52 protein-coding genes and 1 pseudogene are annotated in these 57,081 nt (G+C 63.4%); 23 read left to right on the top strand and 30 right to left on the bottom strand.

Annotated elements, in window-relative coordinates; all coding sequences use genetic code 11:
- Positions 1 to 245, top strand: a 245-nt coding sequence (locus EVC45_RS30240; protein ID WP_248295318.1) for a LysR substrate-binding domain-containing protein, incomplete at its 5' end; no start/stop codon positions are given.
- A gap of 362 nt (positions 246 to 607) precedes the next feature.
- Positions 608 to 835, top strand: a complete 228-nt coding sequence (locus tag EVC45_RS30245; RefSeq protein ID WP_013092475.1) for a hypothetical protein — start codon at positions 608 to 610, stop codon at positions 833 to 835.
- 188 nt (positions 836 to 1,023) lie between these two features.
- Here the strand turns inward: EVC45_RS30245 and EVC45_RS30250 are convergent, their stop codons facing one another.
- The 3 genes from EVC45_RS30250 to EVC45_RS30260 form a co-directional block, all read right to left on the bottom strand.
- Positions 1,024 to 3,252: an NADP-dependent isocitrate dehydrogenase gene (locus EVC45_RS30250; protein ID WP_129961848.1), complete on the bottom strand. Its 2,229-nt coding sequence runs from the start codon at positions 3,250 to 3,252 to the stop codon at positions 1,024 to 1,026.
- Between the two features lie 377 nt (positions 3,253 to 3,629).
- On the bottom strand, positions 3,630 to 4,925 hold the full coding sequence (locus EVC45_RS30255; protein WP_168991560.1) for an MFS transporter: 1,296 nt from the start codon (positions 4,923 to 4,925) through the stop codon (positions 3,630 to 3,632).
- Positions 4,926 to 5,101: 176 nt separating this feature from the next.
- On the bottom strand, positions 5,102 to 5,854 hold the full coding sequence (locus EVC45_RS30260; protein ID WP_129961849.1) for an SDR family NAD(P)-dependent oxidoreductase: 753 nt from the start codon (positions 5,852 to 5,854) through the stop codon (positions 5,102 to 5,104).
- A gap of 308 nt (positions 5,855 to 6,162) precedes the next feature.
- Between EVC45_RS30260 and EVC45_RS30265 the strand changes: the two genes are divergently transcribed.
- From EVC45_RS30265 to EVC45_RS30275, 3 genes are read left to right on the top strand one after another with little or no spacing between them, the layout of a single operon-like run.
- Positions 6,163 to 7,434 carry a glucarate dehydratase family protein gene (locus tag EVC45_RS30265; protein WP_129961850.1) on the top strand — a complete coding sequence of 424 codons (1,272 nt, stop codon included), beginning with the start codon at positions 6,163 to 6,165 and terminating at the stop codon, positions 7,432 to 7,434.
- Positions 7,407 to 7,598 carry a hypothetical protein gene (locus EVC45_RS30270; protein ID WP_129961851.1) on the top strand — a complete coding sequence of 64 codons (192 nt, stop codon included), beginning with the start codon at positions 7,407 to 7,409 and terminating at the stop codon, positions 7,596 to 7,598. The genes EVC45_RS30265 and EVC45_RS30270 overlap by 28 nt, the downstream gene beginning before the upstream one ends.
- Entirely contained in the window at positions 7,595 to 8,668 is a 1,074-nt protein-coding gene (locus tag EVC45_RS30275) for a LacI family DNA-binding transcriptional regulator (protein WP_129961852.1), read from the top strand. The genes EVC45_RS30270 and EVC45_RS30275 overlap by 4 nt, the downstream gene beginning before the upstream one ends.
- A 67-nt stretch (positions 8,669 to 8,735) precedes the next feature.
- On the opposite strand, the gene EVC45_RS30280 is transcribed toward EVC45_RS30275, so the two are convergent.
- From EVC45_RS30280 to EVC45_RS30310, 7 genes are all read right to left on the bottom strand, one after another.
- Positions 8,736 to 9,620: an alpha/beta fold hydrolase gene (locus tag EVC45_RS30280; RefSeq protein ID WP_129961853.1), complete on the bottom strand. Its 885-nt coding sequence runs from the start codon at positions 9,618 to 9,620 to the stop codon at positions 8,736 to 8,738.
- 81 nt (positions 9,621 to 9,701) lie between these two features.
- A complete protein-coding gene (gene mhpT, locus EVC45_RS30285) occupies positions 9,702 to 10,964 on the bottom strand; it encodes a 3-(3-hydroxy-phenyl)propionate transporter MhpT (protein WP_129961854.1) in 1,263 nt (420 codons plus the stop codon).
- 101 nt (positions 10,965 to 11,065) lie between these two features.
- Positions 11,066 to 12,097 carry a 4-hydroxy-2-oxovalerate aldolase gene (gene dmpG / locus EVC45_RS30290; protein WP_129961855.1) on the bottom strand — a complete coding sequence of 344 codons (1,032 nt, stop codon included), beginning with the start codon at positions 12,095 to 12,097 and terminating at the stop codon, positions 11,066 to 11,068.
- 13 nt (positions 12,098 to 12,110) lie between these two features.
- Positions 12,111 to 13,061, bottom strand: a complete 951-nt coding sequence (locus EVC45_RS30295; RefSeq protein WP_129961856.1) for an acetaldehyde dehydrogenase (acetylating) — start codon at positions 13,059 to 13,061, stop codon at positions 12,111 to 12,113.
- Between the two features lie 35 nt (positions 13,062 to 13,096).
- Positions 13,097 to 13,906 carry a 2-keto-4-pentenoate hydratase gene (locus tag EVC45_RS30300; RefSeq protein WP_129961857.1) on the bottom strand — a complete coding sequence of 270 codons (810 nt, stop codon included), beginning with the start codon at positions 13,904 to 13,906 and terminating at the stop codon, positions 13,097 to 13,099.
- 18 nt (positions 13,907 to 13,924) lie between these two features.
- A complete protein-coding gene (locus EVC45_RS30305) occupies positions 13,925 to 14,875 on the bottom strand; it encodes a 3-carboxyethylcatechol 2,3-dioxygenase (protein WP_129961858.1) in 951 nt (316 codons plus the stop codon).
- Position 14,876: 1 nt separating this feature from the next.
- The gene (locus EVC45_RS30310; RefSeq protein ID WP_129961859.1) at positions 14,877 to 16,739 is read right to left on the bottom strand and encodes a bifunctional 3-(3-hydroxy-phenyl)propionate/3-hydroxycinnamic acid hydroxylase; all 1,863 of its coding nucleotides are present in this window, start codon (positions 16,737 to 16,739) and stop codon (positions 14,877 to 14,879) included.
- 221 nt (positions 16,740 to 16,960) lie between these two features.
- Here EVC45_RS30310 and EVC45_RS30315 point away from each other — a divergent pair, with 221 nt between their 5' ends.
- Both EVC45_RS30315 and EVC45_RS30320 read left to right on the top strand, forming a co-directional pair.
- Positions 16,961 to 17,770, top strand: coding sequence for a DNA-binding transcriptional regulator (locus tag EVC45_RS30315; protein WP_129961860.1), 810 nt, complete (start codon positions 16,961 to 16,963; stop codon positions 17,768 to 17,770).
- Positions 17,771 to 17,946: 176 nt separating this feature from the next.
- Entirely contained in the window at positions 17,947 to 18,249 is a 303-nt protein-coding gene (locus EVC45_RS30320; RefSeq protein WP_129961861.1) for a hypothetical protein, read from the top strand.
- Positions 18,250 to 18,343: 94 nt separating this feature from the next.
- On the opposite strand, the gene EVC45_RS30325 is transcribed toward EVC45_RS30320, so the two are convergent.
- The 6 genes from EVC45_RS30325 to EVC45_RS30350 form a co-directional block, all read right to left on the bottom strand.
- Positions 18,344 to 19,471: a porin gene (locus tag EVC45_RS30325; protein ID WP_248295319.1), complete on the bottom strand. Its 1,128-nt coding sequence runs from the start codon at positions 19,469 to 19,471 to the stop codon at positions 18,344 to 18,346.
- Positions 19,472 to 19,660: 189 nt separating this feature from the next.
- A complete protein-coding gene (locus EVC45_RS30330) occupies positions 19,661 to 20,356 on the bottom strand; it encodes a response regulator transcription factor (RefSeq protein WP_129961862.1) in 696 nt (231 codons plus the stop codon).
- A 31-nt stretch (positions 20,357 to 20,387) separates the two neighbouring features.
- Positions 20,388 to 21,770: a sensor histidine kinase gene (locus tag EVC45_RS30335; RefSeq protein WP_129961863.1), complete on the bottom strand. Its 1,383-nt coding sequence runs from the start codon at positions 21,768 to 21,770 to the stop codon at positions 20,388 to 20,390.
- 50 nt (positions 21,771 to 21,820) lie between these two features.
- Positions 21,821 to 22,861, bottom strand: coding sequence for an ABC transporter substrate-binding protein (locus EVC45_RS30340; protein WP_129961864.1), 1,041 nt, complete (start codon positions 22,859 to 22,861; stop codon positions 21,821 to 21,823).
- Positions 22,862 to 22,987: 126 nt separating this feature from the next.
- Positions 22,988 to 24,373: a sensor histidine kinase gene (locus EVC45_RS30345; protein ID WP_129961865.1), complete on the bottom strand. Its 1,386-nt coding sequence runs from the start codon at positions 24,371 to 24,373 to the stop codon at positions 22,988 to 22,990.
- A 2-nt stretch (positions 24,374 to 24,375) separates the two neighbouring features.
- On the bottom strand, positions 24,376 to 25,053 hold the full coding sequence (locus tag EVC45_RS30350; protein WP_018423692.1) for a response regulator: 678 nt from the start codon (positions 25,051 to 25,053) through the stop codon (positions 24,376 to 24,378).
- Between the two features lie 268 nt (positions 25,054 to 25,321).
- Here EVC45_RS30350 and EVC45_RS30355 point away from each other — a divergent pair, with 268 nt between their 5' ends.
- From EVC45_RS30355 to EVC45_RS30390, 8 genes are all read left to right on the top strand, one after another.
- Positions 25,322 to 26,341 carry an ABC transporter substrate-binding protein gene (locus tag EVC45_RS30355; protein ID WP_129961866.1) on the top strand — a complete coding sequence of 340 codons (1,020 nt, stop codon included), beginning with the start codon at positions 25,322 to 25,324 and terminating at the stop codon, positions 26,339 to 26,341.
- Positions 26,342 to 26,380: 39 nt separating this feature from the next.
- Positions 26,381 to 27,175, top strand: coding sequence for an ABC transporter ATP-binding protein (locus EVC45_RS30360; protein ID WP_129961867.1), 795 nt, complete (start codon positions 26,381 to 26,383; stop codon positions 27,173 to 27,175).
- A 16-nt stretch (positions 27,176 to 27,191) separates the two neighbouring features.
- On the top strand, positions 27,192 to 28,055 hold the full coding sequence (locus tag EVC45_RS30365; RefSeq protein WP_129961868.1) for an ABC transporter permease: 864 nt from the start codon (positions 27,192 to 27,194) through the stop codon (positions 28,053 to 28,055).
- 286 nt (positions 28,056 to 28,341) lie between these two features.
- Positions 28,342 to 29,814 carry a tetratricopeptide repeat protein gene (locus EVC45_RS30370; protein WP_129961869.1) on the top strand — a complete coding sequence of 491 codons (1,473 nt, stop codon included), beginning with the start codon at positions 28,342 to 28,344 and terminating at the stop codon, positions 29,812 to 29,814.
- Positions 29,815 to 29,868: 54 nt separating this feature from the next.
- Positions 29,869 to 30,351 (top strand): glycoside hydrolase family 108 protein, encoded by a 483-nt coding sequence (locus EVC45_RS30375; protein ID WP_129961870.1) that lies wholly within the window; start codon positions 29,869 to 29,871, stop codon positions 30,349 to 30,351.
- Positions 30,351 to 31,043 (top strand): hypothetical protein, encoded by a 693-nt coding sequence (locus tag EVC45_RS30380; protein ID WP_129961913.1) that lies wholly within the window; start codon positions 30,351 to 30,353, stop codon positions 31,041 to 31,043. The genes EVC45_RS30375 and EVC45_RS30380 overlap by 1 nt, the downstream gene beginning before the upstream one ends.
- A 150-nt stretch (positions 31,044 to 31,193) precedes the next feature.
- Positions 31,194 to 32,738 carry an alkaline phosphatase family protein gene (locus EVC45_RS30385; RefSeq protein WP_129961871.1) on the top strand — a complete coding sequence of 515 codons (1,545 nt, stop codon included), beginning with the start codon at positions 31,194 to 31,196 and terminating at the stop codon, positions 32,736 to 32,738.
- A gap of 197 nt (positions 32,739 to 32,935) precedes the next feature.
- Entirely contained in the window at positions 32,936 to 33,250 is a 315-nt protein-coding gene (locus EVC45_RS30390) for a DUF4148 domain-containing protein (protein ID WP_129961872.1), read from the top strand.
- 277 nt (positions 33,251 to 33,527) lie between these two features.
- Here EVC45_RS30390 and EVC45_RS30395 read toward each other — a convergent pair whose 3' ends face one another.
- Together EVC45_RS30395 and EVC45_RS30400 are read right to left on the bottom strand one after the other, a co-directional pair.
- Positions 33,528 to 33,776, bottom strand: a complete 249-nt coding sequence (locus EVC45_RS30395; protein ID WP_129961873.1) for a hypothetical protein — start codon at positions 33,774 to 33,776, stop codon at positions 33,528 to 33,530.
- Between the two features lie 184 nt (positions 33,777 to 33,960).
- Entirely contained in the window at positions 33,961 to 35,007 is a 1,047-nt protein-coding gene (locus EVC45_RS30400; protein WP_129961874.1) for a phytoene/squalene synthase family protein, read from the bottom strand.
- A 133-nt stretch (positions 35,008 to 35,140) separates the two neighbouring features.
- On the opposite strand from EVC45_RS30400, the gene EVC45_RS30405 reads away from it, so the two are divergent.
- The 5 genes and pseudogenes from EVC45_RS30405 to tehA all read left to right on the top strand — a co-directional run bounded on the left by EVC45_RS30405 (position 35,141) and on the right by tehA (position 39,890).
- A complete protein-coding gene (locus EVC45_RS30405) occupies positions 35,141 to 35,641 on the top strand; it encodes a MarR family winged helix-turn-helix transcriptional regulator (RefSeq protein WP_129961875.1) in 501 nt (166 codons plus the stop codon).
- Positions 35,642 to 35,687: 46 nt separating this feature from the next.
- A pseudogene (locus tag EVC45_RS30410) lies at positions 35,688 to 36,455 on the top strand (tannase/feruloyl esterase family alpha/beta hydrolase); the annotation flags it as partial.
- 412 nt (positions 36,456 to 36,867) lie between these two features.
- Positions 36,868 to 38,343 carry an ATPase domain-containing protein gene (locus tag EVC45_RS30415; RefSeq protein ID WP_129961914.1) on the top strand — a complete coding sequence of 492 codons (1,476 nt, stop codon included), beginning with the start codon at positions 36,868 to 36,870 and terminating at the stop codon, positions 38,341 to 38,343.
- Positions 38,344 to 38,349: 6 nt separating this feature from the next.
- A complete protein-coding gene (locus EVC45_RS30420; protein WP_129961876.1) occupies positions 38,350 to 38,700 on the top strand; it encodes a response regulator in 351 nt (116 codons plus the stop codon).
- 164 nt (positions 38,701 to 38,864) lie between these two features.
- Positions 38,865 to 39,890, top strand: coding sequence for a dicarboxylate transporter/tellurite-resistance protein TehA (gene tehA / locus EVC45_RS30425; protein ID WP_129961877.1), 1,026 nt, complete (start codon positions 38,865 to 38,867; stop codon positions 39,888 to 39,890).
- A 115-nt stretch (positions 39,891 to 40,005) separates the two neighbouring features.
- Here the strand turns inward: tehA and EVC45_RS30430 are convergent, their stop codons facing one another.
- Positions 40,006 to 40,497 (bottom strand): DUF4126 family protein, encoded by a 492-nt coding sequence (locus EVC45_RS30430; RefSeq protein WP_129961878.1) that lies wholly within the window; start codon positions 40,495 to 40,497, stop codon positions 40,006 to 40,008.
- Positions 40,498 to 40,836: 339 nt separating this feature from the next.
- Between EVC45_RS30430 and EVC45_RS30435 the strand changes: the two genes are divergently transcribed.
- Positions 40,837 to 41,715, top strand: coding sequence for a LysR family transcriptional regulator (locus EVC45_RS30435; RefSeq protein ID WP_129961879.1), 879 nt, complete (start codon positions 40,837 to 40,839; stop codon positions 41,713 to 41,715).
- Between the two features lie 4 nt (positions 41,716 to 41,719).
- On the opposite strand, the gene EVC45_RS30440 is transcribed toward EVC45_RS30435, so the two are convergent.
- Positions 41,720 to 41,971: a hypothetical protein gene (locus EVC45_RS30440; protein ID WP_129961880.1), complete on the bottom strand. Its 252-nt coding sequence runs from the start codon at positions 41,969 to 41,971 to the stop codon at positions 41,720 to 41,722.
- 40 nt (positions 41,972 to 42,011) lie between these two features.
- Entirely contained in the window at positions 42,012 to 42,542 is a 531-nt protein-coding gene (locus EVC45_RS30445; RefSeq protein WP_129961881.1) for a lecithin retinol acyltransferase family protein, read from the bottom strand.
- Positions 42,543 to 42,993: 451 nt separating this feature from the next.
- On the opposite strand from EVC45_RS30445, the gene EVC45_RS30450 reads away from it, so the two are divergent.
- On the top strand, positions 42,994 to 43,281 hold the full coding sequence (locus tag EVC45_RS30450) for a hypothetical protein (protein ID WP_129961882.1): 288 nt from the start codon (positions 42,994 to 42,996) through the stop codon (positions 43,279 to 43,281).
- A 5-nt stretch (positions 43,282 to 43,286) separates the two neighbouring features.
- On the top strand, positions 43,287 to 44,057 hold the full coding sequence (locus EVC45_RS30455; RefSeq protein WP_129961883.1) for a PP2C family serine/threonine-protein phosphatase: 771 nt from the start codon (positions 43,287 to 43,289) through the stop codon (positions 44,055 to 44,057).
- Positions 44,058 to 44,102: 45 nt separating this feature from the next.
- Here the strand turns inward: EVC45_RS30455 and EVC45_RS30460 are convergent, their stop codons facing one another.
- The 9 genes from EVC45_RS30460 to EVC45_RS30500 all read right to left on the bottom strand — a co-directional run bounded on the left by EVC45_RS30460 (position 44,103) and on the right by EVC45_RS30500 (position 56,801).
- Complete coding sequence (locus EVC45_RS30460; RefSeq protein ID WP_129961884.1) at positions 44,103 to 45,458, bottom strand: sigma-54-dependent Fis family transcriptional regulator; 1,356 nt, start codon at positions 45,456 to 45,458, stop codon at positions 44,103 to 44,105.
- Positions 45,455 to 48,523 (bottom strand): peptidase domain-containing ABC transporter, encoded by a 3,069-nt coding sequence (locus EVC45_RS30465; protein ID WP_129961885.1) that lies wholly within the window; start codon positions 48,521 to 48,523, stop codon positions 45,455 to 45,457. The genes EVC45_RS30460 and EVC45_RS30465 overlap by 4 nt, the downstream gene beginning before the upstream one ends.
- Positions 48,524 to 48,562: 39 nt before the next feature.
- A complete protein-coding gene (locus EVC45_RS30470) occupies positions 48,563 to 49,315 on the bottom strand; it encodes a peptidylprolyl isomerase (RefSeq protein WP_129961886.1) in 753 nt (250 codons plus the stop codon).
- A gap of 37 nt (positions 49,316 to 49,352) precedes the next feature.
- Entirely contained in the window at positions 49,353 to 50,726 is a 1,374-nt protein-coding gene (locus EVC45_RS30475) for an HlyD family efflux transporter periplasmic adaptor subunit (RefSeq protein WP_129961887.1), read from the bottom strand.
- Positions 50,704 to 53,316, bottom strand: a complete 2,613-nt coding sequence (locus EVC45_RS30480; protein WP_129961888.1) for an FHA domain-containing protein — start codon at positions 53,314 to 53,316, stop codon at positions 50,704 to 50,706. The genes EVC45_RS30475 and EVC45_RS30480 overlap by 23 nt, the downstream gene beginning before the upstream one ends.
- 239 nt (positions 53,317 to 53,555) lie before the next feature.
- Positions 53,556 to 54,932 (bottom strand): efflux transporter outer membrane subunit, encoded by a 1,377-nt coding sequence (locus EVC45_RS30485; protein WP_248295323.1) that lies wholly within the window; start codon positions 54,930 to 54,932, stop codon positions 53,556 to 53,558.
- Positions 54,933 to 55,279: 347 nt separating this feature from the next.
- Positions 55,280 to 55,561, bottom strand: a complete 282-nt coding sequence (locus tag EVC45_RS30490) for a hypothetical protein (protein WP_129961889.1) — start codon at positions 55,559 to 55,561, stop codon at positions 55,280 to 55,282.
- Positions 55,562 to 55,813: 252 nt separating this feature from the next.
- On the bottom strand, positions 55,814 to 56,251 hold the full coding sequence (locus EVC45_RS30495) for a DUF4399 domain-containing protein (RefSeq protein WP_129961890.1): 438 nt from the start codon (positions 56,249 to 56,251) through the stop codon (positions 55,814 to 55,816).
- Positions 56,252 to 56,297: 46 nt separating this feature from the next.
- Complete coding sequence (locus EVC45_RS30500) at positions 56,298 to 56,801, bottom strand: DUF4399 domain-containing protein (protein ID WP_129961891.1); 504 nt, start codon at positions 56,799 to 56,801, stop codon at positions 56,298 to 56,300.
- Positions 56,802 to 57,081 lie beyond the last annotated feature (280 nt).

Raw genomic sequence — 57,081 nt, forward strand, 5'->3', positions numbered from 1 at the left:
TCTTCAACATCAACTACTCCAGTTTGGATCACACGTTTTACCCCAACTCTGTGTCCAGAAAAACCGGAGCCGCCGCACCCGCATCGGCGCGCGAGGTGCGCGCGGAGCCCGAACTGGTCGCGCGACCGATCGACGAAGCCGCGTTCACGCGGCGCATCGCGCTGATCAGAAAGCGCGGCAGGACCTTGCCGCCCGTCACCGAGAGCTTCGTCGCGATGCTGATCGAACGACTCGGCGCGTCATAGGGCCGCACAGCGTCGTTTCACGCGTCGTGCGCAGCCCCTAATTTTCACGATACGGAACGATTCCGCGCGTCGTAAAAAATCATGGTGCGTGGCACAAACCGGCCATTTCACGATGTCCGGCGCCGTTGCACATCGCAAAATGAAACGCGCAACCCATTGTTTTTACGAAAATATTTTTTACGAAAAGAACAGTTTGACGCCCGCTTGCCCGCCGACCCGCTGACGTAGACTCTTTCACAAGAGCACGCGCTTCACGCAGTCGGATTCGAGGGGCCTCACGACACGGGCCACCCAAATCCCACAGATTGCGAAGAAGCCGTCGCGAATCGCGGCTTTTTTTATTGGCAACTGGGAGACTAAAAATGAAAGGCTTTCGCTTTGGTTCGACGCAAGGTGCGTTCTACATCCTGCCCGGTCAGGACGGCTGGGAAGCCACCTACGGCAACGAAACACTCGGGGAATTCTCGAGCCCGCAACAGGCCGCCGACGACCTCGCGCGCGGCCTGAGCTGCGAGCATCTGTCCGAGCTCGACACGTCGACGCTCGAAATTCCGGAGAAGCTCGCCGATTGGGAAATCGTTCACGTGTAAGGACGGGTATGACCGACGGCGACGTAGCAGTGAAAGCAGAAACGACAATGGCGCCCGAAGGCGCCATTGTCGTATTTGCAGTCCTGCTTGCGGCCTGGTCCGCGATTGCGCTGCGTGCTTACCGCGTGGCTTTCGGGGCCATCGCAGTCGCGGCCGCGACGCTTACAGCATCAGTTGCCCCCGCGGCTTCACGCTACCGAATCGACGATCGCGTTCAGCGTCGCGCTCGGGCGCATTGCCTTGCTGGTCAGCTCGACGTTCGGACGGTAGTAGCCGCCGATCTCCACCGGCTTGCCCTGCGCCGCGCCGAGTTCCGCGACGATCTTCGCCTCGTTGTCGGCCATCGCCTTCGCGACGCCCGCGAACTGCGCCTGCAGCGCCGCGTCTTCGGTTTGCGCGGCCAGTGCTTCGGCCCAGTACATCGCGAGGTAGAAGTGGCTGCCGCGGTTGTCGATGCCGCCGACCTTGCGCGCCGGCGACTTGTCGTTGTCGAGGAACTTGCCGGTCGCCTGATCGAGCGTCTTCGCGAGAATCTGCGCCTTCGGGTTGTGATACGCGGTGCTCAGATGTTCGAGCGACGCCGCCAGCGCGAGGAATTCACCGAGCGAATCCCAGCGCAGGAAGCCTTCCTCGACCAGCTGCTGCACGTGCTTCGGCGCCGAACCGCCCGCGCCGGTTTCGAACATGCCGCCACCGGCCATCAGCGGAACGATCGACAGCATCTTCGCGCTGGTGCCCAGCTCCATGATCGGGAACAGGTCGGTCAGGTAGTCGCGCAGCACGTTGCCGGTGACCGAAATCGTGTCCTTGCCGGCGCGGATGCGCTCGACCGAGAACTTCGCCGCTTCGACCGGCGTCATCACGCGGATGTCGAGACCGCTGGTGTCGTGATCCTTCAGGTACTGCTCGACCTTCTTGATGATCTGCGCATCGTGCGCGCGCGCCGCGTCGAGCCAGAACACGGCCGGCGTGTCGGTAGCGCGGGCGCGGTTCACCGCGAGCTTGACCCAGTCGCGGATCGGCGCGTCCTTGGTCTGGCACATACGGAAGATGTCGCCCTCTTCAACCGCTTGCTCCAGCAGCACCGCGCCGGCTTCGTCGGTCACGCGGACCACGCCGTTCGACGCGATCTGGAACGTCTTGTCGTGTGAACCGTATTCTTCGGCGGCTTGCGCCATCAAGCCGACGTTCGGCACCGTGCCCATCGTGACCGGATCGAACGCGCCGTGCTTCTTGCAGTCCTCGATCACCGCCTGATACACACCGGCGTAGCAACGGTCCGGAATCACCGCCTTCGCATCGTGCAGCGCGCCGTCGGCGCCCCACATCTTGCCCGACTCGCGGATCATCGCCGGCATCGATGCATCGACGATCACGTCGCTCGGCACGTGCAGGCTCGTGATGCCCTTGTCCGAGTTGACCATCGCGAGCGGCGGACGCTGTTCGTACTGAGCCTTGATGTCGGCTTCGATCGCCGCGGCCGTTTCGGCCGGCAGATCCTTCAGACGCGCGTACAGATCGCCGATACCGTTGTTCGGGTTGAAGCCGACCTTGGCCAGCGCGTCCGCGTGCTTCGCCAGCACGTCCTTGTAGAACACCGACACCACATGACCGAAGATGATCGGGTCCGAGACCTTCATCATCGTGGCCTTCAGGTGCACCGAGAACAGCACGCCGTTCGCCTTCGCTTCGGCGATCTGCGCTTCGATGAAGCTGCGCAGCGCGTTCTTGCTCAGCACCGACGCGTCGATGATTTCGCCCGCCTGCACCGGCGTCTTCGCCTTCAGGACCGTGGTCGTGCCATCCGCCGCCGCCAGTTCGATCTTCACGCTACCGGCTTGCGCGACCAGCGCCGACTTCTCGCTGCCATAGAAATCGCCGCCGCTCATGTGCGAGACGTGCGACTTCGAGTCCGCGCTCCATGCGCCCATCTTGTGCGGATGCTTGCGCGCGTAGTTCTTCACCGACAGCGGCGCGCGGCGGTCCGAGTTGCCTTCGCGCAGCACCGGGTTCACCGCGCTGCCCTTGATCTTGTCGTAGCGGGCCTTGACGTCCTTCTCGGCGTCGGTCGTCGCGACGTCCGGATACGACGGCAGCTTGTAGCCCTGGTCGCGCAATTCGGTGATCGCGGCCTTCAGCTGCGGCACCGACGCGCTGATGTTCGGCAGCTTGATGATGTTCGCTTCCGGGCGCGTGGTGAGTCCGCCGAGCTCCGCCAGATCGTCGGAACCCTTCTGATCCGCGCTCAGGTAGTCGGGAAATGCGGCAATGATCCGGCCGGCGAGCGAGATGTCACGCGTTTCGACGAGCACGTCGGACGAGCGCGTGAACGCCTTGACGATCGGCAGCAGCGAGTACGTCGCCAGTGCGGGCGCTTCGTCGGTCAGGGTGTAGATGATCTTCGGCGGTGTGGACATGATTGATGCTTTGCTAGGAAGTGATAGACAGAGCGTTGGCAGTCGAAGCCAGCGCAAATCGTGGCGCGACGGCGACGGCGTCAGTCCGGCACGACGCAACCCCGCGACCTTCGTTTTGCGATACGACCGAGAGTATATGCGCGTTTTCCACTAAATGTGACGAAACAAACAGGTCCCGAGACTTTGCTCAAAGGTATCGATCCCCGTGCGACAAGGCTTTGCGGCCGATTATCAAGGTCTTAAGACAGATATCTTATAGATGACTTGCGGCATATTATTTTTGGATAAATGCGAATTGATCGCATTGACGATGCCGCAAAGCGCCGTGCCGGCGTCGTGCCTGCGCGTTGCCTGATGCCTCACTTCACCACGGCTCCTCACGCTCGCGCTTCGCGCGCCACGCCGTCCTGCGCCGGTGTCGTCGAAGGACGGGGCACGAGCGTCCACAGCAGCGTCGCGCCGATCAGATCGCCAAAACCGAGCGCGACGAAAAACGGCGTATAGCCGACGCGGCTGACGAACCAGCCCATCGTCATCGTGAACGCGAAGTTGCCGAGGCCCGCGACCAGCGCGGCAAGTCCGGTCACCGTGCCGACTTCGCGGCGCGGAAACAGATCGGCCGACATCGAGATCACGGTGATCGACAGCGTCTGATGCGCGAAGCCGCCGAGGCACAGCAGGAACACCGCCATCGCCGGATTCTGGACGAAGCCGACGCCGGCCATGCCGATCATCAGGAACGCGGCCATCGTGAACGCGATGCGCTTGCCGTTGACGATCGGCACGTCGAAGCGGCGCTTCAACCACGCCGACAGCGGACCGCCGACCATGCAGCCGAGGTCGGCCGCGACGAACGGCAGCCATGCGGTCAGCGCGATCGCCTTCAGATCGAAACCGCGCGCCTGGTACAGGTAGAGCGGCATCCAGTAGACCAGCGTGCCCCACACCGGATCGGCGCAGAAACGCGGCAGCGCGATGCCCCAGAAATTGCGCTGCTTCAGGATCTCGAACAGCTTCGGGCCCGAGCCCTTCGCCGCGCGCAAACTGGCTTCCTGGGTCGCGCCGATATAGTCCGCCTCCTCGTGCGACAACGCCGGATGGCGGTCCGGATGCCGATAAAGCAGCAGCCACAGCACGGCCCACACGAGCCCCAGCGCGCCGACGATCGTGAAAGCGACGTTCCAGCTGTAGTGCAGGATCGACCATGCGATCAGCGGCGGCGCCAGAATCGCGCCGGTCGACGTGCCGAGATTGAACACGCCGGCGGCCGTGCCGCGCTCGTGCGACGGAAACCAGTACGCGGCCGCGCGCATGCCGCCCGGAATGAACGAAGCTTCCACCAGCCCGAGCATGCCGCGCAGCACGAATAGCCCGACCCAGCCCGAGGCGAAACCATGCGCCATGCAGATCAGCGACCACGCGACGCCGCACAGCAGAAAGCCCATGCGCAAGCCGACGCGATCCATCAGATAGCCGGTCAGCGGCGCGCCGATCGGATACATGACGAGAAACGCGCCGGTGATCCAGCCGTATTCGTGCGTCGAAATGTGCAGATGCTGCAGCACCGTCGGCGCCGCGACGCTCAGCGAACTGCGCGCGAGATAGTTGGTGATCGTGCCGAGCGTGAGCAGTCCGATCATCCACCAGCGCAGGCCTTTTACCTTGATTGTCATGCGTTCCCTCGTGTCTCCGTTCGCTTCGTGCGCGAGTTTGCCAGCCGCGTTCGGTTCCCTCCAGTGCAACGCGACGGCGAGCCCTGCTCGCGCTCGCGGCGCGCCGGACACGCTGGCGATGCAAGAGCGGCGCAATCGGCCCGAGACATCCTCTTCATTTAGATCTCCGGAATATCTCAGGCTACCGTGCGCAGTTGCGCGAGCAGGCCACCGTCGACGGGCAGCACGTGGCCCGTGATGAACGACGCCGCGTCCGATGCGAGGAACAGCACCGGACCCGCCGCTTCATCGGGGTCCGCGTGGCGCGGCAGCGGCAAGCCGCGCGCAGCCGCGGGATCGACCTCGCGCACGTGCGAATGCGGAATCTGCGCGGGCGCGATCGCGTTCACGCGAATGCCGTGGTGGCCGAAATCGGTTGCGAGGCAGCGCGTGAGCGCGTCGATGCCGCCCTTGGTCATGTCATAGATCGCGTTGTTACGATGCGCGCGCTGCGCACCCGGCGACGACACGTTGACGATCACGCCTCGATGCTCGCGCGCAATCCAGTCGCGAATCGCGTCGAGGCTCAGCGCCCAGGTCGCGCGCAGATTGACGTTGAAGATACGGTCGAAGTCATCGAGGTTCGTGTCGAGCGACGGCACCTTGGTCTGCGTCATGCCCGCGTTGTTGATCAGGATGTCGATGCCGCCGCGCCGCCGCGCGCGCTCGGCGATGTCCTGCCGATGCTCCGCGAGCGCGAGGTCACCGATCGCGACCTCGCAGCGCTCGCCGAGCTGCGTCGCGAGCGAATCGAGCGCGTCGGCGCGCCGGCCGGCCGCGAGCACATGTGCGCCGGCGCGGTGAAAGCGCTTCGCGATCGCCATCCCGATGGCCCCGCTCGCCCCCGTCACCACCACGACCTTGCCGCTGAAATCGAATTGAACCTGCATCGTTGCTGTCCGTTGAGTTGCCGCGAAGGGAACAGCGACAAAAGGAAATCGTTTTCTTCAACTTTAAGGACAACAGCACCTCAAGTCAAACCCTCCCATGATCGAGCGACCTGGATAAACACGGAGGGGTCAGCCAAAAAAGGTGAAGCGTGGTTCTGCCCCGCTTGAACGCACACCCGCGCCACGTCCCATCCGATGTGTGCCGATCCGCATTTACCGGCCGCGTGCCGTTCGCTGAAATAGGAAATCGTTATCCTTGCACCAGCCGACTGCGCCCGTACCGTTCATCGATGAAGGACCCCGCCCCCATGAAGATCGTTTCCGTCCGCGTCACGCCCATCGCCATCAGCGACCCGCCGCTTCTGAACGCGAGCGGCGTACACGAACCCTTCGCGCTGCGCTCGATCATCGAAATCGAAGCCGACAATGGCCTGACCGGTCTCGGCGAAACCTATGGCGACAAGCCGGTGCTCGACGCGCTGCTGCGCGTGAAAGACCGCCTCGTCGGACTCAGCCCGTTCGATCTGAACGGCGCGGCGCGCGCGGTACGCACGACGCAGTCGACGGGCACCGCGCACGTCAACGCGGTGGAAATCGATCTCGCGCCGGGCTCGCAACTCGACAAGGCCGAGCAGAAGGTATTCGGCGCGTTCGAAGTCGCGCTGCTCGATCTGCAGGCGCGCTCGCTCGGCATACCGCTGCATGAACTGCTCGGCGGCGCGGTGCGTCGCCGGGTGCCGTTTTCGGCATACCTGTTCTTCAAGTTCGCGAGCGACGTCGATCCTTCGTATCGTCCCGACAACTGGGGCGAGGCGCTGACCCCCGAGCAGATCGTCGGGCAGGCCCGCACGATGATCGATCGTTACGGCTTCGGCAGCATCAAGCTGAAGGCGGGAGCACTCGAACCGGATGTCGAGGTTGCGAGCCTGAAGGCGCTCAAGCGCGCCTTTCCGAATCACCCTTTGCGAATCGATCCAAACGCAAACTGGTCGCTCGAAACCGCCATCAGGGTGGCGAGGGAGCTCGAAGGCGATCTCGAGTACTACGAGGACCCGACGCCGGGCCTCGACGGCATGGCGCAGTTGCATCGCGCGACGGGCCTGCCGCTCGCGACCAACATGGTCGTCACCGGCATGGACGAATTCCGTCGTAACGTCGCGCTGAATGGCGTGCAGATCGTGCTGTCGGACCATCACTACTGGGGCGGTTTGCGCGCAACGCAAACGCTCGCAACGATGTGCGATACGTTCGGTCTCGGTCTGTCGATGCATTCGAATTCGCACCTGGGCATCAGTCTGATGGCGATGTCGCATCTGGCGGCGGCGGTGCCGAACCTCACGTATGCGTGTGACACGCACTACCCGTGGCAGGACGACGAGGTGCTCGAAGGCGGCAAGATCAACATCGAAGGCGGCTGCGTGACGCTCACCGATGCGCCGGGGCTCGGCGTCGAACTCGACCACAACGCGCTGCGAGCGCTGCACGAGCGCTATCTGGAATGCGGCATTACGCAGCGCAACGACGCGGCGCAAATGCGCAAGCTGCGTCCGGCGTGGACGGCGAAGAAGCCGCGCTATTGATGCCGCGCTACAGCGCCGACGCCACGGTTGTGGCGTTGCGTTGCGGTTCGAACGCATGCATGAATGAAGGCGAGCAAGCCGGCGAGGTGGCGCTCGCCTTTACGCTTGATGGGATACCCGATATTATTAAAAGATCACTGGAAAACGTTATCCTCTACCGATGAAGAAGGGTGCCACCATTCGCGACGTCGCGGCCGCCGCAGGCGTGTCGGTCGCGACCGTATCGAAGTACATGAATGGGACCCAGCGCTTCACCCCCGCCGTCGAGGCGCGTCTGAAGGAGACGATCGCGCAGCTCGGCTACCGTTCGAATCCGCTCGCGCGTTCGATGATCACCGGGCGCACGCGCACGATCGGTCTCGCGATTCTCGACATCCGCAATCCGCATTTCACCAACATTGTGAAAGGCGCCAATCGCGTCGCGCTTCAGCACGACTACACGCTGCTGCTCGTCGATACCGAAGAGAGCCAGGAACGCGAGAAGACGCTGATCGAATCGCTCGCGCAACGCGTCGACGGCATGATCGTGAGTTCGCGCATGCCCGACGATTCGGTGCAATGGCTGCTCGATCTCAGCAAGCCGGTCGTGCTGTTTGGGCGCAGCTCGCGCTTTCAGATTTCGAGCGTCGGCACCGACAGCAATCTCGCCGGCTATATGCTCGCGAACCATCTGATCAAGCTCGGTCACAAGCGCATCGCGTATCTCGGCTTCGGGCGCTCACGCTGGAATGACGAGCGGATTCGCGGCATTCGCAACTGCCTCGACGAATACGGGCTGCCGCTCGACATTCACGACGCACAAAGCCCGTCGGCGGCGGCCGGCGAGCGCGCCTGCTCGGGCCTGATGCTCGGCCCGAAACGACCGGACGCGGTGATCTGCTACAACGATCTGATCGCGCTCGGCTTCATCAAGGAAGCGCGCGAGCTGGGCTTCTCGTTGCCGCGCGATGTGTCGATCGCTGGATTCGATAACGTGCCGTATGGCGAGTACGCGTCGCCGGCGCTCACGTCGGTGGACTTTCAGAGCGAGAAGATGGGCGAGCTCGCGATGACGAAGCTGATCGACGAACTGCATGGCAAGGGCGAAGCAAGCGCGAGTTATTCGATGCTTGATCCGCATCTGGTGGTGCGCGAGTCGACGGTTAGGCGGGAGACGGGGGAGGCGGCGGACGATGCCGCGGGTGGTGATGATCGAATGCCCAGGCGTGTGAGCCGGATGCCGGCGGCGGAGTGATCGGGTCACTCGCCGCCGGCGGGTATCGAAAACCACCAACCGCCCGCAACAACAACGGCTACCCGCCTTACCCCTCGCGCCCCAGAAACTCCACCACCATCCGGTTGAACTTATCCGCATGCTCCCACTGCGCCCAATGCCCGCAGCGGCCGAACACATGCAGATCCGCATTCGGCATCCCGGCAACGAGCCGCAGGCCGATGTCCATCGGCACGAAACGATCGTCGCGGCCCCAGATCAAGAGCGTCGGCGCGGTGACTTCGCCAAGGCGCGGCCCATAGTCGTTGAACTGCTTCGGATTCGCGGCGAGGCTCGCGACGAAGTTTTCGAGGTGATCGCGGCGTGCCAGCATGTTCGCAAGACGCGCCTGCATCAGGTCTTCGGTCAACGCCTTCGTGTCGAACACGAAGACGCTCATCATGCGCTGCAGGTTCTCGATGGTCGGGTTGCGGTACAGCCCCTGCAGCAGCTTGATGCCTTCGGTCGGCATCGGCACGAACTGACTCGGGCCGCCGGTGCCGCCGCCCATCAGCACGAGCTTGCCGACGCGCTGCGGCTCGGCGAGCGCGAATGCGACCGCGCTATGCCCGCCCATCGAGTTGCCGATGATATGCACGCGTTCGATATCGAGCGCATCGAGCAGCGCCTTCAGGCTGCGTCCGTTGAGTTCCGAGCGCGAGCCCTTGCAGACGATCGGGTCGCTCTTGCCCCACCCGAAGCAGTCCATCAGGATCACGCGATACCCAGCCGCGACGAGCGGCTCGACGTTGCGATTGAAGTTGGCCCAGCCGGTCGCACCCGGTCCCGAGCCGTGCAGCATCACGACCGTTTCTTCGCCCTGCCCCACGTCGTTGTAGTGAAGCTGCATTTCGCGGCCATCTTCGATGATGCGCACGAACCGGCTGGTCGCTTCTTCGGTAATCGCCGCTGCCTGCGTGTTGGTGTTGTTCATGTCGAATTCCTTTGTTTCACGGGTTAAGTGGCCGCGGGCCGCCGTCGACGACACACCCGCTCAGTATTTCGGGCTGCGAGACTATTGCGTGGCCGTCGCGGTATAACGAAGCGTCGAGCGGTGCACGACGAGCCATGCGCCAATCGCGGCCACCGCGATCAGCGGAATGCTCGCGCCGAGCAGCACGCTTGCGCCCTGACCGATCGCGAGCAGTTGCCCCGCGATCAACGGTCCGAGGATCGAGCCGAGACGGCCCACCGCCACGGCCGCGCCGACGCCGGTGCCACGCACCTCGGTCGGGTACAGGCTGCTGGCCAGCGCGTACAGCACCGACTGGCCGCCGACCAGGAACAGCCCGGCGAGCAGACCGCCCCACGCCATCGAGGTGCCGCCGTTCGCGCTCAGCAATGCGCCGAGCGCAACGACGATGCCGACATACATGCCCGCCACCGTGCGGCGCCGGCCCATCCGGTCCATCATGCCGGCGATCACGATCGCGCCGATGCCGCCGCCGATGTTGAACATCATCTGCACGACACCCGACTGCACGCGCGTCAGACCGCGCGTCAACACGAGCGACGGCAGCCAGTTGATCAGGAAATACAGCACGATCAGCGTGCCGAGATAGCTGATCCACAACGCGATCGTCGTGCCCGCGCGTCCCTCCTGCCAAAGCGCGCGCGTCACGCTTGCCGACGCATCGCGCTGCGCGCCTCGGGTTGCACGCGCCGCGACGAACTGCGCCGACTCGCGCAGGAACAGCGCAAGCAGCGGCAGCACCAGCAACGGCCCGAACCCGCCGACGTAGAAGATATGCCGCCAGCCCGCATCGCCAGGGCTGATGATGCCGACCACCGCCGCGAGCGCCGCGCCGAACGGCATGCCGCAATACATCGCGCCGACCGCGGTGTTGCGCTGATGCGGCGGCGCCGCTTCCGAGCACAGCGCGATCAGATTCGGCATCGCCGCGCCCAGACCGAGGCCGGTCAGAAAGCGCGCGGCGAGCAGGCTGTTCAGATCCCACACCTGCGCGGTCGCGAGCGAGAAGATGCCGAACAGCGCGACCGACCACATCAGCACGCGCTTGCGCCCGAGCCGGTCGGCGAGACGTCCGCCGATCGCGGCGCCCGGCAGCAGCCCGAATGCGCCGATGCTGAACGCCCAGCCCATCTGCGCGACCGCGAGATGAAATTCGCGCGCCATGCGCGGTGCCGCGAGGCCGGTCGATTGCAGGTCCACGCCTTCGAGCAGCGCGACGATCAGGCAGAGCCCGATCGTCAGCGCGCCGCTAGCGAGAGGTTTGGTCGACTGCGTTGTTTGCGTTGCTTGCGTTGACTGCCGCATAAATGTCTCCAAGATTGAATCAGCGTCGCTCTTGCGGCGACCTTGCCGGATGAAATGAACGTCGCGCGCGCGGCATGCGGTGCCGTCGCGCAGCGTCCGGGTCATGACACCGCTGCGTCGGTTGCACGCGCGCGCTTCAGATCGAGCGCGACGTCGACGATCATGTCTTCCTGGCCGCCGACCATGCGGCGCTTGCCCAGTTCGACGAGAATGTCGACGGTCTTCAGGCCGTATTTCTTCGCGGCCACTTCCGAATGACGCAGGAAGCTCGAATACACACCGGCATAACCGAGCGCGAGCGTTTCGCGGTCCACACGAACCGGCCGGTCCTGCAACGGACGCACGATGTCGTCGGCGGCGTCCATCAGCGTGTACAGATCGGTGCCGTGATTCCAGCCCATGCGCTCGGCCGCCGCGATGAACACTTCCAGCGGCGCATTGCCGGCACCCGCACCCATGCCCGCGAGCGATGCATCGATGCGGTCACAGCCCTCTTCCACCGCGACCATCGAATTCGCCACGCCGAGCGACAGGTTGTGATGCGCGTGCATGCCCGTCTGCGTTTCGGGTTTCAGCACGGCCTTCACCGCGCGGAAGCGGTCGCGCACGTCGTTCATCGTCAGCGCGCCGCCCGAGTCGACCACGTAGATGCAGGTCGCGCCGTAGCTCTCCATCTTCTTCGCTTCGACGCCGAGGTTCTCCGGCGTGGTCATGTGGCTCATCATCAGGAAGCCGACGGTGTCCATGCCGAGTTCGCGCGCGTATTCGATGTGCTGCTTCGAGATGTCCGCTTCGGTGCAATGCGTGGCGACGCGCACGATGCGCGCGCCCGCCTGGTACGCGGCCTTCAGGTCGTGGATCGTGCCGATGCCGGGCAACAGCAGCGTCGCGATCTGCGCGTGCTCGACGACGTCAGCCACCGCTTCGATCCATTCGAGGTCGCTATGCGCGCCGAAGCCGTAGTTGAAGCTCGACCCTTGCAGACCATCGCCGTGCGCGACCTCGATGCTGTCCACCTTCGCGCGGTCCAACGCGCGCGCGATGTCCTGCACGTTCCGGATCGAGTACTGGTGACGAATGGCGTGGCTGCCGTCGCGCAGCGTCACATCGGAGATATACAGTTTCTTGTCCATGCGAAAAGTCTCCTTAAGCCTCTGATGCCTGCACGAGCGCCTGCGCCATGCGCTCGGCGGTCGCGAGCGCGGCCGAAGTCATGATGTCGAGATTGCCTGCGTAGGCAGGCAGATAGTGCGCAGCGCCTTCGACCTCGATAAAGATCGACGTCTTCAGACCACTGAACTTCCCGAGACCGGGAATGTTCAGCGGTGCGCTCGCGGGGATTTCGTCGAACTGCACCTTCTGCTTCAGGCGATAGCCCGGCACGTACGACTGCACTGCGGCGGCCATCTGCTCGATCGACGCTTCGATCTTCGCGCGATCCGCAAGATCGGACAGCGTATAAACGGTGTCGCGCATCATCACCGGCGGCTCGGCCGGGTTGAGCACGATGATCGCCTTGCCCTTCGCGGCACCGCCCGCCACTTCGATCGCTTTCGAAGTCGTCTCGGTGAATTCGTCGATGTTCGCGCGCGTGCCCGGACCCGCCGACTTGCTGCTGATCGATGCAACGATCTCCGCGTAATGCACCTTCGCGACGCGTGACACGGCCGCGACCATCGGGATCGTCGCCTGTCCGCCGCACGTGACCATGTTCACGTTGAGCGCATCGAGATGCGTGTCGAGGTTGACGACCGGCACGCAGTACGGACCGATCGCCGCCGGTGTCAGATCGATCATGCGAATCGAAGGCTTCAGCTTGCGCAACAGCGCATCGTTCTTCACGTGTGCGCCGGCCGAGGTCGCATCGAATACGAAGTCGATGTCATCGAACTCGGGCAGACGCGTAAGACCTTCCACGCCTTCATGCGTGGTCGCGACGCCGAGCCGCGCGGCGCGCGCGAGGCCGTCGGAGTTTGGATCGATGCCGACCATCGCCGCGACTTCGAGATGCTTGCCGTGACGCAGGATCTTGATCATCAGATCGGTGCCGATATTGCCCGAGCCGATGATCGCGGCCTTGAGTTTTTCGCTTGCCATATGTGTCTCCAATCGAGTGCTTGCGAGTGCTTGCTTTATGCGGAGAAGGTCGCGCGGACGCTGCCGAGACCGTCGATCTGCGCGCTGAAGGTGCCCGGCTGCGTGACCGCGACCATCGGGCCCAACGCGCCCGTCATCAGCACGTCGCCGGCACGCAGCGGCGTGCCGAGCCGGACCATGCGATCCGCGAGCCACGCGGCGGCATTCAGCGGATCGCCGAGACACGCGGCGCCGCTGCCGCGCGACAACACTTCGTTATCCTTCGATAGCGTCATCACGCTGTCCGCGAGATCGATATCGCGCAGCAGGACCGGGCGGCTGCCGAGCACGAAGCGCGCGCTCGACGCGTTGTCCGCGACCGTATCGACGAAGCGGATGTTCCAGCCTTCGATGCGGCTGTCCACCACCTCGATCGCCGCGACCGCGTAGGCGGTTGCGCGGATCAGATCGGCGTACGTGTGGCGCTCGTGCAGCAGATCGTGTTCGAGCACGAGCGCGATCTCCGCTTCGACCTTCGGCTGGATCAGTTCGCCCAGCCGAATCGGCTGGCTGTCGCCATACGCCATCGACGCGAACAGCGCGCCGAAGTCGGGCTGGTCGACACCGAGTTGACGCTGCACAGCCGGCGACGTGAGTCCGATCTTGCGGCCGACGATGCGCTCGCCCGCCGCGACGCGCGCGGCCACGTTGGCCTGCTGCACCGCGTACGCGAGTTGCTCGGCGTCGGCCGGGTTCGATAGTTCGGCGAAGCGCGCGTCGTCGCGCAACGGCGCGACGGTGACGCGCGTACGTTCCGATTCGCGCAGCCGCAGGGCCAGCGCGTCGACATTGCTTTGAGTGTTCATAGCGGGTTCCTGATTCGGTTAGACGGGGGCCGTCACGGCTCGCGCGTGCATCGCGCCGAAGCCCGCGATCCATTCGGGGATCGGACGGTAGTAATCGAGCGACGCGCGATACGGGCCGCTCGCGTTCAGTGCGCCGAACGCGGCGATCCAGGTGCGGATTTCGTGCGCGGACTTGCCGGCCTCGCGCGTGATTGCGTTGTTGGTCAGACCGTCGAGCGCGGTGAGCTCGCCGTCTTCGAGCAGCTTCAGGAACGCGCGATCCCATTCGGGATTGAGCGGATGCAGACGGCTGTCGCCGGTGGTGAACGCGCGCGCTGCCGCAATCGTGCGTGCTTCGCGCGCCGCGCGTGATTCGGCCGACGGATTGCGGCCCGCGATCAGTCGTTCGGCGACTTCCTCGCTCGCGCCCGCGAGTTCCGGCACCGGGGGCTCGTGCGAGATGCCGCCCGAGCCGATCACGAGCACGCGGCGATTCGAGCGTGCCAGCGCCCGCCCCAGCGCATCGCCGAGCAGACGCGCACGGCGGCATGAAGCCATCGGCGTGGCCACCGAATTGATGAACACCGGCACGACCGGATATCGATCGAGTGCGCCGGTCAGAATCTCCAGTGCTTGCGCGCAGCCGTGATCGACCTGCATGCGGTACGAGACCGCGACGTCGACGTCGCTCGCGAGCGCGGCTTCGGCAAGTTCGAGCGCGGTGTCGGCGGGTACGTCCAGCGGGCCGGCGAGACTCTTGAAGTCGCCGATCGCGCTCGCCGATGCGCCGATGCAAAACGGCGGCATCACGTCATAGAAGAAACCGTTGTAATGATCGGGCGCGAACACGACGACCAGTTCGGGATCGAACTCGACGACGCGCGCACGCGCCGCCGCATGCACACGCTCCACTTCCGCGACGACTTCGGGCGCGGGATCGTAATAGCCGTGCAACGGCGTGTGCGATAGGCATTCGAGCAGCATCGGCATATCAGGCTCCGGCGGTTGCGGCGGTTGCGCACGCGGCGACGGCATCGCGCGCGAACGCTGCTTCGTTGCCGGAATCCGCCACCTCGGCAAGCGCCGCCGCATCGAGATCCAGCTTCTGCGCGAGTTCGACGACGAGTTGCGACACCTGCTGCGGCGAGCCCATGCCCGCGACGAAGCGATCGGGACGCAACAACACGACCGATTCCGGCACTCGCGCAAACCAGTCCTTCAGTCGCGTGTTCACATCGCCGATCGCGATGACGTCTTCCGGCACGTCGTCATGGAAGAACAATTGCGTGTCCGGCTTCGCGACCACGAAGCAGCCGCCGAGCCGCTGCCAGATCGCGCGCGCCTGCTCCGACAAACCGAAGGTCGGTTCGGCTCCCCAGCCGACGATCGCGAAGCGGTTGCCGAGCACATCGTCGAGTCGCACGACCTCGCCGCTCACCGTGCGCACGCGCGGCTGAATGAACATGCGGCCCACCGGCGAATGACAATGCGGGTCGCGTCCGTACACCAGACGGCCGAGCCGCGACTCGCGCTTCTCGCTCATCAGACCGAGCAGTCTCCCGGGCGCCGAATGGCCCGAGCGGTCGAGCACGCGGGCGAGCCAGCCATGCTTGCGCGGCGTGCGCGCAAGCAATACGACGCCGCTTTCATAGCGCGGCATCGGCTTGAAGCGCATTTCGACGAAGTAGCGCTTGACCGCCGGGAACCAGTTGAACGTCCGCACGAACGCATCGCGAAACTTGATGCCGAGGCGGCTCGTCGGCGCGAAGATGTCGCCCGCCACTTCGGACAGGTGAATCATCGAGCGTGCATGCGAACGGCGCTCGGCGGTGTAGGTGTCGAGCAGTGCATCGCCGGCGACGCCTTTGACCACCATCGCGAGTTTCCAGCTGAGGTTGCTCGCGTCGCGAATCCCGCTGTTGTAGCCCTGGCCCTGCCACACCGGCATGATGTGCGCGGCGTCGCCGGCGAGCAGCACGCGGTTCACGCGGAAGCTGCTCGCGAGCCGCGCGTTGTGCGTATAGACGCGCTTGCGGATGTAATCGACTTTCTCCGGCTCGGCCACGACCTTGCGGATCAGCGCGGCCATGTTCTCCGGCTTCGACAGTTCTTCCTCGGTCTCGCCGGGCATCACCATGAATTCGAAGCGGCGAATCCCGTGCGGCAACGCGGCCGACACATACGGGCGCCGCGGATCGCAATGCATGTACACGTGCGGCGAGCCGATCGGGTCATTGCGTACGTCGACGACGATCCACTGATTCGGCTTCGTGCGGCCCTCGAACGGCACGTCGAGCGCACGGCGCACGAAGCTGTTGCCGCCGTCCGCGCCGACCATGTAGGACGCGCGGATCGTGCGGCGGCCGCTTTGCGCGTGTTCCGCTTCGATCGTGACGCCGCCGCCGTCCTGCGTGAACGACTCGACCGTGTGGCCGAATAGCACCTCGACGTGCGGGAAGCGTTGCAGGCCGTCGAACAGCACGCGGTCGGCCAGCGGCTGGATGAATGCGTTGCGGCGCGACCAGCCGAATTCGTCGGTGCGCGGCTCGATCGATGCGAAACAGTGACCGTTGCCCGTGACGAAGCGCATCCAGTGATCGGGGGTCGTGTGCGGCAGCAAAGCATCGGCGAGGCCGACGGACTGGAACACGCGCAGTGCTTCGTCGTCCAGACCAATTGCGCGCGGATAGTCGATGATCTTGTCGAGCTTTTCGATCAGCACGACGCGCACGCCCTGCAGGCCGAGATAGTTGGCGATCATCAATCCGACCGGGCCGGCGCCGATGATCGCGACGTCGGTGCTGACGGTTCCGTTGTGGCCTGGCGCGGCCACGGTATCGAGCGAGGGGGGCATGTCGTCTCCGTATGTCGACCCGCTAGACCGGGTCGAGATCTTCAAGGAGCGCGGCGGCGGGAACCGGCTGTCGCCAGGGCGAAACAATCGCCTGTTGACAACAGCTTGCGTCTCCATGAATTCGTTGATTTGTTGGCAGTCTAGGACCGGCCACCTGCCCGCTCAACAAAATCTGGAAATTGTGCATACAATGCACATAGTTGATTTTATTGAGATTTTAAGTGACCAAATACACGAATGTGCGAGGTCTGTCGCGTGGCTTGCAGGTGCTGCAGGCCCTCAACTCGATGGACAGCGGACGCGCGACGAGCCAGCAGATCAGCGATCTGACCGGCCTGCATCGCACCACCGCGCGGCGGCTGCTCGAAACGTTGATGGAGGAAGGCTTCGTGCGGCGCAGCGAGTCGGACGACAGCTTCCGGCTCACGCTGAAGGTGCGCGCGCTGAGCGAAGGCTTTACCGACGACGAACGCATCGCGACCATCGCGCCGCCGGTCATGGGGCGTCTGCTGCAACGCGTCGCGTGGCCGTCGGACCTGACCACGCCCGACGGCGACGCGATGATCATCCGCGAGACCACGCACCGTTTCAGTCCGCTGTCGTTTCATCGCGCGATGGTCGGCCGCCGTCTGCCGATCCTGCTGACCGCGGCGGGCCGCGCGTACTTCGCGATGTGCCCCGACGAGGAGCGCGAGGACATTCTCGATCTGCTGCGCGCAGGCGCGGGCGGCGAGGAGCAGAAGGCGCTCGCGTCGAACGACGCGTTGATCCGCAGCCTCGTGCGACGCGTGCGCGCGGATGGGTTCGGCTCGAATCACGGCGACTGGGTGGACCAGGGAAAAATCGGCGCGGTCGCCGTCGCGATCGTGTTCGAGGAACGGGTGCTCGCGAGCTTGAACGTGGTGTTTCTGTCGCGCGCGGTGTCGCTCGCGGAAGCGAAGCGGCGCTATGTACCAGAGCTGCAGACGGCGGCGCGCGAGATGGTCGACGAACTCGCAGCACAGACCAGCGCGAGCGGCGAGCGCGCATAACCACCGCCTGCGCAACCTTAACAAAATCTTAAGAGATTAATTGCTAAAGCAGCGTACGAGGCACAACCTTAACAAGCACTTAAGGCCCGCGAAAAATAGGAAAAATATAGTTCTCAAGCACTCTTGAACGACGCCGATAGACAGAACGCAGTACTCGTCTTTTACCAGGAGAAACAATGTCTATTCAGGCGGTGGGTCAAACCACGGCAGGGGCCGTGGGCGCGGCTGTCACGTCGAGTTCCGGCTCGACTGCGGCATCGACATCGACGGTGCCTACATCCAGCACGAGCGGTTCATCATCAACAGGATCGACGAGCGGCACCACGTCGTCGTCATACACCGTCAACATCAGCAGCGCGGCGCGCGCCCTGCTCGCGGAAGCCAGCGAAACCTCGGTTCAAACCGCACAGGAAGCGGCAAACGGCGATCACCAGGCTCAACGCCTGCTCGCCAAGGAGACTGCGGCCAAAGCCGGCTAACCAGGCCGACCATCAGGCCGCATAAAAAAAGACCGCCGCGCTAAATCCGCGGCGGTCTTCTCGGCATTCAAATACTCGCAGGAAGTCCCGCAACTCAGAATCGCGTGCGAATACCCGTCGTCAATTCCAGCTGGTTCTTCGCGCCAAACGTCGTCGCGACGACATAGCCGTTGTGAAGCTTCATATAGTCGCCGGCCACGTACAGTTCGGTGCGCTTCGACATGTGATAGAACATCGACGCGTACAAGGTTTCCTTATAGCCGCTGCCCGTGCCGGTGTCGGGATTGAATGCGAGGTTCGCATTCGCGGTGCCGCCGTTATCGGCGAACGCCGCGTTCGATGCATGCATCTGCTGGTAACCGATTGCGTAGTCGAACGGTCCCTTCGGCGACAGTTTGAGCGACACGGTCCACGCATTGTCATGACGTTGACCCAGCGCGCCCTGACCACCCGAGTAGTGGAAATAGCCGGCGTTCAGACGAACGATGCTGAACCTGTAGTTACCACCAATCGAATAGGCCTCGTTCGTGAAGCCGTTGTTGTTCACGTGGTTGTAGAACGCCGACATGCTGAACGGGCCGCCGTTATAGCCGAGCGCGCCGGTGTAGGTCGCGTTGGTGCCGAAGCTCGTCTGATTGCCGAATGCGTAGCCCGCGGCGGCGAATACACCGCTATCAAAGAGCTTTTTCCACACGATGCCGTTTTCATAACGCGTGCCGGTCGCACTGCCCGCGTAGAAAATCAGTTGCTTGAAGTTATTGGCGTTGGTCCAGCCGCCTTCTTCGGTGGTCAGGTTGGCGTTGCCATACGGGTCGCCGTAAATCGCGGCAGCGTCACGCGCCACGGTGTTCTGGAAACCGGCCGTGACCTTGCCGAACGTGTCGCTTTCGAAGCCGACCCATGCGTCGCGATCGAAGATCTGACCCGGGTCTTCCATTGCGCCGTCGCTCACGCGGTATTCCGCTTCGAGGCGGAAGATCGCCTTGAGGCCGCCGCCGAGATCTTCCGCGCCTTTCATGCCGAAGCGGCTGCCGCTGAACCACGGTTCGCCGTTGATACCCATCGAAATGACGTGCTTGCCGTCGGCATTCGCGTTGGTCTGATACGACACCACGCTCAGATCCATCAAGCCATAAAGCTGCACGCTCGACTGCGCGTGAGCGCTGCTCATGGCCACCGCGCTACCGCCCGCTACCAGCAACATCCGGGTCTTGTTCCCCATCTTCTCCTCCGCTCCATCTGTGTTGAATTGATCCGACATCGGCTTGCATCGCGCAATGCCAGAATAGTCAGATCAACCCTTCACGCCTCTTTCGCGAAAGAGCGGTTGAAGTCGGTGAAAACACTGAAACCGTGGGAAATTAACAACAGAAGACGGGCAGATGAGAGGCGCTTCTATCGCGCTGTCACCTTAGGGCGACGCAAATGCTTCGCTCGGTTCTTCTTCGCGCAAGATATAGCCGAGTCCGCGCAGCGTCATGATTTTCGCGGTCGATGCCGCGAGATGCTTGCGCAGCCGGTGAATATAGATATCGATCGCGTCCGCGCTCGGCTCTTCGTCGAGGGTGAAGATCTTGTCGATCAGCGTGGCTTTGGAAACGGTCTTGCCCTGCTTCAATATCAGCGCTTCGAGGATCGCGTGTTCGCGGCGGCGCAACGGCAGGCGTTCGTCGCGCAGCACGAATTCGCGGGAATCGAACAGATAGCGCAGATCGCCGCATTCGGTCGACTGTCCTCTGTCGCCCGCGGCCTGACGGCGAATCAGTGCCTTGATACGCGCCACCAGTTCGCGCGCATCGAAGGGCTTGACGACATAGTCGTCGGCACCGGCCGAAAAGCAGGCCACCTTGTCGTCTGTCGAGCCATTCGCGGTCAGCATCAGCACCGGCACGTCGTCGCGCTTGCGGCGCAACCTCGCGAGCACCTCCTTGCCGCTCATGCCGGGCAGACGCAGATCGAGCAGCACCGCGTCATAGCATTGCAGGCCGAGCAGCGTCTCCGCGCTTTCGCCGTTCTGCGCCCAGTCGATCGCGAATTGTTCGACCTGCATCAGGTTCATCACCCAGCGCGCGAGGTCCGCGTCATCTTCCACGAGCAGCAGTTTCATCGTCATCCTCTCTTTTGCGGGTCGCGCAGCGTCAGGTCGCGCCGGTCCATAAGCGCATCTCGACGGTCGCGACGAGGCCCGCGCCGCCTTGATTCGATGCGAGCGTCACGCTGCCGCCCTGGCGATGCGCAATCTCGCGCACGATCGGCAAGCCGAGCCCCGTGCCTTCCGCATGACTCGACGCGCGATAGAAGCGCTCGAACACGCGTTCGCGTGCATCGGCCTTGATGCCGGGTCCGTTGTCGATCACGCGCACGATCGCCATCGCGTCGCGCCGCTGCGTTTCGACCGTGACGCGACCGCCCGCCTGCGTATAGCGCAGCGCGTTGTCCACCAGATTCGTCACCAGCGCCGCGGTCAATGCTTCGTCGCCGGTCACGTACAGGCCGTCGTCCAGCTCCGCGCCCAGATCGATTTCCCGCGACTGCGCAAACGCGATCAACTCCTCCAGCACGCCCGCGATCAACGCGCTCAGATCGATCCGCTCGCGCGCGTTCAGCGGCGCCGCCGACTCGGCCTGCGCGAGCAGCAACAGTTTGTTCGTCAGCGTGGTCAGCTTGCGGCTGCTCTTGTGCATGCCCGCCAGCGCTTCGGCGAGCGGGGCGTCGCGGTTATCGCGTTGCCGCGCGAACTGGATCTGCGCGAGCAGCAGCGCGAGCGGGGTGCGCAGCTGATGCGCGGCGTCGGAGATGAATTGGCGCTGCGTCGCCGCCTGTTGGCCCATTCGCGCGATGCACTGGTTGATCGCCTCGACGATCGGCCTCAGCTCGACGTGCAGACGGGCGACGCGAATCGGTTCGAGTTGCGACGCATTGCGATCGGCGACGTCGTCCTTCACCTTCATCAGCGGCAGCAGTTCGAAGGTCAGGCCGAGGTAGACGAACACCATCGCCAGTACCAGCGTCAGGACTTCGCCGGACAATTGCGGCCGCAGCAGACGCCACACCATCGCATCGCGCGAGCCCTCCGTCTTCGCGACCGTGACGATCACCTCCTCCGTATGTCCCGAATCGTAGAGCTGCCGCACGTACGCGACCGCGCGCGCCGCCTGGCCATCGGCGAAATGGGTGGAATAGAGCGTGGGCTTGTCGCTCACGTGCGGCGGTAGCGGCAAGTCGGGGATGCCCGCGAGCAGACGATGGCCGCTTGCCTCGACGCGATAGAAAACCGTGTCCTGCTCCGGCGATTCGAACAGTTCGAGCGCGGCGGGCGGAATCTGGATCGACACCGAACCGTTGTCCCAGTCGATATCCTCGCCGATGATCCGCATCGACGAAAGCAGCGCATTGTCCTGAACCAGGTCCGCGGTGTTCTGCGCGAAACGGTATGAGATGACGACGGAAATGGATACGAATGCCGCCAGTGGCAACAGCAGCCACAACAGCAAGCGTCCGCGCAAACTGCCTGAAAACACGATGTGCCGATCCTCTTGTGCGCGAAGCAAGCTCCGCGGTCAGCCCGCTTTCAAGGCTTCACGTCATTGACGAACTGATTGGTAAACGTGCGCGACAGATCGATATGCCGTCCCTTCACCGCCGGATTGAAACTCGACAGTACCTTCAGCACCGTCTGCGGACCGTCGGCGGGCATCCTGCCGTCGACGGTGTACATCGGCAGCGAGGCCTGCAACGCGCTGATATACAGCGCCCTGTCGTTGCCGATGTCTTCTGGCGGCATCTGCGCGGCGATCTGTTGCGCGCTGTGGGTTTGCATATAGCGCAGCGTTTTCACGAATGCACGCGCGAGTTTCGCGGCTTCGTCGGTATGCGCGTCCAGCCACGTGCTTTGTACGTAGAGGCTCGACGCCGGATAGGTGCCTCCGAGCGCGGCGCGCGTGCCGTCGACATTGCGCATGTCGACGAGCACTTTGGCGTCGCCCGCTTTCAATAGCTGGGTGACGGTCGGCTCGGTCGTCATGCCCGCGTGAATGCGTCCTTGCCGCATCGCCGCGATGAAACTGCTGTCCGCGCCGACCGGCAGCAGCGTGTATTGCGTGGCCGGCACGCCCGCGCGCTGCGCGAGGTATTGCGTAAGAAAACTCGTCGATGAGCCGAGCCCGGTCACACCGAGCGTTTTACCGCGCACGTCGGCCATGCTCCGGATCGAATCGGCCGATTTCGCCCCGACCAGTTGCACTTCACCGGGCACCTGGCTGAACACGACGATCGTCTTCACTTCCTTGCCGCGGGTCTGCAGATCGATCGTGTGATCGTAGAAACCGACCACGCCCTGCACCGCGCCGGCGAGCATTTCGTTTTCGCCGTCGATTCCCGTCGGCTGCGACAGTAGTTCGACGTCGAGCCCTTCCGCCTTGAAATAGCCGAGCTGCTCGGCAAGACGCGCCGGCAGATAAATGAGCTTGTTGGTGCCGCCCACCATGATCGCGAGTTTCTCCGGCTCGGCGGCTTGCGCCGGCGTCGCGAGTCTCGCGAGCGCGCACAGCGCGAGCGACGCCGCGACGGCGGCATAGGCCGCGCGCGAGAAACGCGTCGAGGAAAGCTTCATTGCGGGTGTCTCCGTTATCCTGCTTCTGGGCGCCGCGCGGGTCGCCTGCCCGTGATTCTGAAGGGGCCAACCCTTCCCGATGCTTTCAGCGCTGCGGATGTGACGCAAACCTCGGGTTTGTCCCGATCACTTCGGCGTAGCACGCGGAAACGTCACGGCGATATCCACGCCCTTGCCGCCCTCGCCCGCCTTCAGCGCGATCTCGCCGTGATGCGCGTCGGCGATTTCGCGCACGATCGCAAGACCCAGGCCCGTGCCCTCGGTATCCGTCGACGCACGAAAGAACGGCTCGAACACGCGGCTGCGCGATTCGGCCGGGATGCCGGGGCCGTTGTCGGTCACGCGGACCGTAACCGTCTTGGCCTCGGCGTCCGCACGCACCGCAACGGTCACGTGGCCGCCGCTGCCCGTATAGCGAATCGCGTTCTCGGCGAGATTCGCTATCAGTGCCTGCAACAGGCCGCGATGTCCGAGCACCGGCGCCGCGCCGTGCAATTCCGCGCCCAGATCGATCTCACGCGTCTGCGCGAGCAGCCCGAGATCCTCGACGACCTCCATCGCGAGCGGCACCAGATCGACGCGTTCCATCGCGAGTTGCGAGTTGTCGGCGGCCTCGGCCTGCGCGAGCAACAGCAGCTTGTTGGTGAGACCGACCATCGAGCGATTGCTTCGATGCATCGCGGCAAGCGCTTCGTCGAGTGCGGGATTGAGGCCTTCCTGCTGCCGCGCGAACTGCAGTTGCGTGCCGAGCAGCGTGAGCGGCGTGCGCAACTGATGCGCGGCATCGGCGATAAAGCGCCGCTGCGCCGCCACCTGCACGCCGAGCCGCGCGATGCACTGATTGATCGCATCGACGATGGGCCGCAATTCCGTATGCAGACGCTCGACGCGAATCGGTTCGAGCTGCATCGGATCGCGGTCGGCCACCTCGTCTTTCACCTTCATCAACGGACGCAACTCGAAGGTGAGCCCGATGCAAACCAGTGCGACCGCCAGCGCGATCATTTCGAGCTGGCGCACGAGTTGCGGCCGCCACAGCTGTTGCGTCATCGCATCGCGCGAGCGCACGGTCTTGCCGACCGTCACGCGCACGGGACGGGTCGCCCCGTTGTCGTACATGAGGCGCACGACGTCGACCGCGCGCACCTGCTGGCCGTGCAACTCGGTGTAGTACGAGTCCGGCACGTCGGGCGCCAGCGCCGGACGCGCCGGAAAATCCGGCGTCCCCGCGAGCAGTCGTCCATCGTCGACCCGCACGCTGTAAAACACCTGGTCGCGATAGGGCGACGCGAAAATCTCCAGCGCGGCGGGCGGTACGTCGACGCGTAGAAAGCCGTCGCTCCATTCGATCTCGCCCGCGATCATCCGCGCCGACGCGACCAGCTGATTGTCCTGCACGAGATTCGCGGTACGCCGCGCGTTGTCGTACTCGGTCTTGCCGGTCACGAACACATAGAGCGCGAGCGGCACGAGCAACCACCACAGCAGACGGATGCGCAGGCTATTGGCCATCGTTACTGGTCGTCTTCCCGCTTGCGCAGCAGATAGCCGAGCCCGCGCAGCGTGACGATCGCGGCCGAGCTGCCGTCGAGCTTCTTGCGCAGACGCGAAATGTAGATCTCGACGGCGTCCTCGCTCGGCTCGTCGGCGAGCGTGAAGATCGCGTCGACGAGCGCCGGCTTCGTCACCGTCTTGCCGAGGCGCAGGATCAGCGCTTCGAGCACCGAACGCTCGCGCGGCGTCACGTTCAGCGGCGCGCCCTTCAGCGTGAACTGGCGCGTGTCGATGTCGAACGACAGATCGCCGCACACCACCTCGCCCGCTTTCGACGGCGACTGCCGGCGAATCGCCACCTTGATGCGCGCGATCAGCTCGCGCACTTCGAACGGCTTCACCAGGTAGTCGTCAGCGCCGGCGCCGAGCAGCTCCACCTTCTCGTCGATGGAGCCGCTCGCGGTGAGGATCAGCACCGGCGTCGCGTCGCCGCGCTGACGCAGCCGGCGCAGCACGTTCTTGCCCGACAGTTTCGGCAGGTTCAGGTCGAGCAGGATCACGTCGTAGTGATTGGTGCGCAGCAGGCGGTCGGCTTCGTCTCCGTCCTGCACGGCGTCCAGCGCGAAGGCTTCCTGCTCCAGCATCTTCGCGAGCCAGTGCGCAAGCGTGGGGTTGTCTTCGATCAGCAGCAGCTTCATGGCGGCAACGGCAAAAGTCAGGCCGTCGATTGTGCCTTAAAACAAGGGGTCTGCGCGCGTGCCGTGTGGTTTGCGGCATACGTCCCGTGGCCGCCGCGAGCGCAGCGGGGATTCCCGCGCAGTTTGGGCGAACTTTCGGGTTAACACCCATGTTTTGCGCCAAACCCCGAAAGCTCGCAGAAGGTTTCGCATTTCTATAATCGCCGCCATTGACCCAGAAAAGCGCCGCGCACCACGGTCGCGGCGACCAACCTAAGGAGACTGCTTCATGCGTACCTTGCGCCAGATTGCCGCCGTGTCAGGTGTTGCGTTCGCCCTTGCCGCCGCTTCGGCCGCCGCTCACGCCGAGAAGATCACGATCATGGTCGGCGGCGCCACCAAGATCATCTATCTGCCGGCCAAGCTCACCGAGCAGCTCGGCTACTTCAAGGACGAAGGCCTTGACGTCGAGATCCTGTCGCAGCCGGCCGGCGTCGATGCGGAGAACGAACTGCTCGCGGGCGCGGTGCAAGGCGTGGTCGGCTTCTACGATCACACGATCGACCTGCAGAGCAAGGGCAAGGAAGTGCAGGCGCTGGTCGTGTTCGGCCAGGTGCCGGGCGAAGTCGAAATGGTCTCGACGAAGGCGGCTGATTCGCTGAAGAGCATGGCCGACGTCAAGGGCAAGACGCTCGGCGTGACCGGCCTCGGTTCGTCGACCAGCTTCCTCACGCAGTATCTCGCGCAGCGCGCCGGTGTGCCGTCGACGCAATACACGATGTTGCCGGTGGGCGCGGACAACAGCTTCATCGCCGCCGTCAAGCAAGGCCGTATCGACGCCGGCATGACCACCGAGCCAACCGTCTCGCAACTGTTGAAGACCGGCGATGCGAAGGTGCTGGTCGACATGCGCAACGTCGAAGGCACGCGCGCCGCGCTCGGCGGCACCTACCCCGCTTCGAGCTTCTACGTGCAGCGCGCGTGGGCCGAAGCGCACAAGGACGAGGCCGCCAAGCTCTCGCATGCGTTCGCGAAGACGCTGAACTTCATCGCGACGCATAGCGCCGAGGACATCGCCGCGCAGATGCCGAAGGACTACTACGGCAACAACAAGGACCTGTATGTGAACGCGCTGAAGGCGTCGCTGCCGATGTTCACGAAGGACGGCAAGATGCCCGCGGACGGTCCGGATACGGTGCTCAAGGTGCTGTCCGCGTTCAATCCGTCGGTGAAGGGCAAGCATATCGATCTCGCCAAGACCTACACCAACGACTACGTGTCGGCGCCGGTCAAGACCGCGTCGAAGTAACGCTTTTTTCATATTCACAGAACTGCGAGGCACCCGCCGATGAATCAACCTATGTCACGCGAGACGCCAGCGATCGAACTGCGCAACGTGTCGTGCCGTTTCATTTCCCCGGACGGCAAGGCCACGATTGCGCTGCGCGACTTCAGCATGTCGGTGGCACGCGGCGAATTCGTCGCGGTGGTCGGCCCGACCGGCTGCGGCAAGTCCACCACGCTCAGCATGATCACCGGCTTGCTGAAGCCGACCACCGGCGAAGTGCGCGTGATGGGCGCGCCGGTGGACGGCATCGATCCGCGCATCGGCTTCGTGTTCCAGGCCGATGCGGTGTTTCCGTGGCGCTCGGTGCTGGACAACGTTGCGGCCGGTCCGCTCTATCGCGGCCGGTCGAAATCGGCCGCCTACGACGAAGCGAACGAATGGCTGCGCCGCGTGGGTCTCGACAAGTTCGGCAAGCACTATCCGCATCAATTGTCCGGCGGCATGCGCAAGCGCGTCGCGCTTGCGCAGACCTTCATCAACAAGCCGGAAATCCTGCTGATGGACGAGCCGTTCTCGGCGCTCGACATGCAGACGCGCACGTTGATGCAGGACGAACTGCTGCAATTGTGGGGCGGCGTCGGTTCGGTCGTGTTCGTCACGCACGACCTCGAAGAAGCGATCGCGCTCGCCGACCGCGTGTTCGTGCTGACCGCGCGTCCCGCCACGCTGAAGAAAGTCTACGAAATCGATCTGCCACGACCGCGTGTCACGTCGGAGATCCGCTACGACTCCCGTTTCATCGAAATCTCGCGCGATATCTGGCATGACCTGCGCGAAGAAGTGCAGATCGGTTAATCAAGGAACGGCAAACATGTCTACACCCTCGCAACAGATGATGCCCTCGGGCATCGACCCCGCGTCGCTCGCTCAGGTCGAGCGCATCGCGCAGAAGAAGATTCGCCAGCGCCAGGTTCTGGTGGTTTCGCTGCGCATCCTCGTGCTCGTGGCCGTGCTCGGCGGCTGGGAATTGTCCGCGCGGCTGAAGTGGATCGACCCGTTCTTCTTCTCGATGCCGAGCGCGATCTTCGATCAGATCGTCGACTGGTTCGTGAACGGCACGTCGCAAGGGCCGTTGCTCACGCAGGTGTGGGTCACGCTCGAAGAGACGGGCCTCGGCTTCATCATCGGTTCGGTCGCGGGCATCTTCTGCGGCATCGTGCTCGGCCGCAATAAGCTGCTCTCCGACGTGTTCAGCCTCTACATCAAGATCGCCAACTCGATTCCGCGCGTCGTGCTGGGCTCGGTGTTCGTGATCGCGCTCGGGCTCGGCATGGCGTCGAAAGTCGCGCTCGCGGTCGTGATGGTGTTCTTCGTCGTGTTCGCCAACGCGTTCCAGGGCGTGCGCGAAGCGGATCGTTACATGATCGCGAATGCGCAGATCCTCGGCGCGTCGCGCCGCCAGGTGACGACCTCGGTCGTGATTCCGTCGGCGCTGAGCTGGATTCTCGCGAGCCTGCACGTGAGCTTCGGCTTCGCGCTGGTCGGCGCGGTGGTCGGCGAGTTTCTCGGCTCGAAGCAGGGCATCGGCTTGCTGATCTCCACCGCGCAGGGCGCGTTCAACGCGGCCGGCGTGTTCGCGGCGATGATCGTGCTGGCGGTGGTGGCGCTCGCCGCCGACTATCTGTTGACCGCGGTGGAGAATCGATTGTTGAAGTGGCGGCCGAGTTCGGTTTGAGCCGCGGCGACGCGAGTCGCCACCAGGAAGTGCGCTTCACGAATGCCGCTCAGTCTTTCGGACTGAGCGGCATTTTTATTTGCTGAAGCACATACTGTCTCCCGCCAACGAACTGTTTTTCATGATTCGTTGGCTCCCTCGCAACACTTCTTTCTTTCAATCCCCCCCACCGGAAGCCAACATCAGGCTACCAGGCCGTTCAGTGCGCTATGGCACATTCGATGCATACCCACCGCGCAAGTCAGGCGATCGCCAACAGCGATCGCGGATCGAAACGAGGTGAGCCATGTCGATTGCACAGAGTCAACGTCGGTCAACGAACGGGTACAGCGGCCCGTTCATGCGCGCCAGCAGTGCGAATCGCCGCCATCGTCGTGATTCGAGCGGATTCGTGCTGTTCGGCCTGCACACCGCCGGAGTGATCGGCCGCGGACCGAAGCGGCTCTGGCCGTACGTGTTGCCCTGGTTGCTGGCGATTCTGACGATCGGTTTCGTCTGCCTCGTCGTGCGCGGCGTGCTCACGCGCCAATTGCTGGTGCCGCCGGTCGAGACACCGCAAACGTTGACCGAGCGTGGCTATACGTCGAGCTTTCTGGCCGAGCGGATCATGTCGGCGATGAAGGAAATCGGCCAGGACGCCGAATCGATTCCGCACGACACGATGACCGGCAACGACGCGCAGCAGGACATCCAGATTCCGGGTCAGGAGATGTCGTACGCGACCACGGTGCGCTTCATCAAAGGCGTGCTGCAGCGCGACGATGTCGCCGTGCATGTCGGCATCACGAAGACGAATGGCAGCGCGGATTCCTATATCGCGCACGTGCAGATAGAACACGGCCCGTTCAACGGCCGCGAAAGCACGGTGCCGTTCGATGGGCGCGACCTCGACAAGTTCGTGCACGACATCGCGATCATGGCAATGCGCCTCGCCGAACCCAACATCCTCGCGAGCCATCTGTTCACGCAGGTGCAAAAGACCAAATGTTCGCTCGCGCAATGCGACTATCGCGAGATCGTCGGGATCTATGACGAAGTCCTCGCGCTGCCCTCATCCGAGCAAGCTCAATGGGCAGTCGCGGGCAAGGCGTGGCTGCTCGACAGTCAGCAGCGCTCGAAAGAAGCCGAACAGCAGATCCGCGAAGCGCTGACCCAGTACAAGCATTCGGCGGTGCTGCGCGCGGGTCTCGGCATCGCGCTCGAACAGCAGAACCGCATCGACGATGCGCTGAAGGAACTGCGGGCCGGCGCGAACGAAAAGTCGCGCACCGCTGAAAACCTGCGGCTGCTCGGCGATGTGCTGTTGCATTCCAGGACGCACGATCGCGAAGCACTCGATGCGTTCAGGCGGGCTGCCGAGATGAATCCCGACTCCGTCGACACGCTGCACGACTGGGCGGAGGCGCTCGTCAAGACCGGCCACTACGACGAGGCGATCGACAAGCTCTCGCATGCCGTCGCGTTGCGTCCCGATCGCGCGCCGTCCTACGTGGAATGGGGCCGCGCGCTTGAGCACAAAGGCGATCTGCTCGAAGCCGCACGCAAATACGCGCAGGCACTGCAGCTCGACGCCGGCACGCTGTCCGCGCGCGAACTCGATCTCGCGCGCTCGGTGGACGCATCGCCGGACGACGACACCCGGACATCGAGTCCCGAGCTGCGCGTCAAACCCGTTTCGCATCCAGTCACATCGTATCCGCTTCGGGCATCGCTCGATACGGTACGCGATGCTGCAGGACATGCGATGCAAGCGGCCTGAGCCGGGGGCATTCGTCATTTCAGTTGTCAACACAGCCGAAGAGGGGGCAGTTCGATGGACAGCTTCGAAGATGCATTCAAAGCCTTGATCGGAAACGAAGGCGGTTACAGCTTCAATCCGGCCGATCCCGGCGGCGAAACGATGTGGGGCGTGACGGCGCGGGTCGCGCGCAGCGAGGGCTATACCGGCGCGATGAAAGACCTGCCGCTCGATACCGCCCAACAGATCGCCAAACGCAGGTACTGGGATCCACTGCATCTCGACGAACTCGATCCGCGCGTGGCCTTTCAGATTTTCGACGCGAACTACAACGGCGGCCTCGTCGTGCTGTGGATGCAGAAAGCGTCCGGCGCGAAGGAAGACGGCAAGTTCGGCCGCGACACGCTTGATGCGGTCAAGAACGTCGACCCGATGAAGTTCGTGATGCGCTTTGCCGCGTACCGAATGCGCTATCTGAGGAACCTGCATTCGTGGCCGAATTTCAGCCGCGGCTGGATCGAACGTATGGCAGCCAACCTTCTCCTGGGAGCAGCATGATGGACTGGACCAAAGTAGCGACGAACATTGGCAGCACCGCCCCGCTTCTCGCCGGGCTCGTGGGTGGTCGGGTCGACGTCGGCGTGACCGCCGCCGCCGCGATCATCTCCCACGCGCTCGGCACGCCGAGCGATCCAGCCTATGTGGAACCCGCGTTGAACGATCCCGGCGCGCTCGAAAAGATCCGTCAGGCCGAAAGCGCGAACTCGCTGCAACTGCAGCAGTTGATGGTGACGGCCGCGCAGTCGAGCCTCGCACGCGATAGCGACATGACCCGCATCCTCACGAGCGACATCGCGAACGCACGCGCGATGGGCGTCGCCAATCGCGACTGGGTCCCGAAGGTGCTCGCGATGGCGGTCACCACCGGCTTCTTCGGCATTCTGCTGCTGATGGCGTTCCAGCCTCTGCCGGGCACCAACAAGGATCTCGTCAACGTGATCGTCGGCGCGTTGGGGACCGCGTGGATCAGCATCATCGGCTATTACTTCGGCACGTCGGTCGGCTCGATGCGCAAGACCGAATTGCTCGCGAAGCCGAGCGTGCCGATCACGCCGGATAGCGCGCTGACGTTGCGCGAACCGGCGTCGCAAGCGGGCTCGCCGGCACAGGCGGCGGCCGCGCCGTCTGCCGACAACTTCCCGTCGTTCGCACCGGGCGGGCAAGGCCCGATCTTTTCGGGCGGCAGCTGAGTCGATGCTACGTTGAGCGAATCATGCACGCGAGGCAATACGCTGGGCGTCGCGTGCAGGTCCGTTTCAGGCGAAGCTCTTTCGCCAGCACGCGTTTTGCGCTAAGTTGGCATCGCGAAGTCCATCCCGTGCCGAGTGGAGCGATAAAAGATGAGTGACGTCGAGCAGAACGCGCAGAACGATCCGATCGAACACGTCGTGCTGCTGCTGATGGAGAATCACTCGTTCGACCAGATGCTCGGCTGCCTCGACACCGTGCACGACAAACTGGACGGTGTGCGCAACGCGGCAGGCAAGTCGAACGCGGACGGTCAAGGCAACAGCTTCTATCCGCGTGAGACGCGCGAGCGGCAGATGAAGCACGATCCGAATCACGAGCACAAGGCCGTGATGGAACAGATCGCCGCCGACAACAGCGGTTTCGTGCGTTCGTTCGTGAACGACTACCCGAAGAGCAGCCCCGCCGCGCGGCAAGACGTGATGGGCTATTACCCGCTTGGCTTTCTGCCCGCGCTGCACACGCTCGGTTCGCAATTCACCGTGTGCGACCAGTGGTTCTCGTCATTGCCTGGGCCGACGTGGCCCAACCGTTTCTTCGCGCTGACGGGTACGTCGAAAGGCGAGATCGGAATGCCTTCGGGACTCGACGGGCTCGAGCCGCACTGGTACACCGAGCAGGATCAGGACACGATCTTCGATCGGCTGAACGCCGCGCGCAAAACCTGGAGCGTCTATTTCTACGATTTCCCCGCATCGTTGCTGCTGAAGAACCAGCGACGCGCAGAAAACCTCGCGAATTACCGCTCTTTCGATCAGTTCTTCGAGGACGCGGCGGGACCCGCCAGTCAATTTCCGCAATTCGTGCTGATCGAGCCGAAGTACTTCGGCGAAGCGCAGAACGACGATCATCCGCCGCACAACATCATGAAGGCCGAGAAGCTGATCGCGGATACCTACAATGCGCTGCGCTCCAATCAGGCGCTGTGGGAGCGCACCTTGCTGGTGATCCTCTACGACGAGCACGGCGGTTTTTACGACCACGTATCGCCGCCGGCCGACGCGATCGCGCCCGACGACCACACCGCGAGCTTCGATTTCAAACGACTGGGCGTGCGCGTTCCCGCGATCCTCGTGTCACCGTGGTGCAAAGCCGACGTGTGCAAAGAACGATTCGATCATTGCAGCCTGCTGAAGTACCTGTGCGACAAGTGGCAAATGCCACCGCTCGGCAAGCGCACCGCGGCATCCGCCAACATCGGCGTGGCGATTCGTCGTGGCGACGGCGTGAGAACCGATACGCCGCCGTTTATTCGCGTGCCCAATCAATCGCTGATTGCGGAGCACGTCGAGCTGGAGCGCAAATCGTCGAATGGCAATCAGCATGGCCTGCATCATTTCGCCGACTTTCTGCATGCGGAACTGGATCGGCTCGCCGCCGAAGCGGTCGAGGCCGCCGCGCAACTGGCGCGCACCGGCAACGCATGGGTGCGCTTCAAGAGCGCGTTGGGCTCGCTGATGATGAGTCTCGGCCACTGGCTCAGCAAGGACTTCTACGACGCACGCGACCAGCGCGATGCGCGCACGAGCCAGGCGTTCACGCGCTTGCGGCAATCGGTCCAAGGCACGACGTCGGGCATCACGCGAAACGATCTTAAGGCTACGACTTCGGACGTCAGCCCGGTCGCGCAGAAATAGCAAACCGCATCGCCGCGGCGGCACGAAGAACGCCTCCGCGTTAACCCTAAAAGTTCCGCCTGTTTATATCGGAATTCGCAACAAACATTACCTGAATCACGACTTACTCCGTCCAGTTCGCCTATTTACAATGCAATCACTGACTACGAACAAGCAAGTTCGCAGCAAGACAAAACCCTGAACTGGAGGTAAATATCATGAAATCGCTGATTCAAGCCGTTGTCATCGCTGTCGCTGTCGCCGCTCCGGTCGCTGCTTTCGCGCAAGCCAACCAGCCCGTGACCCGTGCCCAGGTGCGCGCCGAACTGGTCCAACTGGAAAAGGCCGGCTATCAACCCGGTCACGCCGACCCGCACTACCCGGCTGACATCCAGGCTGCGCAAGCCCGCGTCGACGCGCAAAACGGCGTCGGCCAGGCCGCTACCGGCTTCGGTGGTGTGGTGAGCGGTACGTCGCAAACGAGCCATCCGGCTCCGACGACTGGCCCGAAGTCGGTCTACTTCGGTCAGTAAGCGCTAGGCAGCAGGCGGTTCGTCGAGCTCGATAGCTGTGTTGCCACGAAGCCCTACGGCGACACGAACCGCTAGCCCTTCCGAATAGCGCGTCCTTGCGACGCGCACCCCGATTCAAATGAACTGGCCCGCAGCTCGGGTATTTCCGAGCGCGGGCCAGTTCATATGTGGTTACCTCCGTCATCGGACTCCCGATGACTTCGCCCGGGCCTTAACGGTCTGGGCGCTTTTTCGCGGCGCTTTGCGTGCGCCGCGACGAATCCTCCGCTGCCGCCGCTCAGTCGCGCGCGATCAGATTGCCGACCTGGCCGCGCCCGGTCACGAGGCAACTCGACAGGAAGCTCTCGCTCTGCGCGCTCGCACCAGCGTCACCGAAGCCCTTTTTCAACGCGTCCGATTTGACGAGCGCCGCGCCCTGGTGACACGTAATCGTGCCCACCTCGCCCGCCTGCGCACGCATCAACGCACGATCCGCCATCAAATAGCCAAGCAAAAGCACCAACGCAATATTGAACGCTTGTCGCATAGGTCGCCTCCTTTTCGAAAAGACTAACGCGAAGCGCGAATGCAGTGGCCTAGGGCTTTCCCGATTGTTGACGATTCAATGATCCAGAATAAATAGCGGGTACTTCGATTGTTTCGTAGTGCCTTGAAGCGATTCAGTTTTATTCGATGCGCGTAGACGTGCGTGCAATCGTAGGCGTTTACGCCTACAGCCGCGTTTCGATCCGCGCGATGCGGTTATTGATCGCATTGCGCACCAGCGCATTCGACGGCACCAGCAGCAGCGACGACGCGATGATCCGATACACGTCACGGCGCGTCACCTTCGATACTTTTGCCGGATCGAGCCACGCGTCGTTATCCGCGAGCAGCAGCAGGGTGTCGAGGCCGATCAGGATCGGCCACAGGCAGGCGAGCCGCAAGCGCACGGCACTCGCCGGAATCGCAAGCGTATAGTCGAGCGCCGCGCGGAAATGATCGAGCGTCTTGCGCAGAAGTTCGACGAGCAACGGCCGCGCGCGCATCGAATTGGCCGGTTGCAGCAGATCGCGCGCGCTCAGACCGTGGCCTTCGAGCATGCTCTGCGGCAGATAGCAGCGGCCGATGCGCAAGTCCTTGCCGCAATCGCGCAGCACATTGGTCATCTGCAACGCCTTGCCGAAACGCACGCCACGCTGCTTCATCGTGTCGAGTCGTTCTTTCAGCGTGCCCGGCATGTGTGCGTAAGTCATCGTGGTCCAGAACTCGCCCACGCAGCCCGCGACCAGATACGTATAGCGATCGAGTTCGTCGTATTCGCGCAGCGCCGCGAGCTGACCGGAGCGCTCGTCGGGGAACGTGCGCAGATCGAATTCCATGCCCTCGGTCAGCGTCGTGACGATCGCGCGCACCGCGTGGCGGTCTGACTCGCTCAGTTGCGCGAGCACGTCGAGCGCGGGGCTCAACGATTCGAGCAGCAGCTTTTCATCCGACTGCGACTGCTGGCCCGCGACCTCTGCGGCGATACGCTGGAACGGCGCGCTGTCGACGGCCACGCCATTGACCTGATCGCGCAGCGCGAGCAGCAATTCGAGGCGTCGACCCGGAGCAATCAGCGAGGTGTCCGCAATCGTATCGGCCGCGCGCGCGAGCAGATACGCAAGGCCGATCGGATCGCGCATGCCGATGGGCAGCACACGCAGCGTCAGATAGAAGGAGCGTGAAACGCCTTTCAGGAGCGGGCCGAGAAGAAAGGCCCGGGTCGGATTCGGCATGGGTTGGACTGGTTGGCAAATAGGCGGGTGAAACGCCGCGGGGATCGGGCGCTGCCGAATTGTATACGGCCAGGCGCGGCTGATGACACGGCTCTGCCCGGCTCTTGCGGCCCCCGGCGCACGGCGCGCTAAGATGCGGGCTAGACCCGTCACCCGGTACACCATGAACAAGAATCAGAAGCCGTCCGCCGAAGCCGGCGCCACTCGCAGCCGTCGTTCGAACCTGCGCCTGACTTATGTGATCGGCAGCCTCGAACGCATCCTGCGGCGCCGCATGAGCGAAGCGCTCGCGCCGCTCGGCCTCACGCTGGCGCAGTTCACCGCGCTGTCGGTGCTCGAAGCGAACGGCCAGGCATCCAATGCGCAGCTCGCCGAGCGCTCTTTCATCACGCCGCAATCGGCCAACGAGGTGATGAACGCAATGGCGAACCGCAACTGGATCAGCCGCGAGCCGGACCCGACGCACGGGCGCATCGTGCTGCTGAAACTGACCGACGAGGGACGCGCGGTGCTGCGCGAATGCGAGCAGGCGGTCAAGACGATCGAAAAGCAGATGCTCGACGACATCGGCATCGACACCGCGACCAGCGTGCAAACCCACCTCGAAACGTTCGTGCGCAATTTGCGCGGCTAACTTTCACGCGCCGCCCTATAGGTGTTTTCACCGAACGGTTAACGCTTGTATTCTCAACGTGCGCGACGGCACCTGTCTGACGAGCGCGCAGAAAGTCGCGATCGGCAACGTGTTCTCGGGCGCGCGCAATAGCATGGGCAGCGCGATCTATGCGAGCTTCCCGTACGACGCGGGCCTCGGAGCGGGCTGGTCCGCGTGGAAGCAGGCGAACTCGATCACGCTCGACCCGGCCGCCGCTGCGTTCACGTTTACGACGCTGCCGCAGAGCGCGTCGATACTGAGCCAGTTGTCGGCGTATGCGCTGAACTTCAGCATGGACAACGACGCGCCGAAGATCGTCGCGACCGGCGGCGTCTACACCGAGTCGTCCTGGTCGTTCATGACGCCGCCCGACGAAACCAACCTGAGTGCCTTGAAACAGCGCGGCGCGAAGCTGATGGTCTATCACGGCACCAGCGATCCGGTGTTCTCATCGAACGATACGACCGCCTGGTATCAGCAACTGATGGCAGCCAACGGCGGCGACGCATCGAACTTCGCGCGGCTCTACACGATCGCCGGCATGAACCACTGCAGCGGTGGCCCGAGTACCGACCAGTTCGACATGCTGACGCCGATGATCGCGTGGGTCGAACAAGGCAAGGCGCCCAACAGCGTGATCGCGACCGCACGCGACGCGAGCGGCGCCACGCCGAACAGCGACGTGCCGTCGAACTGGGGCACCGGACGCACGCGGCCGCTGTGTCCGTATCCGAAGGTCGCGCGCTACACGAGCGGCAGCGTCGATTCGGCAAACAGCTTCTCGTGCAGTTAGGTTGAAGCGGGCGGCGAAACTACGGCGAGCCGCCCGACGTCCTGCGTCGCGCATGCGGCTCCCCGGCATGCGCGGCTTGCTTTTCCAACTCGTTGCACCGGTTTGCAAGTTCGACCGGTCTGCGCACTTCACTCCCCCAGATGCTGCATGTACCGGGCTCCTCGCCGGGGAGCCCTTTCGCCCTCGCATACCGCCCTGCCGAGCACGGGCCGTTCGCCAAGCGCCGGGTTGCCGGATAGAATCCCCGCATTCCGCACCGCGGGGCACCGTTGCCCGCGATCGGGAACGGGGATTGCTGACATAACGGGGTTGAGCACAGGACGGTCACGACCAGACCGTCGCTTGCACTTTGAACGACACATCGACAATGACTACCGACGCATCCAACACGCCTCGCCCGTCCAACGCGGCGATGCCTACCGCGGCCCGGCCCAACGCGGCGCGACGCAATGTCGAAACCGGCGTGCCCGGCTTCGACGAGATCCTCGGCGGCGGTCTGGTGAGCGGCGGCGTCTATCTGCTGGAAGGCATGGCCGGCGCCGGCAAGACGATCCTGTCGAGCCAGATCGGTTTTCATCGCGTACGGCAAGGCGAGAAAGTGCTGTACATGACGCTGATCGCCGAATCGCACGACAAGCTGCTGGGTCACCTGAAAGGCCTGAGCTTCTTCGACGAAACCGCGGTCGCGCAACAGATGCTGTTCGTGTCCGGCTATCACGAGCTGATGCGGGACGGGCTCGATGGTTTCCTGAAGCTGATCGCGTCGAGCATCTACGACTACCGGCCGAGCCTGATGATCATCGACGGCTTTCGCAGCGCGCGCGAATTCAGCGAAACCGAGCTGTCGCTGTCGAAGTTCATCCACGAGCTGAACGCGCTGGTCGCCGCGTTGGATTGCACGACGCTGCTGCTCGCGCCGCTGTCAGGCAACGAGCCGCATCCCGAGCACACGCTGGTGGATGGTCTGATCGAGCTGAACCGCTATCACGACGGCATGCGCCGCGCGCGCGAGATCGAAGTACACAAGATGCGGGCGCGCGATCATCTGATGGGCAAGCACTTCTTCCGCATCGCCGGAAGCGGGCTGCTGATGTTCCCGCGCCTCGAGGCGCAGTGCGCGGCGCAGCCCGGCCCCGTCGATCTGAAAGCACGGCTCGGCTTCGGCTTGCCGCATCTGGACAACCTGCTCGGCGGCGGCTTCGCGCAAGGCTCGACGACCACGCTGATCGGCCCTTCGGGAGTCGGCAAGACGCTGCTGTGCCTGCAGTTCCTCGCGGCCGGCCTCGCACGCGGCGAACGCTGCGTGTATGTCGGCTTCTACGAGGGTCCGCAGCGGCTCGTCGGCAAAGCCGAAGCGGTGTCGATCCCGCTTGCCGAAGCGTGGCAGGACGGCCGTCTGACCGTGCTTTGGCAGCCGGCGATCGAACTCGCCGTCGACGAAATCGCCGCGAACGCGCTGGCCACCGTCAAGCAGACCGGCGCGACGCGCATCGTGATCGACGGCGTCGAGGGCTTTCGCGATTCGGCGTTGCGCACCGAGCGCTTCGGCCTGTTCCTGAACGCGCTGCTGCATCAGCTGCGCGAAGCGGCCATCTCGACGCTCGTCACCGAGGAGTTGCCGCTGTACAGCGATCCGGGCCATTCGAGGGCCGTGCGCGTGTCGGCGCTGACCGAAAACCTCGTGCTGCTGCGCTACGCAGAAACCGAAGGCGGACTGCGGCGCATGATCTCCGTGGTCAAGCAACGCGAAAGCGCGCACGACACGTCACTGCGCGAACTGTCGATTTCGTCGCAGGGACTCGACGTGATCGAAGGCTCGCCGGGCGCCGCGGGCACCCAATCGATGCCGGGCCTGTCGGCCACGCTGCAAGCGACGCGAAAAACCTAGCCACCCATGAAAACCATTCTGGTGGTGGACGACGAATTCGACATCCTCACGGTGTGGCGGCTGCTGCTGGAACGACACGGCTATGCGGTGCAAACTGCGTCGAACGGCGCCGTCGCGCTCGAACTGATCCGCTCGAGCCGGCCCGGCATCGTGGTGTCCGATTGCATGATGCCGGTCATGTCGGGTCTTCAGCTGTGCGCGGCGCTGTACGCGGACCCGCAGCTGCGCGATATTCCGATCATCCTGTGCAGTGCGGCAGCGGACATTCCGGCGCAGCCGAATCCGCATATCGCGTACGCGCGCAAGCCGCTTTCGTTCGACCAACTGCTGGCGCTGCTGGTGCGCATGGGCGGTTGAGCGCCGCCTTCCCTCCCCTTTGCCCCGCTCAAAACGCGGCTTGAGACGTTCGCGCCATTTGTCGAGCGCTTGCAGCGTTCTGTGATTCTCCGTGGCCTCTTACAGTAGGCCATCGATCGCGCCAATCAGCACACCGTAGCGCGTCGCAACTTTCGGAGGTCGTCATGAACAGCAATCGTGGTGCGGTTCCCGCTGGCTTCTTCGGTATCGCGGTGGGCTCGTTGGCGCTTGCCAACCTGTGGCGCGTGGCAATCCGGCTGTGGCAGCTGCCGGCCGTCGTGGGCAGCGCGGTGACGGTCGCGGCGCTTGCCGTCTGGGTCATCCTTCTGTTCGGCTATGCGCACAAGTGGTTCGCGCAGACCGCCGACGCACGCGCCGAACTGGACCATCCGGTGCAGTCTTCGTTCGTCGCGCTCGTGCCGATCTCGACGCTGCTCGCCGCGCAACTGCTGCAGCCGTACGCGCATACCCTCGCGCTGACGCTGTACGGCATCGCGGCGGTCGGGCAGCTTGGGCTCGGCGTCTATCTGCAGGGCAAGCTGTGGCAAGGCGGGCGCAAGCCTGAGCTCACCACGCCGGCGATCTATCTGCCGACGGTCGGATCGGGTTTCGTCGCGGCGGCGAGCTCGGCCGCATTCGGTTTCCATCAACTGGGCGCGCTGTTTTTCGGCGGCGGCATGCTGGCGTGGCTCGCGCTCGAATCGATGATCCTGCATCGCGCCGCCGTCCATGAACCGCTGCCCGAAGCGCTGCGCCCGACCCTCGGCGTGCAACTCGCGCCGCCGGTCGTCGGTGGCGTCGCGTACCTGAGCCTCACCACCGGCACGCCCGATCTGTTCGCCTACGCGCTGCTCGGCTACGGTCTCTATCAGGCTCTGATGCTGCTGCGTTTGCTGCCGTGGATCCGCCAACAGGCGTTCGTGCCCGGCTACTGGGCGTTCAGCTTCGGCGTGGCGGCGCTGCCGACGATGGCGCTGCGTCTCGTCGAACGCGGCGCGACGGGTCCGATCGAATTCGCGGCACCGGTTCTGTTCGTGGTGTCGAACGCGATCATCGCGATCCTGGCGGTGAAGACGCTTCAGCTGCTCGTGCAAGGCAAGCTGCTCCCGCCCGTGGCGGCAAGCTCGAGCGCCGCTGCGGCGCCGGTCAGGCAAGTCGCGACGGCCGCGCGGATCGCCCGAGCTCAATGAGCGCGGGGTAACGACGCCAGCCGCTCAGGCGAACCCGGCGACAGAACTCAGCAACAGAACGCGGCGGCGACGTGCAAAGCGTCCCGCCGCGTTTGCATTTGGGTTGGCGTACGTGTCAGAACCCGTGCAACGACACGACGATCAACGCAGCCGCGACGATTGCGACCACGTCCTCGATCAACGCCGCGGGCGCATCGCGCCCGAACATGCTCGCGAGCGAACTGCGCACCTTCGCGCCGCCCAGCGTGCCGATCACCGCGCCTACCGCACCGACCACCGCGCCAAGCACCCCGACGATCATGCCGCCCGCGAGGCCGCCATGCGCGCCGCTGATCGCCGCGCCGCTCAGCGCGCCGAGCACGATACGCGCGCCGAACTGCAACGGCACCTTGCGGCTCGGCGTTTCGGGCAATTGATCAGTGACCAGCTCGATGAGCGCCAGCACGCTGAAGATATACGGCGTGGCCGTGAAGCCGAGGAACGCGAGCGGCGTGCCTTGCAGTGGCAGCCATCCCAGACGCGCGGCCCAACTGACGGCGGTGGGGGCGATCATCGCGCGAAGGCCGGCGACGACGCCAATGAACAAGGCCAGAACGTACACGGACATAGCGGACTCCCGATCGAGGGCAAGGATGCAAGGTTGCACGAGCCGACGGCTTACCTGGACGAACGTCGGCAGAACATGTCGAGCATTCCATCTGGACAGTCAACTTCTCACCACCTACATCGAGGCAATCCGCAGTGCGCGTTCACCGTTGCTCACCATGCCGACGCCTCACTGCCTAGCCGCCACCGTGCGTCTGGCGCTGCACCGGGCGGGCGATTGCCCCCATCGATGTGGCCCTAGTGTCGCACAATTCGACTGGCGAATAACAGCCAGGAAATCGGCGAAGCGGGCCGATGATGATAAGTTAGCCCACTCCCAAGAAAATCTTGCATCTGCGCTATGAGACCGTATCTCCCGCTGAACGCGCTGCGCGCGTTCGAATCGTCGGCGCGGCATCTGAGCTTCACGCGCGCCGCGCAAGAGCTGAACGTGACCCAGGCCGCGGTCAGCCAGCAGGTTCGCTCGCTGGAGGAGCGGCTCGGCACCGCGCTATTCAAGCGTTTGCCGCGCGGCCTCGCGATGACCGACGAAGGGCTCGCGCTGCGGCCCGTGCTGTCCGACGCGTTCGATCGGATCGAGGCGGTGCTCAAACAGTTCGACGGCGGCCATTTTCACGAGGTGCTGACGGTCGGCGTAGTCGGCACGTTCGCGGTCGGCTGGCTGATGCCGCGTCTGAAGTCGTTTCGCGACGCCCATCCGTTCGTCGAGCTGCGGCTCCTGACCAACAACAACCTCGTCGACCTCGCGACCGAAGGGCTCGATTTCGCGATCCGTTTCGGCGACGGCACGTGGCCCGGGTCGCTCGCCACCAAACTGCTCGACGCGCCGCTCGCGCTGCTCTGCACGCCCGAGATCGCCGCGCGCCTCACGCGGCCCGACGATCTGGCCAACGAAACGCTGCTGCGCTCGTACCGCATGGACGACTGGATGAACTGGTTCGCGGCCGCGGGCATCGCGCCGCGGCCGGTCCGCGGACCGGTGTTCGATTCGTCTCGGCTGATGGTGGAGGCGGCGATACAGGGCGCGGGCATCGCGCTCGCGCCTGCTTTGATGTTCGAACGGGAGATCAATACCGGGCGCCTGGTGCGCCCGTTCGACGTCGAGGTCAAGGCGGGCAGTTACTGGCTGACCTGCCTGAAGGGCAGGCCGATGACACCGGCGATGCTGCTATTCAGTCAGTGGCTCGCGAAGGAAGCGGCCACGGCCGGCAGCGAATGACCTGCTACGCGGCCGTGCGGCAGCATCCGTTCATCGCGGGCCGCTCGGCCTGGGGCGGAAACACGTTCCACGAACCGTCGCCGTGGCGGAAGAAAAAAATCGACAGCAAGCCTTCCGGCTTCAACGCCTGTACACATACATAGCGCTGCTGCTGCGACGCGCGATGGCAGAACCGCACGACGCGCGCGGGCATCGACGGCGTGGGCGCGAGCCATTTGTCGACGACCCAGTGCAAGCTCTTTTCCGCGGCAACCATGATGTTCTCCTCGAATCGTTCCGTACCCGGCGCGCTGCGTTCACGCGACGAGCGCGAGTTGCGCGAGTTGCGCGACGTGGTGATCGTGCCTCGTGCCGCTCTCGACGAACGCCTTCACGAGGCACAGCAGCGCACGAACACCCGTGCGCGGATGGCGCAGGCAGCAATGCACCTGTTCGCTGCGGCTTTCGCCGAGCAGGCACCACGCGCAGAAGTGTTCGCAGTTGTTGGTCAGCAGGCGATAGCGGTTTTCGCCGAGGCGGGAGCGGGCGCGGCTCACTGCTTCAGCGCCGACGTAGATCGCGCTCGGCGTCGCGCGGACCGACAGCGAATGACCGGCGGCGAAGCGCGCCAGTTCGACTTCCTCCACCGGCCCGCGATGCGCGGAGCTCGCAAAGCCCGAGTAGTGCACGACGCGGCCATTGCCGACATAGATGCCGTGATGTTCGTAGCCATTGCGTTGCGTCACCAGATGGGCGCCGATCGGCAGATCGATCGTCGATGATGCGGTGTCGCAAGCGGCTGCGGATTGCGGGTCGTCGTCGCGTGTATCGAGCATTTGGGTGTTCATGGCTGGCCTCGTTTCGCATTTCCAACACTGTTGCGACAGCTTTTGCATCATCCGGGCCATGCGCCGAAAAGCCCCTGTTTACGGGGTTGTCGGCCGATCGAGCGGTTTTCTGAAGAGGTGGATGTCAGTACGGGACCAACAGAAATCGCGCTGATCTGTTGGCGCACAACGCTCATTTGAGCGTCGTGGCGCGCGTCGATTTCACGTCAGTGGAGATTGCGTGGGACGCCGATAAATGTGTTGGGTCCCACACCTGTTCGAAGGTGGGCTTGTTGGCCGCGAGCCGACCGATTGCATCGGGCGCGCTCGGGATGAAACCGCGAAACGCACGCCAGTCAATGCGCCGCGGGCTTCGCGTCGAATCCGCCCCCCATTGGCATGGCCTTTGCACCATCTGGCACAGAGTCCATTCAGCCGCGCGCATTGCACACGCGGTCAACCGGAGAACGACATGTCCTGCATCAAATTGAACGACCTCACCTTGAACCTCGCGCTCGATCGCAAAGCGATGGCGGCAATTCGCGGCGGCGGCGGCGCCCCGTGGATTTATGGTTGGATTCAGCCTTACGTGCCGCAAACGCCGAGCATTGGTCCGGTGGTCAATCTGTACGAGGTCTCCAACAACTTCTATGCTAACCAGATGATCAACCAGTTCCAGTCGGTCGACGTGCGCAATACCGGCGCGAACGCGACCCTCACCGTGTCTCCGGACGCACGCAACCGAAACGATATGGTGTAGCCGTTGTGACCTGCGAGAGCCAATTTCGCTGGACCTCGTCCGCGCGTTCCGACGCGGGACGGGTGCGCGAAATCAACGAAGACGCCTGCCTCGACGAGCCCGAAGCCGGACGCTGGGCCGTCGCCGATGGGATGGGCGGGCACGCGGTCGGCGATGTCGCGAGCCGCACCGTGATCGACGCGCTGACGCAACTGGCCGCCCCCCGCGGCCTCAGAATGCTGATCGCCGATGTACGCGCACGTCTGCAAACCGCGAACCGTCAATTGCGCGACGAAGCCGCGCGCCGCCAGGTGCAGCGCATCGGCAGCACCGTGGTCGTGTTGCTTGCCTGCGATCGCTTCTGCGGCTACGTATGGGCCGGCGACAGCCGCATCTACCTGTATCGCGATGGACACTTGCGGCAACTGACGCGTGATCACAGCCAGGTCGAAGAACTACGCTCGCTCGGCGTCATCACCGAGGAAGAGGCGCGCCATCATCCGGCGCATCACATGATCACGCGCGCGGTCGGTGCAACGGATCAGCTCGAACTCGACGAAGATGCGATCGAAGTCGCCGACGGCGACGTGTTCCTGTTGTGCAGCGATGGCCTCAGCAACGAACTGAGCGACGCCGAGATCGCCGACGTGCTGACCTCGACGGAACGCGCAAACGCATGTTGCGAACTCGTCGACCTCGCGCTCGCGCGCGGCGGGCGCGACAACATCACCGCGGTGGTCGTCGAAGCGCAGGACCCGAATGCGGCGGACAAGACCTTGCTGAATCCGGCGCCGTGAAGGTGTTCAGGCGCGCGCTTCACTGAGCCCTCAGTGAACTATCACTCAACCCTCGTCGTCTTCGTCGTCGCGTTCGTTCGCGCCGTTTTTCGTGGGCGGCGCGTTGCGATTGCGGAAATCCTTCGAGTGCAGCCCGTGCTTTTTCAGCAGCATCTGCAAGTGCGAGCGATTCATATCGATGCGCCGCGCCAGTTCGGCGACGGTCCCGCTGACTTCACGCAGTCCGCGTTCGAGGAACGCTTTTTCGGCGTCGTCGCTGGCCGCCCGCTTAGCGTCGCTCAACGACATCAGATTCGCGACGCTGATCGGCTGCTCGCCGCTTGCCTGCCCGCCATCCGCCTGCGCCGCCGCGGAACCGGGTGCGGCGGGTCGCATATCGAGCGGCAAATGCTCGACGTCGGCCATATCTGCAGCCAGACATGAAATGCGGTACATCACGTTGCGCAATTCGCGGATGTTGCCCGGATACGCATAGCTCAACAGAAAGTCCCGCAAACGCGGCGTCAATCTGACCGGCCGTCGTTTCAGCGTGCCCGCCGCCTCGTCGCCGAACCACGCTATCAGCAGCGGAATTTCGTCGCGCCGTTCACGCAGCGGCGGCAGCGTCACGTGAATCACGCTGAGCCGGTAGAACAGATCCTCGCGAAACCGGCCTTCCTCGCTGAGCTTGCGCAGATTGCGATTGGTCGCCGCGACGATGCGCGTGTCGACCGCGATCGTTTCGTCGGAGCCGACCCGTTGAATCTCGTGCGCTTCGAGCACACGCAGCAGCTTGACCTGACCTGCGAGCGGCAACTCGCCGATTTCGTCGAGAAAGATCGTGCCCGTATGCGCGCTTTCGAATTTGCCCTTGCGGTCGTTCGACGCGCCAGTGAATGCGCCCTTGCGATGCCCGAACAGTTCCGATTCGAGCAGATTGTCCGGAATCGCGCCGCAGTTCACCGAAATGAACGGCTTGTCCGCACGCGCGCCGTTCGCATGAATCACTTTCGCCATCAGTTCCTTGCCGGTGCCGCTTTCGCCGTCGATCAGTACCGGCAAATCGGTTGGCGCCGCCTTCTCCGCGATTTCGAGCGATTCGAGCAAGCGCGGATTGTCGCCGAACGTGCCTTCGAAAATGAAGCTGCGTTCGAGCAGCGCCTTGCGGCGCGCACCGCGCGATTGCTCCACGCTCGTTTGCGGCTCGCCCGCGGTGGCCGCCTGCACGAAGCGCTCCTTGTGCGAAAGCTGCATCACTTCGTCGCGCAGCGACGTGGCCTGCCTCAGCAGCTTGTCGATATCGGCGCGTTCGAGCCGCGACGACCAGCGCAGCGTGGAGCGCAGGATCTCGATCCGCTCGATCAGTCCCGCGTACGAGATCGCGGGACTCGCCTCTTCAACCTGGTCGAGTATCTTCATCATGATGCACTCAACTGTTTCTGCACGAGCTGATAGTACATGCCGCCGCGCTGGATCAGTTCCTCGTGACGGCCCTGTTCGACGATCGCGCCTTCATAGAGCACGAGAATCTTGTCCGCGCGCATGATCGTGCTGAGCCGATGCGCGATGATCACCGCCGTGCGGCCTTTCAGGATCTCCTGCATATTGCCGAGAATATTGCTTTCCGATTGCGAGTCGAGCGCCGACGTCGCCTCGTCGAACACGAGCAGACGCGGATCGTGATACAACGCGCGCGCAATGCACAAACGCTGAATCTGACCGCCCGACAAGCCGATACCGCGCTCGCCGACGATCTGTTCATAGCCGAGCGGCATCTTGCTGATGAAGCCGTGCGCGTCGGCCATCTTCGCGACTTCCTCGATACGGCGGCGCTCCGGTGCGTCGTCGCCGCTCGCGATGTTCTCGGCGATCGTGCCCGAGAACAGCAGATTGCTTTGCATCACGTAGCCGATCTGCGCGCGAAAATACGCCTTGTCGATCACGCCGGAGTCATAGCCGTCGATCGTCATTTTCCCTTCGCTCGGCTGATAGAAGCCGACCAGCAGCTTCGCGAGCGTGGTCTTGCCCGACCCGCTGCGCCCGACGATCGCGACCAGTTCGCCGGGCTTGATATCGAAGCTGATGTTCTCCAGAACATAAGCGGAATCCTCTTCGCCATAGCGGAAATACACGCCCTGCAGGCTGATTTCACCTTGCAGTTCCGGCAGCATCACGCGCGAAGGCAAATCCTGCGGCTTCTGTTCGGGCTCGATATCGAGCACGTCGCCGAGCCGTTCCATCGCGACACCCGCATCGTTGAGCATGCTCCACAAGCCGACGAGACCCATCAGCGGACTCAGTACGCTGCCCATGAACGCATTGAACGCGATCAGCTGACCGATCGTCAATTCCCGCGCGAGGACCAGATTCGCGCCGACCCAAAGAATCGCAATCGTCGTGGCCGCATTCAGCAATTGACTGCCGAAGCTGACCAGAATATTGAATGCGTGCGCGCGATACTGCAATTCGAGCGCCTTCGCGTATTTCTTCTCCCAGCGCAGCCGCACCGGCCGCTCGATGCCCATGCCCTTGACGGTCTCGACGCCGGAGAGCGCCTCCATCAGGAACGACTTCGCCTCGGTCGACGCCGTGAACACTTCGCGGGCATAGCCCTTGATCTTCGGCGTCGCGATCACCGTGAGTCCCATGATCGGAATCACGAACGCGATCAACACCAGCGTCATCTTCACGTTGTACACGAACATGATCGTGAAGTAGATGAAGATCATCAGCAGATTCAGCGCGGTCGTGACGGTGGATTCGGTCAGGAACGCGCGGATCGTCTGATTCTCCTGAAAGCGCGCAAAGATATCGCCGGTCTTGCGCTTCGCGAAGAACGAAAACGGCAGCGACAACGTATGCTTGAAAAACTGCGACATCATCGCGAAGTCCATGTTGCGGACCATGAAGTTCGCCAGATACGCGCGAATCGTCGACATCAACTGCGTGAAGATGTTGGAGATGATGAGCCCACCGATCAGCATATGCAGCAGACTGACGTTCTGATGCACGATCACGCCGTCGAGAATGTTCTGAATGATCAGCGGTGGAATCACGCCGAGCACCTGGATCACGAAGGTCGCCAGAAACAGATAGCCGAGTATCTTGCGGTATGGCTTCAGATAGCCGACAAAGCGAATCCACGGCGAGCGCTCGGCCGACATCTGCAGCAACTGCGATCCGCCGGTAAACAATAAACAGGTGCCGCTCCAGCCCCGTTCGAAGTCTTCGACGCTCAGCTTTCTGAACCCGAGTGCAGGGTCCGCCACCCACACATACTCTTTCGACAGCCCGTACACGATCACATAGTGATAGCCTTCCCAATGCACGATGAACGGCAGATCGAAGCCGCGCAGCGAATCGAACGTGCATTGCACGCCGCGTGTCGTGAAGCCGAGCGACTCGCCCGCGCGCGCCAGGCTGTCGAGCGTCGCGCCTTGCGTCGTCACGTTCGCGAGTTCGCGCAATTTCCCGAGCGTCATCGGAATGCCGTAATGGCGGCAGATCATTGCGAGACACGCGGCGCCGCAATCCATCTCCTCGGCCTGCTCGACGAGCGCGAAACGCCGGATGATCTTCTCGCCGAGTTCCGGCTTGCTCTGCAGATCGAGCATCAACGGCAGCTTGCGCCGCTGTTCGAGCCGCTTTTGCCGCTGCAATTCGCGGTCGCCGTAGCGAATCCGCTCGTCGAGTACTTCCCGCAGTTTCGGATTGCGTTCGAGAATGAAGTGAACGGTGCGCTCGGGGATGACCAGCAGCCGCGTGTCGGTGGTCGCAACGACCGATGCCATCTGCTCCTGACGCATCAGACACGCCTTCTCGCCGAAGATCTCCCCTTCGCCGAGCGTCGCGAGCGTATAGTCGTGGCCCTCCTCCTGCCGCACGATGCGCACCTGGCCTTGCCGCACCACATAAAGCCGCCTGTCGTCGCGGCCGTCCTGTTTCAGAATCTCCTTGCCGGCAGCGACCCGTTTCGCGCCGACGCTGCGCACGTACTCTTCGAGTTCCGCCTTGTTCAGCTTGCCGCGCAGATCGAACAGTTGCGCGACGAAGCCTCCGGCCGAATTGATCGCGACATAGCTGGCGACGAACGCCAACGCGGCGGCGTTGCCCGCCATCACAGGTTCGATCGCGCTGCGCGGAATGAACAGCAATTCGGTCTTGCCCGACGACCTGACCGACGCTTCGTGAACATACGAGCGCAGCATCGCAATGTCGGCAAAAATCTCGCCCGATTTGCGCACGCCCATGCTGGTTTCCTTGCCGTGCTCCTCGGTAAAGATGCGCACCGTGCCTGAGCGGATCACATAGAGACCCTCGGCCACCTCTCCAGCCGAGCACACCGTTTCGCCGAACGAATAGAACTTAGCCTGCGCGTATTCGGCAAGCCGCTCGATTTCGTCGCGCGAGAACGGCGACAGGATCTCCACCGACGCGAGAAACTCGGCGGTGGAAGGCGCGGATGGCGCGGTCTGGGGAGCGTCCATGTATCGGTGAGCCTCGCTTTATCGGGCGCTGGTCGGGCACTAGCGTGCTTCGATCACGTGTTCCTGGGCGCGGGCGATCAACCAGCTCTCGCGCAGCAAACGGCGGATTTCGGTGGCCACGTCGGCATCGAGCGTGGCCGGGTATTTGGCCGTCACCGCGAAGATCTCGAAACAGGTACGGTCGGCCGAAGGAAATGGCCCCAGCAGATCGCCGACCGACGCGTTGAAGATCTTCGCCTCGATATCGGGCTTCAGCGAACCGCGCAGCACTTTGCCGATCACGCCGCCCGACTCGCGCGTATCGGCAATCGAATGCTCGCGCGCCATCTCGGCGAAGGCGTCGGGGTCGTCGTGCAGGTACGAGATCATTTCCTTCGCCTTGCCTTCGCTGTCGAGCACGATATGGCTGACCTCGATCGCGTCGAACTTCGGTGAATTCAACGCAAAGTAGTCATGGATCGCCGCGTCGTTGCCAATCTCGTCGAGCATCTTCTCCTGATAGAGCCCGTCGGTAATGAACACCTCGAATTCGTCGAGGCTCACGTGCAGCGCGTCGAGATAATGATTCATGTCCGCCGCGCGGTGCAGCCCGCGCACGCGGCGAAACTGGTCGGCGCGCTGCTGGATTTCGTCGGCGCTGACAGCAATGCCCTGCTTCTTCGCCGCATGGACGGTAAGCTTGTCGCGCACGATCTGCTCGATCAGGCTCTCGAACTGGCCGGTCAGTTTCAGAAGACGAATGAACTCGTCCACGTCCACGACTTCTTCATCGATACGCACTATCGCGGTCATTTTCCCGGCTCCTTTCGTGGATGTTTGATTCGCGCGCTCAACCCGCCACCTCTCTGAACGGATCGAGACCGAGATCGATCAGACGCCGCTCACGCACGACGATTTCCGCATTGGCGGTCATGCCGTAACGCAGTGGATAACGCGTGCCGGCCACCTGGTAGTAGTCCTTGTCGAGCGTGACGCGGCCTTCGTAGACCGGTTGCTTGTCCTGCGCGGAGGGCTTCGTGGCCGGTGAGATATACGCGAGCGTGCCGCTGATCAAGCCATAGCGCTGATAAGGAAACGCATTGAACTTCAACTTGACGGGCAGGCCCACGTGCAGAAAGGCGCGGTCGCGTTCGGAGATTTCGATCTTCAGCACGGGCCGCGCGTCTTTTGGCGCAATGCCGCCGAGCGGCGCATTCGCCTGGATCTTGTCGCCGCGCTGCGTGGACGTGACGTCCGTAATCACGCCCGAAACCGGTGCGAGAATCAGCAGAAAATTGTCTTTATCGATGTTCTCGAAACGCACCCGCGCGGCGGCATCGGCTTCGAGGCGCGCGCTCTGCAGTTGCACGCGCAGCTTGTTCTCCGCATCGGTGACATCGCGCACCGCCTGGTCATATTGCAGCTGCAGATCGGTGCTTTGCTGGCCGCTCGTCGCGAGTTGCGCGTTCGCCTGCGCGTATTCATGGCTCAGACGAAAGTCGAGCTCGGCCAGCTTCGACTGTGCGACACGGTAAGCGTTGTCGGCTTCGAGCGCGGCCGTGCGTTTCTGCTCGACCTGCAGTTCGGCAATACCGCCGCCGCCCGGCTGCGCGAACAGCCGCGAATAGCGATCGAGTTCCTGATTCGCCGCTTCGCGCGCGCGCCGCGCGTTGTCGAGCGAGCTGCGCGCTTCGTCGAGTTCGGCCTTCTGCCCCTCGGCGAGCTTCGTCGTGCCTTCTGAAACGCGGTTCTCGTGCAAGCGCTCCTCGACTTCGAGTTGCGCCTTCAACGACGCGGCCTTGCGTTCCATCAACGCCTTCTTCTCCGGAAACTGCTTCCATTCGCGTTCGGCGTCTTCGAGTTTCACCTGTGCCTGCAATGCATTGCTCGCCGCCTCGATCGCGCCGCGCGCATTGAGCCGCGCGAGCACGTCGCCTTTCGACACCGGTTGTCCCTCGGCGATATACAGATCCGCAAGCTCGCCGTCGATCGGCGTATAGATGCGCCGCACTTCCGATTCCGGCGACAACGTGCCAGGCGCGCTGACGATCACATCCGCACGGCCGACGAACGACCACAGCAAACCCGAGACGACGAGCGCAACCATCGCCCAGATCAGCGCGCGCGCAATCCGCACCGGCTCGGACGTCAGAATCGCGATGCCTTCGACGCTATGATCTTCGAGCGCCTGCGACAACGGTTTAGGGTGAGGATCGCGTTTCACTCTGATCGCCTCCAATCAACGCGAGCTTCGCTTTCAGGAGCCCCGGGTCCAGCACCATGCGCAACTCGGTCAACGAGCGGCGCTGCAAACTCGCTTCGGCTTCGATATCCGCGAGCAGGCGATCGAAGTCGGCGGGATGATCGGCCTTTAGCTGCGTATAGATACGCATGCCCTGCCGCGCCGAAGTTTGCGCGTCGCTGAGCAATCGCGCCTCGTTCCGGAAGCCCGGCGAGATGCCGGCTTCGAGCCGCTGCGTACCACCGATCGGGCCATTCGCGCGGTACTCTTTCCACAGGCTTTGCGCGCGCAGCATCAGATCTTGCGCATGCGCAAGTGCCTGATCATGCAAGGCGGCGACGTCTTTCTGGATCGCCTGCACGAACCATGCGTCGGTTTGCGGATCGAGGCTCGCGTAGAACGCGAGCAGACGCTGGTCGTAATCTTTCGTGCCACGGGTTTTCTGCAGATCGTTGTATTGATCGGACAACGCTTTCTTGTGCGTCGCTTCGGCCGCGAGCACGTCGGACCACGGGCTCACCGGCATCGACTGCAAATCGTTCAGCGCCTGCTGCGTGTCGCCGCGTTGCCACGCGGCATCGACCTCGTCCTGACGTCGCACGATATCCGCCGACGGCAAACGCGTAGCAGCAAACTGCTGGAATTGCGCCTGAAAAGGCGGTGTGCTGAAGCGCACCGTTTTCATCATCGCGAGCAATGACGTCAATTGACGGTTCAACGCGGTATTCAACAATGCGGTGTATTGGCGCAAATCGTCGCGCACTCTATCGAGCCCCGCGAGCCGTGGATAATGCTGCGCGTAATCGTCGAGTACCGGCAGCAGCGCGTCGGGTTTGTCGCGCGAGAGTTCGGTATGAATCACGCCATTGAGCCGGTCGATCGCGGCGACGTACACCGAATCGTCGCTTTCGAGCTTGCGCAGATGGCTGAGCGTGTGTGCGTAGGGCTCCGCGAAGACCGGCACGTAGCTCGCAATCCGGTCGAGCGCGCGCTGATGGCTCGCCGCGTCGTCGTCCCAGCGGTGCAGCAGATCGTTGATCGTCGCTTCGTCCGTATACATGCGGATGGGGGCGTCGACGCCGCCGCGCGCCGCGACGAAGCGCTCGAGATCGCCGACCCATTGCAACTCGCCGACGAGCGATGCGGCATCGGCGTTATTCCCGCTCATTGCCTTGATGTTCTTCAGCAGCGCGTCGGCCTGGTCGAACTGCGCTTTTTGCAATGCTTCGATCCAGTCCGGCAATCTCGCTTTCAACAACGCCTCGCTCGCGAGCGCGCTGATTTTCGTGTCGGCCGGATGCGTGGCCAGATAGCCGCTCGCCACCGTGAAGGCGTTCGAATAATCACCGCTCGCGAGCAGGCTCCTCAACTCGCGTTCCGATGAACCGTGCAGATAGAGGCCCACGCCAAGCGCGACCACGATGGCAACACCCGCGCCGCCCCATGCCGCCGCGCGCCGCACATTGGTGCGCTCGCCGTCCGCGAACGCCTTGTGCAGCTCGCCGGCAACCATCTTCCAGCGACGCGGCTTACTTCTCGCCGCGCCTTTGCCTTTGCCGCTTCTTTCATTCGCGCCGTCTTTCGCGTCCGCGGGATGCGCCGCCTGCGCGCCCTTTGCGCCCTGCGCGCCACCCGCCGCCCCTGCTCCATCGCGCTTCGCGCGCGCGGAGCCAGGCTGCGCCGCCTCATTCACTTCGTCTTCCCGTTGCAGCGCCGGATCCACGCAGAAGATGTCGAGAAACGAGTGCGCCGCGCCGACGAAGGTCGTCTTGTCGGCATCGGCGGCACTGTCGGCCGCGGGATGAAGAGAAAGCTGGGTCACGGTGGGTTCGACGTCGGCGGAGTTATGTAGCGACACCCTGTAGACGAAGTGATCGCCGCCAAATGCAACGACGTCGCCGTCCACCAGCGCGAGCGCCGATTCGCCGAGCCGCTGTCCGTTCACGAACGTTCCGTTGGTGCTGCCGAGATCCTCGACATAGAGCTCGCCACCCTTCAGAAACAGGTGCGCATGGCGCCGCGAAATGTAATTGACCTGGTGCGGATACCGGTCTTTATAGCGCGAGAAAATCTCGTCCGTTTTGCTGACCAGAAACGGAAAAGCCAGCACGTCGACCGGTTGCAGACCCAGGTCGTCGCGCTGTGGCACCAGCAATAGATGAGTGAGGGCAGAAGCGCTTCCACCCGCGACGATGCGCGCGCGCGGTTCGATGCCGACGCGATAGCGCAACTCGCCGCCAAAGCAGAGTTCATCGCCGGAGCGCACACGTGCGGGCGTTTGCCGCACCGCGTTGCCGTTGACCGTGGTGCCGTTCTTGCTGCCGAGATCGGCGACATAAATCGCGCCATGCTCGATGAAAACGCGCGCATGCCGGCGCGAGAGACCGGCGGTCCATTGAGCGGGATAGTCGTTGAACGGCGCTTCGCTGCGGCCGATGGCGAACAGGTTGTCGACGATGCGAATGGCGTCGAGCGCGGGGTGCTGCGCGCACGCAACGGGTGACAACACCACGTCGAAGGCAGCGTCCACGCTCGCGCGCATTTCAGCAATCGGAGCTTCGCCGGTGGCCATTTTATCCGGATCACTAAGCGTTTACCCGCCGCGACAAGGACGCGGGGCGAACGGGACGAAGAACAACGGCGCAATGATGTTGTCGTGAAGAGCCATGCAAACGCTGACCCCTAAAGGATTGTAAGCCACGCATCGAGAGTGTCAATTTGGATATCGCCGGATGAGAAGACAGCGGATAAGTCGTCAGGAGACGAAATACCCGCGTGGTACGCCAACTCCTGGATTAGCTCAATGCTTCGTTACTTCTCTTTGACCTGCGCCTGCACGTCAACGCTTGGCCAGCCGCCGCCGAGCGCCTTGTAAAGCGTTACCGTGTCCGACAGAATCAGCTGATGGTTCTGCAGCAACGACTGTTGCGCCTCCAGCAAGGTCCGCTCGTCTTCGAATACCTCGAGCTGCGACACCACGCCAAGATGCAGTTGCGACTGGATCTGATCCGCGACGATCTGCAGGCGCGACACCTGCTGCTGCAATTCCTCGTGCTGCGCCTTATGTGCACTCAGATTGACGAGCGCGTTCTCCACTTCCTCGAATGCGCCCATCACGGCCACCCGATACTGCTGCTCGGCGACTTTCGATTGCGCCTCGGTCACCTTCACATGTGCGCGCACGCCAGGATCGAACAGCGGAAAGTTGATGCTCGGCATCAGGCCGAACGTGAACGACTTCAGTAACTGGTTCAGCGCGTAACTTGCGGTGCCGCCCTGCGCGGTCAGGCCGATGGTCGGCAATTGCGCGAGCTTCGACTGACCGACGAGGTCATAGGCCTCGAGCACCCTGAACTCGGCCGCCACCACGTCGGGGCGGCGCGACAGCAATTGCGCGGGCAAACCATCGGGCACGCTCGGCAATTTCACGCGCTCCTGCAAATGGCCCTGCGGCACATGGAAATCGCCGGCCGGCACGCCGAGCAACGTGCATAGCGCGTTGTCGGAGACCGCCCGCGAGCGGCGCAAATCATATAGCTCGTTGGTGAGCCGGTTGATCTCCGCCTGCTGGCGCAATACCTGCGTTTGCGGCACGAGTCCGTTGCGTGCCTGGCCTTCGTAGATCGTCAGGATTTGCCGGTTCGTCGCGATGGTCTTTTGCTGCTGTGCGATCTGATCGTCGAATTGCAGGATCTGGAAATAGGTACTGGCCACGTTCGCGACGAGTTCGAGATACCCTGCGCGCCAATCCGCCTCGGTCGCGTGGAATTCGGCCTTTTGCGCCTGCACGCCTTTTTCGACCTTGCCCCAGATGTCGATGTCCCAATTCACTTGCACCGCGAGGTTGTACGTCTTCGAGAAAGGCTGGCCAGTCGTCTTGGTGTAGTCGGCGCCGGCGCCGAGGTTTGCCGTCGGCAAGGCGGGCGCGCCTGCCTCGCTGATCTGGGAGTGCGCAACTTCGATGCGCGCGGCCAGCACCCGGATATCGAAGTTCCCGTCGATCGCCTTGTCGATCAGCGTATCCAGATACGGGTCCTGGAAGCCCTTCCACCAGTCGCGCTCGATCGTCTCCGCAGCCGATACCGGCGCGCCCTGACGATCCGACCACGCCGTCTTGGCCGGTGTGTCCGGGGTTTGGTAAGCCGGCATCCTGACGTCGACGCACGCGCTCAATACCAATGCGCACATCGCGGCCGCGCCGATGCCGCGCAGGACACGGCCGATGCGGCGTGGCGTCGTGATTGCGGCGCAAACCCGCTGAAGGTCCGGTGAATCACACGACAGATCGAGCGACGATTCCGGCAATGCTGACACGATGATCTCCAGTTGCACCCGCCTGTTTCGCGCGAAATGCCCGGTTTCAGGCCGAGCCGCTTCCGCGCGGCTTCAGTGATGAAGCGGCGGAAAAGTCGATGCGGGGAGCGGCGGACACGCAAAGGATGCGTGGAAAGGACGATTGAATGAGCGGTCTTTTTGAGTGACGCGCGGGTTGGGGCATGCACACGCGGCCGCTCGGGCCGCGTTTGCGGCGCTCATTACCCGTGGTTGACGTTGCTCGAGTAAATGGTCGGATTGATGTAGGTCGTCGTGCCGCTGACCAGCGCCGAGTTGTTGCCGTTCGCGCTCTGGATGTCCAACTGTGTGTTGATCATCTGCGTCGTCGTCTCATTCTTGATGCTGGTCGGCGCATAGACGGGCGCATAGCTGACGTACGACGGGAACGGGTTGCAGTAGCTGAAGCCGCCGCGCACGGCGCTCATCGCCTTGCTATCGAGTTGTTCGGTGTTGGACAGATCCTTGATCATCAGCGTTTTCATGGCAAATCTCCTGGGAATGGGTAAGCACATCGTGGTGCGTCGGGATTCGAGCAACTTGTCTGCTCGGACGCTACTGATGCATGGGCTATGCCAGGAGTGCTGCGCTTTCGTCTTTCGCGTGCTGGAGGCCTTATAGCAAAGGCCTGGAGGACCGCACCCGCCGTTCGGTCGCAAACAATCACCCGAGCGGGACCCGTGAATGGTGGATGGCAGCCAACAGCGCGCGCGACGTTGTTGGCTGCTCGATGACAGTCAGCGCGCGATCACCGTGATCTTCTTCGAATAGACCGGCGGGTTGTGCGGCATATGCATGTCGTCGCCCATCAACAGCTGCAACGTATGCTTGCCGGGCGGCAATTGGATCATCGTTTCCGTCTCGCCCGCGCCGAAATGCAGATGATGTCGATCCGAGGGTATCTCCTGATCCATCGGCGGCAGATCAGTATCGATCAGAAGATGGTGGTGGCCGGTGTTCGGATACTTCACGCCTTTCGGCGCGACACCCATGAAACGCAGGCCGAACCACACGCGAAAGGGCTTGTTGGCGGGCACCACCTGGCCATCGTTCGGATAGCCGATGTACGCGTATGCGTTGGGCGGCGACGGCGTCGCTGCCCACGCGCTTTGCGGCGCGGTCGATGCCACCAGCGCCGCTGCGACGAATGCCGCGGCCGCAATGATCTTGTTCATCAGGACACTCCGTTCCGGCTTGACCAGTTCGAACGAACGGATCGCGTTAGTCTTTTAGCACGGTGATCGTGATCTTCTTCGAATACACGGGCGGGTTGTGCGGCACGTGATTATGGTCGCCGAGAATCAGCTGCAGCGTGTGCTTGCCGGGCGGCAACTCGATGCGCGCGTCGGTTTCGCCGGCGCCGAAATGCAGGTGCTGGCGATCCGATGGAATCTCCTGATCGAGCGCGGGCAGATCCGTGTCGATCAGCAGATGATGGTGGCCGGTATTCGGAAACGGGATGCCTTTCGGACACACGCCCATATTGCGCAGCCCCATGCGCACCCACAGCTTGCCGCCGTGAATCACCGCGCCATCGTACGGCCAGATGATGTACTCCTCGGCCCCCGGTGGAGACGGCGTCTGCTCGGCGCGCGCGACGCCGCCAGTGCCGATACCGAGGCAGAGCGCGACGAGCGTCGCGCACACCGCCGCGCGCAATCCGCCGCGATGCGCTTGCGCCGGATGACGACTGCCGAAAAGAAAGGGAACACGGGTTCTTCGCATAGCGCACTCTCCCGAACAGGAGTCATGGCTGGGCCCGGCTATCGATGGCCTTCCGGGTGTTCGAGCGGCATGTCGCGGGTTGAAACCGGCAGACATCCACCTAGTTAAAACGACCGTGTGACGTGACTTTGTGAATCAGCTTAGGACGTAACTTGCCAAAAAGATACGCAATGCTCGTTAACCGTATGACGCGTTAAGGACTCCCGGACAGTTGTGACGCAAAGCGCGTGCTATCGTTAATAGAGAGCGCAGGCAGCGCGAATGTGGTGCACGAATGCCT

The organism is Paraburkholderia sp. UYCP14C (assembly GCF_004197395.1).
Taxonomy (GTDB): Bacteria; Pseudomonadota; Gammaproteobacteria; order Burkholderiales; family Burkholderiaceae; genus Paraburkholderia.

Bases quoted from the DNA above. Each gene is read 5' to 3' on its own strand.
- EVC45_RS30415 (WP_129961914.1), top strand. From the start codon at position 36,868: ATGCCTACCGCGGCCCGGCCCAACGCGGCGCGACGCAATGTCGAAACC.
- EVC45_RS30440 (WP_129961880.1), bottom strand. From the start codon at position 41,971: ATGGTTGCCGCGGAAAAGAGCTTGCACTGGGTCGTCGACAAATGGCTC.
- mhpT (WP_129961854.1), bottom strand. From the start codon at position 10,964: ATGCGGCAGTCAACGCAAGCAACGCAAACAACGCAGTCGACCAAACCT.
- EVC45_RS30495 (WP_129961890.1), bottom strand. From the start codon at position 56,251: ATGAACAAGATCATTGCGGCCGCGGCATTCGTCGCAGCGGCGCTGGTG.
- EVC45_RS30400 (WP_129961874.1), bottom strand. From the start codon at position 35,007: ATGCCGAATCCGACCCGGGCCTTTCTTCTCGGCCCGCTCCTGAAAGGC.
- EVC45_RS30320 (WP_129961861.1), top strand. From the start codon at position 17,947: ATGTCTATTCAGGCGGTGGGTCAAACCACGGCAGGGGCCGTGGGCGCG.
- EVC45_RS30500 (WP_129961891.1), bottom strand. From the start codon at position 56,801: ATGCGAAGAACCCGTGTTCCCTTTCTTTTCGGCAGTCGTCATCCGGCG.
- EVC45_RS30480 (WP_129961888.1), bottom strand. From the start codon at position 53,316: ATGGCCACCGGCGAAGCTCCGATTGCTGAAATGCGCGCGAGCGTGGAC.
- EVC45_RS30490 (WP_129961889.1), bottom strand. From the start codon at position 55,561: ATGAAAACGCTGATGATCAAGGATCTGTCCAACACCGAACAACTCGAT.
- EVC45_RS30370 (WP_129961869.1), top strand. From the start codon at position 28,342: ATGTCGATTGCACAGAGTCAACGTCGGTCAACGAACGGGTACAGCGGC.
- EVC45_RS30375 (WP_129961870.1), top strand. From the start codon at position 29,869: ATGGACAGCTTCGAAGATGCATTCAAAGCCTTGATCGGAAACGAAGGC.
- EVC45_RS30365 (WP_129961868.1), top strand. From the start codon at position 27,192: ATGTCTACACCCTCGCAACAGATGATGCCCTCGGGCATCGACCCCGCG.
- EVC45_RS30345 (WP_129961865.1), bottom strand. From the start codon at position 24,373: ATGGCCAATAGCCTGCGCATCCGTCTGCTGTGGTGGTTGCTCGTGCCG.
- EVC45_RS30310 (WP_129961859.1), bottom strand. From the start codon at position 16,739: ATGCCCCCCTCGCTCGATACCGTGGCCGCGCCAGGCCACAACGGAACC.
- tehA (WP_129961877.1), top strand. From the start codon at position 38,865: ATGAACAGCAATCGTGGTGCGGTTCCCGCTGGCTTCTTCGGTATCGCG.
- EVC45_RS30430 (WP_129961878.1), bottom strand. From the start codon at position 40,497: ATGTCCGTGTACGTTCTGGCCTTGTTCATTGGCGTCGTCGCCGGCCTT.
- EVC45_RS30390 (WP_129961872.1), top strand. From the start codon at position 32,936: ATGAAATCGCTGATTCAAGCCGTTGTCATCGCTGTCGCTGTCGCCGCT.
- EVC45_RS30255 (WP_168991560.1), bottom strand. From the start codon at position 4,925: ATGACAATCAAGGTAAAAGGCCTGCGCTGGTGGATGATCGGACTGCTC.
- EVC45_RS30245 (WP_013092475.1), top strand. From the start codon at position 608: ATGAAAGGCTTTCGCTTTGGTTCGACGCAAGGTGCGTTCTACATCCTG.
- EVC45_RS30330 (WP_129961862.1), bottom strand. From the start codon at position 20,356: ATGAAACTGCTGCTCGTGGAAGATGACGCGGACCTCGCGCGCTGGGTG.
- EVC45_RS30435 (WP_129961879.1), top strand. From the start codon at position 40,837: ATGAGACCGTATCTCCCGCTGAACGCGCTGCGCGCGTTCGAATCGTCG.
- EVC45_RS30445 (WP_129961881.1), bottom strand. From the start codon at position 42,542: ATGAACACCCAAATGCTCGATACACGCGACGACGACCCGCAATCCGCA.
- dmpG (WP_129961855.1), bottom strand. From the start codon at position 12,097: ATGGACAAGAAACTGTATATCTCCGATGTGACGCTGCGCGACGGCAGC.
- EVC45_RS30420 (WP_129961876.1), top strand. From the start codon at position 38,350: ATGAAAACCATTCTGGTGGTGGACGACGAATTCGACATCCTCACGGTG.
- EVC45_RS30295 (WP_129961856.1), bottom strand. From the start codon at position 13,061: ATGGCAAGCGAAAAACTCAAGGCCGCGATCATCGGCTCGGGCAATATC.
- EVC45_RS30300 (WP_129961857.1), bottom strand. From the start codon at position 13,906: ATGAACACTCAAAGCAATGTCGACGCGCTGGCCCTGCGGCTGCGCGAA.
- EVC45_RS30485 (WP_248295323.1), bottom strand. From the start codon at position 54,932: ATGTGCGCATTGGTATTGAGCGCGTGCGTCGACGTCAGGATGCCGGCT.
- EVC45_RS30260 (WP_129961849.1), bottom strand. From the start codon at position 5,854: ATGCAGGTTCAATTCGATTTCAGCGGCAAGGTCGTGGTGGTGACGGGG.
- EVC45_RS30385 (WP_129961871.1), top strand. From the start codon at position 31,194: ATGAGTGACGTCGAGCAGAACGCGCAGAACGATCCGATCGAACACGTC.
- EVC45_RS30405 (WP_129961875.1), top strand. From the start codon at position 35,141: ATGCGGGCTAGACCCGTCACCCGGTACACCATGAACAAGAATCAGAAG.
- EVC45_RS30465 (WP_129961885.1), bottom strand. From the start codon at position 48,523: ATGGACGCTCCCCAGACCGCGCCATCCGCGCCTTCCACCGCCGAGTTT.
- EVC45_RS30470 (WP_129961886.1), bottom strand. From the start codon at position 49,315: ATGACCGCGATAGTGCGTATCGATGAAGAAGTCGTGGACGTGGACGAG.
- EVC45_RS30380 (WP_129961913.1), top strand. From the start codon at position 30,351: ATGGACTGGACCAAAGTAGCGACGAACATTGGCAGCACCGCCCCGCTT.
- EVC45_RS30355 (WP_129961866.1), top strand. From the start codon at position 25,322: ATGCGTACCTTGCGCCAGATTGCCGCCGTGTCAGGTGTTGCGTTCGCC.
- EVC45_RS30250 (WP_129961848.1), bottom strand. From the start codon at position 3,252: ATGTCCACACCGCCGAAGATCATCTACACCCTGACCGACGAAGCGCCC.
- EVC45_RS30280 (WP_129961853.1), bottom strand. From the start codon at position 9,620: ATGAACAACACCAACACGCAGGCAGCGGCGATTACCGAAGAAGCGACC.
- EVC45_RS30460 (WP_129961884.1), bottom strand. From the start codon at position 45,458: ATGATGAAGATACTCGACCAGGTTGAAGAGGCGAGTCCCGCGATCTCG.
- EVC45_RS30275 (WP_129961852.1), top strand. From the start codon at position 7,595: ATGAAGAAGGGTGCCACCATTCGCGACGTCGCGGCCGCCGCAGGCGTG.
- EVC45_RS30265 (WP_129961850.1), top strand. From the start codon at position 6,163: ATGAAGATCGTTTCCGTCCGCGTCACGCCCATCGCCATCAGCGACCCG.
- EVC45_RS30395 (WP_129961873.1), bottom strand. From the start codon at position 33,776: ATGCGACAAGCGTTCAATATTGCGTTGGTGCTTTTGCTTGGCTATTTG.
- EVC45_RS30305 (WP_129961858.1), bottom strand. From the start codon at position 14,875: ATGCCGATGCTGCTCGAATGCCTATCGCACACGCCGTTGCACGGCTAT.
- EVC45_RS30450 (WP_129961882.1), top strand. From the start codon at position 42,994: ATGTCCTGCATCAAATTGAACGACCTCACCTTGAACCTCGCGCTCGAT.
- EVC45_RS30350 (WP_018423692.1), bottom strand. From the start codon at position 25,053: ATGAAGCTGCTGCTGATCGAAGACAACCCCACGCTTGCGCACTGGCTC.
- EVC45_RS30360 (WP_129961867.1), top strand. From the start codon at position 26,381: ATGAATCAACCTATGTCACGCGAGACGCCAGCGATCGAACTGCGCAAC.
- EVC45_RS30340 (WP_129961864.1), bottom strand. From the start codon at position 22,861: ATGAAGCTTTCCTCGACGCGTTTCTCGCGCGCGGCCTATGCCGCCGTC.
- EVC45_RS30325 (WP_248295319.1), bottom strand. From the start codon at position 19,471: ATGGGGAACAAGACCCGGATGTTGCTGGTAGCGGGCGGTAGCGCGGTG.